Origin of the sequence: uncultured Desulfovibrio sp., assembly GCF_944324935.1 — a bacterium.
GTDB lineage: Bacteria > Desulfobacterota > Desulfovibrionia > Desulfovibrionales > Desulfovibrionaceae > Desulfovibrio.
In genome coordinates this window covers 1-41678 of sequence record NZ_CALUYG010000025.1, presented here as the reverse complement: position 1 = coordinate 41678, position 41678 = coordinate 1, and the positions used below count along the sequence as shown (strand labels likewise).

The window sequence follows — 41678 nt, the reverse complement described above, 5'->3', positions numbered from 1 at the left end:
CGGCCCCCCCCCCCCCCCCCCCCCCCCCAACAAACAGCAAATAGCGTCAACAGGCTCTAGCCGACCACCCGGAAGTAGACGGCAGGCTCACGCAGCATGCCCCGGTCGAGGGTATGCTGGAGCGCGCGGCTCATGGCTTCTTCGGTGGTCTCATGGGTCATAAAGACCAGCGGCACGCCGTTGCCCTCGTCGGACTTCTGGATGACCTGCGCGAGGCTGATGCCCTCGTCGGCCATGCAGCCGGCCAGATCGCGCAGCACGCCGGGGGCGTCGTCCACCATGAGGCGGACGTAGTAGCAGGAGCGCCACTCCTCGGGCGGGACCACGGCGGCCGCTTCGGGCCGGGGCGCGGCAAAGCCGGCATTGTTGGGGCGCTCGTCGCGGGCCACGGCCACCAGATCGGCCAGCACCGCGCCGGCGGTGGGCAGATCGCCCGCGCCGCGCCCGTGGAAGAAGAGCGAGCCCGCGGCGTTGCTCTCCACCCGCACGGCATTGTAGACGCCGCCCACGCGGGCCAGCAGCAACGTATGATGCACGAGGGCCGGAAAGACGCCGGCCTCAAGGCGCGGGGGCTGCCCCGGCTGATGTTCGCATTCGCGCACCTGGGCGATGAGCTTGATGCGGTAGCCGAATTCGCGGGCCAGGCGAATGTCCATGCCCGAAAGGCCGCGGATGCCGCGTACCGGCATGGCCGTGAAGGGATAGTACGCGCCGTAGGCGAGCTGGATGAGGATGGTCAGCTTGTGGGCGGCATCATGGCCGTCGATGTCCAGGGTGGGGTCGGCCTCGGCATAGCCCAGCTCCTGCGCCTGCTTGAGGGCCACGCTGAAGTCGAGCCCGTTGCTCGTCATTTCGGAGAGGATGTAGTTGCTCGTGCCGTTGAGGATGCCCACCAGCGAGGAAATGCGGTTGCCCGCCAGACTTTCCTTGAGGGCCGCCACCACGGGGATGGCCCCGGCCACGCTGGCCTCGTAGCGCAGGATGCGTCCCTTGTTCCAGGCCTTTTCCAGCAGGGCAAGGCCCTTTTCGGCCAGCAGGGCCTTGTTGGCGGTCACGACATGCTTGCCCATGTCCAGTGCGCGGTCGATGATCTTGCCCGCCGCCTCGATGCCGCCCATGAGCTCCACGAGCACATCGATCTCGGGATCGTCCGTCAGCGCGGCCGGGTCGGTGGTGAGCTCCGCCCCGGCGGGCAGGGCCACCTGACGCGCCTTGCCGGCGTGGCGCACCAGCACTTTCTTGACCACCATGTCGCGGCCGCCGCGGCGGCGGATGATGTCCGCGTTCTCTTCCAGAAGGCGGGCCAGACCGCCGCCTACCGTACCGAAGCCGGCCAGGCCGATGACCAGCGGTTTGTTGCACTGTTCCGTCATACGTTCTCCAGAGGGCCCGGGGCCCGTCAGCCGGCAGCCGAGGATTGGGACGCGGGGTCCGGGCTGCCGGTCTCGCATCATACGCAGCGGCGCGTCGCCTTGTAAAGTCATCTTTGCCAAGCGCGGCCTTCTGGGCTATGCTTGCGGCACACGACGGAGGAGACGGAAGATGTCCCCGCCGCCAGGGCCATGTTTTCCGGGGGAAGGATGGAAGATCATATTTGTTTTGACCGTGACCGCTGCGAACTGCGTCTGCTGGATCAGCGCCTGTTGCCTGTGGAGGAGCGCACGGTCGTGTGCCGTACGCTGGATGACGTGGTACGGGCGCTCCAGCTCATGGTGGTGCGGGGCGCGCCGGCCATCGGCGTGACGGCGGGTTTCGGGGCCGCGCTGGCTCTGGCGGAGGTACTGGACGGCGGGGCCGGCGACTGGCGCGCGGCCTATGCCCATGCGCTGGAGCGTCTTGCCGCGGCGCGCCCCACGGCCGTCAATCTGCGCTGGGGGGTGGAGCGCATCCGCCGTCTCTGGCAGGCCGCCGGCGACATCTCCAGGCCCGATCTGCTTGCCCGGATAACGGAGGAGGCCCTTGCCATGCAGGCCGAGGACATCGCCGTGTGCCGGGCCATCGGCCGGGCCGGGGCGGAGGTCGTCGGCGACGGTCAGACCGTGCTCACCCACTGCAATGCCGGGGCGCTGGCCACGGCCGGTTACGGCACGGCGCTGGGGGTCATCCGCGGCGCATGCGAGGCCGGCAAGCGCGTACGGGTCATCGCCGATGAGACCCGTCCCTTTCTGCAGGGAGCCCGCCTGACGGCCTGGGAGCTGCAACGGGACGGCATCGAGGTGACCGTGGCCTGCGACAACGCCTGCGCCCTGCTCATGAGCCGCGGCATGGTGGACGTGGTGGTGGTGGGGGCCGACCGCATCGCCGCCAACGGCGATACCGCCAACAAGATCGGCACCTACGGCGTGGCCCTGCTGGCGCGGGAGTTCGGCATCCCCTTTTACGTCGCCGCGCCGCTGTCGACCATCGACCTTGCCACGGCGGACGGGACGGGCATCCCCATCGAGGATCGCCCAGCGGAGGAGGTGCGCTGCCTGGGCGGCCGTCAGGTCTGCCCCGAGGGGGTACCGGTCTACAATTTTGCCTTTGACGTGACCCCGGCCGCACTCATCACCGGCATCATCACGGAAAAGGGCATCCTCAAACCGCCGTATGCCAAGTCCCTTGCGGCGGCGCTGTCCGCCTGAGGGGGCCGCTTTTCAGAAAGGAGAGTCCATGAAAGAATTGACGCTGCTTGTGGAAAAGACCACGCTGCCGCCGGAATTCCAGGACGGAACGCCGACGGACGTGGCGCACTGGAACCGCTGGGACGTGCCGGAAGGGGAATTCTCCCTGCCTGCGCTTATGAACAGCCAGCTCCGGGACATCCGCGACGAGCACATGCGCTGGGCCTATGACCTCGGGCGCATGTCCATCTCCGGCTGGCAGCTCCACAGCCACCTCAAGGCGGGGGAATCGCTGTCCATGTGGTGGTGCTCCCTGCTGTTCGAGCGTCACCCGAAGATGAGCCCCCGTCTGTATGACGTCTACAAGCTGCGCGCGCTGGAAAAGCTGCTGGATGAAGGTAAGTACACCATCCTGCGGCTGTCCGGCGGGGACGCGCTGCTGCGGCATACCCTGGCCAATTACTGCCGCGCCACGGGCCGCATGTTCGTGGAGTTCCACGATCCCAATCAGCCGCCCGTGCGGGAGAAATCCCGGCTGCGGCGCATCTATGACGTCTGCCCGGCCGCGTTGCGGACGGTGGCCCGCTACGCCCACTGGTGGTGGAACGTACGCCGCGCCCTGCCCTATGTGGTGAAGAACCGCAATTATACCCTGCCCGCCGCGCCGGGCAGATCGGCCACCATCGCCACCTATTTTCCCAACATCGACATGAACGCCGCCCAGGACGGACGCTTCCGCTCCCGCTACTGGGAAAAGCTGCATGACATGCTCAATCCGTCGGCGGACGCGCCGGAGCGGCCGTGGATACGCTGGCTCTTCGTCCGCTTCCCTTCGCCGGAGCTCAAGTTCCGGGACTGCATCCGGCTACGCAAGCGTTTCCAGCAGGAACAGCGCGACGGCGTGTCCTTCCATTATCTTGAGGAGTTCCTGTCCTTCCGCGACCTCGTGGCGGCCTGGCGGCGGCATATCCGCCTGAGCTACCGCAGTTACCGGCTGGAGCGCTATGTGCGGCAGGCCTTCCGCTTTGCCGGTTCGCGCATGAACTTCTGGGATTATCTGGAAGGCGACTGGGTGGAATCCTTCCGCGGCTGGCGCGGGCTGGAACGCTGCCTGCAATACCGCGGCATCCGCAACTACATCCGTCTGGTGGGCATGCAGGAGTGGTACGCCTTCCCGCTGGAGAACTGCCCCTGGGAGCGCATGCTGACCCACGGGGCGCACGAGGCCCGCGACCTGACCGGCTCCGGCCCGGTCTTCGGGGCGCAGCATTCCACCATCCGGCCCACGGACTTCCGCTACTTCGACGATCCCCGCACCTTTGAAACGCCGGACTGCAACCTTTTCCAGCCGGACATCGTGTGCGCCAACGGTTCCGGCGCGGCTCGCCAGTGGCGGGAAAACGGCCTGCCCGAAGACCGGCTCAGGATCGTGGAAGCCCTGCGCTACCTCTATCTTGCCGGACGGCAGCCCGTGGAAGAGACCGGCAAGCCGCCACATCGGCTGCTGCTGGTGACCAGCTTCTTCGAGGACGAGACGCGCGATCATCTCTCCCTCATGGCCCGGGCCATGAGCGCCGGCCTGCTGGACGGCTACGAGATCGTCGTCAAGCCGCATCCCTACCTCAGCGTGGACGGCATGCTGCGTTCGCTGCTGGGCAGCCGCATGGACAAGGTGCGCGTGGCCAGCGGCAGGATCCAGGATGAGCTCCAGGCCGGGACGCTGGTCTGGGCCTCCAATTCCACCACCGTGGCGCTGGAAGCCTCCCTGCTGGGGCTGCCGGTCATGGTCATGTGGCCCAATGACGACTTTGATCTCTGCCCGTTGCAGGACGTGCCGGGCCTGCGGCGCACGGGCTCGCTGGAGGATGTCCGGGCCGGGCTGGCGGAGCCGCATGTGGTGCATTTGCCCGCCGACTATCTGGAGCTGAACGAGGCCCTGCCGCGCTGGCATGCGCTCCTCGACGGCAAGCAGGCGTGAACGTGCTGCGGGCGGGCGTCGGCCGAAAAGCCGTGGCCTGCCCGTGGAAAATGAGCGGTCGCGGGGGCTGTGGAGCCCCCGCGACCTTTTTCATGGCTTACTTTTCACGCAACAGCTTGAGGTAGTCATCCACGAGCTTGCGTCCGCCCACGACATCATAAAGGGTCGGCCAGACCTTTTTCATGGCGATCTCGCGCCACTTGTCCTCATCCTTGAGGGTGGAGATCTTGACGCCTGCGTCCTGCATGGCCTTCTTGGCTTCGTCGCTGTGTTCGTTCTGCCAGACGAGCACATGCGCCTGTGCTTCCAGGCCCGCTTCAGTCAGGATGGCCTGCAATTCCGGGGAAAACTTCTTGAAATGGCGCTCGCCGATGACCAGCGGCTGGAGCGAGTAGGTATAGTGCAATTCCGTAAGGTAGGACTGGATCTCCTCGAACTTCTTGCTGTGGTTGACCACATAGGGGTTGCACTGGCCGTCGAGCACGCCCTGTTGCAGGGCGGTGAAGGTTTCGGACCAGGCCATGGGCACGGGGCTGGCGCCCCAGGCCTTGTAGGTCTCGATGAAGACCTTGTTGCTGGGCACGCGGATCTTCATGCCCCGGATGTCGTCCAGCGTTTCCACAGGCCGCTTGGAATTGGTAAGATGGCGGAATGAGGTATAACTGAAGGCCAGGATACGCAGGCCGGCCTGCTTGATGGTCAGCTTGTTGAGCATGTCCATGGCGGGGCCGGTCGTGCCGCGCACCACCATCTCGTCATTTTCAAAGAGATAAGGGAAGGTCACCACGCCCAGGCCCTGCGAGAAGGGCGTGATGTTGCCCACACCCACGCAGGTCATGTCCAGCACGCCCCGGCGCACATTGTGCAGCATTTCGGTCTCGTCGCCCAGCTCGCAGTTGGGGTAGAGCGTGACGCGCACCTTGCCGCCGGTCCGTTTTTCCACCAGTTCCTTGAATTTGCGCCCCAGCTCTCCGGCATCCGCCGTGAGGGGATCCCCGATGCCGATCTTGAGGCTGATGGATTCCACGCCAAGGGCGCTGCCGGGCAGCAGCAGTCCCACGGCCAACAGACAACAGATAAGGAATGAACGTCGCATACAGGTACTCCTTGGTAGCAAAGGTGAACAGGAACGCGCGCATTTTCCTAGAGGGATCATCCTGGATTTCGGGGCAGGATCATTGCCATGTCGTATGCTGTTTACTGGAGCATAGCAGCGTGCATATTTTATGTCAATTATTATGAAATATTTTATGAAAAATGATTTGTGAAAAAAAATTGCATGATTCCGGTATATTGTATGCTGGCTGCCTGCTGAGCGCTGCCCCAAAAAAAGCCCCTCTCCGCGAGGGGAGAGGGGCGTGAGAGGTCCAGGGCCGGCCCCGGACGCTATTTTTCCTGCTGAAACTGCCTGAGCGTCTGCATGATGATGTCCGACTGTTCCCTGCCGGTGCGGCAGGCGCCCCGCTCCAGGGTATCCCAGACGTTGGCCCGCAGGGCGTCCCGGCCCTTGAGGCTCTTGCGCCAGGTTTCGAAATCCTTGTCCGCATCGGCGAGCTTCATGGCCGAAGCGGGTCGATCGGCGCGTGCCTGCCTGACAGGGGCGGGCAGCAGCGGTCGTTCATTTTCCGTCGCCATGATGACCTCCTTGTCCAGATGGCGTACCGCAAAAGCGGCGGTGCGCCGTGGCGGTTCCCGCCTGTGCCCGCCGTCGCGGGCGAAAGGGGAACTGTGCGTCGTACGAGCGCCGCGGCCGTCGCGCCTCAGCGCCGGGCCAGGCCCAGCCGCCGCACCACGGCCTCGGCCCCGAGACGGGCGAACTCGGCCACATCCCGCCCCTCGCGGGCTTCCTGCGGCAACAGGAGTTCGGGGGCGTTGGCCAGGCGCACGTCCGGCCGCACTTCATAGGCGGGCGGGAAGGCGTCGGTAAAGTACATATCCTGAAAGCCGGAGAACTTGAGCGCATGCGCCGTGGCGTCCAGCACCGCATGCTCGTTGTCGCCCACAAGGCCCAGCGTCCGGGCATTGCGCAGCCCGGCCAGACACTCGCCGCCCTGGGTGCAGGCGATGTGGCCGTGGCGGTTGGCCTCGATCATGGCGTCCATGATCTGCTGTTCCGTGACCTGCACCACCTGGAAGGCCCGCTCGCCGCCGGCCTCCACGAAGCGCTCCGCCAGACGCCGTACGCGCGGCATGGAGACCGGATTGCCGATCATGGCCGCCTGCGCCACGCTGGGACGGACAGTCACCGGCTGCCAGACGCGCTCGCCTTCCGGCGCGGCATAGTAGCGGTAGACCGGGTCGGCATGGCTGGACTGCACGCCGAAGATGCGCGGCAGGCTCGTGATGATGCCCAGATCATACATCTTGAGGAAACCGGACATGACGGCCGTGATGTTGCCCGCATTGCCGACGGGCACGAAGAGGCAGAGCCCGTCCACGTCCCAGCTGTACCACTGGGCCACCTCATAGGCATAGGATTCCTGCCCGAGGATGCGCCAGCTGTTCTTGGAGTTGAGCAGGGCCACGCGGTAGTTCTCGGCCAGCAGCTCCACCACCTTCATGCAGTCGTCGAACACGCCGGGCAGTTCCAGCACGGTGGCGCCGCTGCCCAGCGGCTGGGAAAGCTGCTGCGGCGTCACCTTGCCGTGCGGCAGCAGCACGACGCTCTTGAGCGGCGCGCCCACATAGGCGGCGTAGAGCGCGGCAGCGGCGGACGTGTCCCCCGTGGACGCGCAGACGGTGAGCACCTCGTCCCAGTCGTGGCGGCGGCAGAGCCATTTCAGGTAGCTGAAGGCGCAGGCCATGCCGCGGTCCTTGAAGGAGGCGCTGGGGTTCTGGCCGTCATTCTTGTAGGCAAAGGGGACGCCCACCGCATCCCGCAGCGGGGCGGCGGCCTCAACGATGGGGGTGATCCCTTCGCCGAGGTAGACGATGTCCTCCTCGTCCATGAGCGGGGCCATCAGTTCATAATAGCGGAAGATGCCGCGCAGGGCCGTACTGCGGGCGGCGGCCCGGCTGTCGAAGCGCTTGCGCCAGGTGGGGCCGTCCGTGGTACGCAAATGGGCAAAATCCGTATTCTCCAGAAGGAAGACGCCGCCGCACTGCGGACAGGTGTAAAGAAGGCTGTCCGCGGGATAGCGCTGTCCGCAGGACAGGCAGACATATTCCATGTGTCCGCGATAGGCGGGAAAGTCGCTGTTGTTCACAAAGGGCTCCTTGTGCCGAAAAACTGCCGGGAAACGGCGGAGAAAATGTAGCCCGTCGGCGCGCGTTTGTCGAGGCGGCGGCCGACGGGCTTTTTCGGTTCCCATGTCGTCATGGCGACGGCATGCGCCGCCTTCCTGTCGCCGGCGGAGGCGCGGGCTCCTGCCGGCCCACGCCGCCCGACGCCGGGCCCGGGTCGTTGAGGAAGGGAAGGGTGCAAAGGGGAAAAGGGGAGCGCTCCGCAAAACGGCCCCCCTTTTCCTCTTCTTTCAGGGATGTGCCCTTTCGGCGGGATCAGTTCTGGCGTTTCTTCTGCCAGCTTTTTTCCGTCCCGGAGCGCAGGCGGGCAATGTTCTCCCGATGTTTCCAGACCACGAGGGCCCAGATGCAGAGGCTGAGCGGCAGCCAGGTCCACTGACCGCAGAAGAGCAGGCCCAGCACGAGCGCGCTGACCAGGGTCAGCGACCCCAGGGAAACGTAGCCGCTGCGCCAGATGACCAGCACGCAGAGCAGGCAGGCCCCGAACAGGGGCCAGAAGGCCAGCGGCAGGAAGATGCCGATGCTCGTGGCCACGGCCTTGCCGCCGCGAAAACGCATGAAGCAGGAAAAGACATGCCCCAGCACGGCGGCCAGCGCCACAAGGCTCACCCAGAACGGGGAAAGGCCCCAGTGCAGGGCCAGACAGACGGGCAGGGCCCCCTTGCCCAGGTCGCAGGCAAGGGTAAGCACCCCCCAGCCGAAGCCGCAGAGGCGGGCAACATTGGTGGCCCCGGTATTGCCGCTGCCGTCCCGCCGGGGATCGACCCCGCAGAAGACGCGGGCGATGACCAGTCCCCAGGGGACGGAGCCGGCCACATAGGCAAGCGCAAGACAAAAGATTTCCGTCATGAAGGCATCTCCTCGTAGGGCGCGGGCCGGCAGTCGGCAGTACGCGCTTCCAGCAGCATGATTTCATTGTACAGCGGATTGACCCGGCCGATGCGTACCTCCACGGCCGTGCCGGGGCAGGCGCGTTCGTCGAACTGCCGCCGCTTGCCGCGCAGGAAGATCCCCTGATCCGGCAGGCTGACGCTGGCGAAGGCGTCATTCTCCTCGGTGATGACGCCGGGCCACCAGACCTTGTCGCCCTGCTGCCGGAAGAAGAGCAGCTTCCAGTAGCGGGGCCGGAAACGCTGTATCTGTCCGGCGGCTTCCAGGGCCGCATTGAGTCTGACCAGCAGCTCCGCCAGGGCGTCGGCCGTCCAGCGGGGGACGCCGTGCTGCAAATAATGGACGATCTGCGCTTCGTTCACCAGATCGGGATAGCGCCGCAGGGGGGAGGTGACGGGCGCGTAACGGGGCAGCCCGAGGGCCGCATGGGGGCGGGCCTGCACCTCCAGTGAGGAGGGGGCCAGCGCGCGCATGACGCGGGTCATGTCTTCCGGGCGCGTCCAGACGCCGGCGTAGTCGCGCGGCAGGACGACGTCCTGCGTGCGGTGCAGCAGGGGAAGGTCCCGGGCGGCGGCCCAGTCGGCCACGGCGGCGGAGGCAAGGATCATCATCTCCGCCACGGCGGACTGGCTGTCCGGGCAGACTTCGCCGGGCTCCAGATGCACGATGGTCTGTGCGCCTTCGCCCTCAAGCCGGATAACCGGTTCCGGGCGATCCATGACCACGGCCCCGTCCCGGATGCGGGCCGTCTGCCGGGCACGCTCGAAGGCATGGGCCAGCACGAGCTCCCCGGCAAAGGTCGCGGCCGGGTTGTCCGGCAGAGGGGCGTCCGTCCGGCGGGCGTCAAGGACGGCCTGTGCGTCCTGATAGGTGAGGTTGGCGGCCAGTCGCACACGGGCGGTGAAGACTTCGCAGGGAGCGGCGTTGCCCTCCGCATCCACGGCCACGCGCACGCAGAAGGCGGGCCTGTCCTCGCCCGCCCGCAGGGAAAAGTCGTTCGTGCCCAGGGTCTCGGGCAGCATATGACAGTTGCCCTCAGGCAGATAGATGCTGGTGCCGCGCCGCAGCACGGCCTTGTCCAGCGGGGAGCCGAAGGGCCAGCTCAGGGCCGGGCAGGCCAGGGCCAGCGTCAGCAGGAAGCCGCCGTCCGGCGTGCCTTCCAGATAAAAGGCGTCGTCAACGTCGCGGGTGCTGGCGCTGTCGATGCTGATGAAGGGCAGGTCGCAGCGTTCCAGCGGCATTTCGCGGCTTTGGCGTACGCAGGCCGCCACCTCGTCCGCCCAGGCCGTCCACCACTGATCGCCGGGCTCGTAACCGGCGCGGTCGAACCAGAAATTGTAATGCGGCGGCACTTCGCCCCAGGCCATGAGCAGCTGGACGGGCAGGTGCGGCACATCGGGCAGGCCCTTGGTCAGCATGCGCCAGAGGGTGTCGTGCTCCTGATTGTCCGGGTCGGCCATGCAGTCGAAGAGCAGCTTGCGCAGGCGGCGGGCCACCTCCGGCGCGGGCCATTCCGGCGAGCCGCCGTGCCCTTCGGCATCGGGGGGCGGAGGCAGCGGACGCTTTTTGCAGGCCACATCCCAGAGCAGGCGGAAGAAGGTCGCGCCGCCCACGGTGAGCGCCTCGCGCTCTTCGCGTTCCTGCTGCTCGTGCAGCCGTCGTTCCACGGTCTCGGCATCGAAGATCTGGAAGACGGGCGGCTGGAAGCGGAAATGGCTCTTGCAGGTCAGCAGGGCCCGGCCGTGGGCCGCGATGCTGTCCACGTCGGGATCGCTGCCGGAGAGTTCGGCGAACCACTGGGCGGGGGCTTCGGCCAGCTCTCCCTGGGCCATCTCCCAGAGGTCGGCCACCGGGACCTCGGCGGCCAGCGCCTCGCGGCGCTTGCGGCATTCCTCCAGAAGGCGGACGGCTTCCTCTCGTCCGGGCAGGGGGCCCGGCAGCTGCGGCCCGGCCCAGGGCAGCAGGCGTGATGTCCCCAGGCGCGTTTCGCGGCGATTGGGCAGGAGGAGGCGGACCTTGCCTCCCCCCTCCTCGGTGACGAGGGCCAGATGGACGGCATTGCCCTCCAGAAATTCCACAATACAGCCCGGGCCGGGATACTGCACACACGCGGACATAGAACCTCCCCTCACGTCGCGCGCTCGCTGCGCGGCACATTTTTTCCGTCGCTCCAACTGCTCATAATCGGGCATTTTTGCCAATCTGGCAAGCCCCGCCGCCGACGAGGGGATGCGGACGACTTTACGCCACGAAAGGAAGCGGCTATGCTGGATACCTTATTATTGCAGCCGCCCCCACGGGGGCAGAGGATGGCCATGAGCATCATCTATCAGACCAGCGGCAATCGCCCGCTTCCGTTGCAGGATGTGGAGCACCCGCAGCTCTACCGGGATCTCTTTCCCTATACGAGCATTTGCCGTACCGCCTTTGACGACGTGCTGCTTGCGCCGCGACCGGCCGAGCAGATGCGCATCACCGATACGACCTTCCGTGACGGCCAGCAGGCCCGTCCGCCGTATACGGTCAAGCAGGTAGCGAAGATGTTCGACTTCCTGCACCGTCTCGGCGGCAAGAGCGGGCTCATCACGGCTTCGGAATTCTTTCTTTACTCGGCCAAGGACCGCAAGTGCATCGACGTCTGTCGGGCGCGCGGCTACCGCTTCCCGCGGGTGACGGCCTGGATCCGGGCCAACAAGGAAGACCTCAAGCTGGCCCGCGACATGGATTTCGACGAGACCGGCATGCTGACCAGCGTGTCGGACTACCACATCTTCCTGAAACTCGGCAAGACCCGCCAGCAGGCGCTGGATATGTATGTGGGGCTCGCCGAACAGGCGCTGGAATGGGGCATCATCCCGCGCTGCCATTTCGAGGACGTGACCCGGGCCGACATCTACGGATTCTGCCTGCCGCTGGCCCAGCGGCTCATGGAGCTCTCCCATCAGAGCGGCATGCCGGTGAAGATCCGCCTTTGCGACACCATGGGCTACGGCGTGCCCTACCCCGGAGCCGGCCTGCCGCGCTCGGTGCAGCGCATCGTCCGCGCCTTTACCGATGAGGCGGGCGTGCCGGGCCAGTGGCTGGAATGGCACGGCCACAACGACTTCCACAAGGTGCTCGTCAACGGCGTGACGGCCTGGCTCTACGGCTGCGGCGCGGTCAACAGCACGCTCTTCGGTTTTGGCGAGCGCACGGGCAATACGCCGCTGGAAGCACTGCTCGTGGAATACATCTCCCTCACCGGGGACGATGCCGCCGCCGACACCACCATCCTTGCCGAAGTGGCCGAGTTCTTCGAGAAGGAGCTCAATTACCGCATCCCCTACAACTATCCTTTCGTGGGGCGCGACTTCAACGCCACCAGCGCGGGCGTGCATGCCGACGGCCTGGCCAAGAACGAAGAGATCTACAACATCTTCGACACCACGCGCCTGCTGGGCCGGCCCGTGCCCATCATCATCACCGACAAGACCGGGCGCGCGGGCGTGGCCTACTGGCTCAACGTCAATCTGCGTCTGCCCCCGGAAAAGCAGGTCTCCAAGAAGCACCCCGCCGTGGGCCGCATCTACGACGCCATCGTGGCCCTGTACGAGAACGGCCGCACCACCAGCATGTCCCACGACGAGATGGAGGCGCTGGCCCAGAAGTTCATGCCCGAGCTCTTCGTGACCGAATTCGACCACATGAAGCAGCTGGCGGGCGAGCTGGCGGCCCACCTCATCATCCGCCTCTCACGGCAGCCGGAGCTTCAGGACTTCGGCCAGCACGCCTGCGCCCGTCTGGATGCCTTCACGCGGGAATTCCCCTTCATCCAGTATCTTTATCTGACGGACACCGAGGGCAAGCTCAAGTGCTCCACCATCATCGACCCGGCCTACAAGGAGCGTTACAAGGCCCTGCCCATCGGCTATGACTTCTCGCAGCGCGAGTGGTTCAAGATGCCCATGCAGACCGGGGACCTGCACATCATGGACGTGTACCAGTCCCAGTTCACGGGCAAGCTGGTCATCACCGTTTCCTGCGCCGTCACCAATGCCAAGGATGACATCGTGGGCGTGCTGGGTGCGGACATCCAGTTGGAACAGCTCCTGCAGCGGGCCCAGGCCCTCAAGCAGGAAGTGCACTCCGAAGACGAGGAATAAGCCCGCCGGGCGGTGGTTGCGAACAAGTGGAGAAAAGACAGATGAAAAAAACGGTTTACTGGATAGAAGGCGACGGCATCGGCAAGGAGATCTGGCAGGCGGCCCGGCCCGTCATCGACGCGGCGCTGGCCCGCGAGTCCGAGGACAGGATCGACTGGGTGGAGCTGCTGGCCGGGGAAAAGGCCGAGGCCGAAACGGGCAGCCCCCTGCCCGAGGCCACGCTGGAGGCCCTGCGCGGGGCCGCCGTGGCCATCAAGGGCCCGCTGGGCACGCCCGTGGGCACGGGCCGCCGCAGCCTCAACGTCACCCTGCGGCAGACGCTGGACCTGTACGCCTGCATCCGGCCCATCCGGCATTTCAGCGGGCTGGAAACGCCGGTCAAGCATCCTGAAAAGGTCAATATGACCATCTTCCGGGAAAATACGGAAGATGTGTACGCCGGCATCGAATACGCCGCCGAGACCCCGGAAGCGAAAAAGCTCATCGCCTTTCTGCGTGACGAGTTCGGCGTGGGCAAGATCCGCGAGGACGCCGCGGTGGGCATCAAGCCCATGAGCGCCTTTGGTTCGGAGCGCCTCGTGCGGCGCGCCCTGCGCTACGCGCTGGATACCGGCCAGCCCTCCCTGACGCTGGTGCACAAGGGCAACATTATGAAGTTCACCGAGGGCGGCTTCCGCCAGTGGGGCTATGATGTGGCGACGCGCGAATTCGGCGAACGGACCTGCACGGAAAAGGAAGCCGTGCCCGGCCGGCTGGTGGTCAAGGACCGCATCGCCGACGCCATGTTCCAGGAGGCGCTCCTCCATCCCGAACAGTATCACGTCATCGCCACGCCCAACCTCAACGGGGATTATCTCTCCGACGCGCTGGCCGCGCAGGTGGGGGGGCTCGGTCTTGCGCCGGGCGTGAACATGTCCGACTCCCTGGCCTTCTTCGAGGCCACGCACGGCACGGCGCCCACCATCGCCGGGCAGGACAAGGCCAATCCCGGCAGCGTCATCCTCTGCGGGGCGCTCATGCTGGAGCATATGGGCTATGCGGCGGCGGCGGAGCGCATCCGTTCGGCCATGAGCAAGGCCATTGCCGGACGCGCCGTCACCGTGGACCTTGCCGATCAGGTCAGCGGCTCCCGCGAGGTGGGCTGCCGCGAGTTCGGGGAGATCATCGGCGCGGCCCTGTAGGGCCATAGCGACGCCCCCAGACGCGGTGCGTCGAGAAGATGCGTTCCCGGAAAGACGGGAGACGCAAGCGATTCAAACGGCAGGGGGGATGTCTCGTCAGGGGCGTTCCCCCTGTTTGTGCAGGCGGAGTCTGTCTGGACAGGGCGGAGACGGGGCATGAGCCGGGCGTACAGCACCCGTTTTCCCGTTTCCGCAGGAGGAAGGGGGCGTGCCCGCGGCCGGGAAGGCGGCGCAGAAATGCGTCAGCCGGTCAGGTGGAGCAGAGAGGGCACTTCCGTACGCATGGCCTGATCAGGGAGGCCGTCCACGGCGGCGTCCGACAGTTCCGCCACACGGTTCGTGCTCTGTCCGGTCGTCCGCTCTGTCGCGAGCTCTCCGGGCCGGGGCTGACGGCCATTGCCCGTGCGACCGGCCGGCGGGGGGGGAGGCGCTCTCCGCATCCGCTGCCCGGCCCGCATCTGTTCTCAGATCGGTCATGTCTGGCGAGGTGATCCCCGCCGTGCGTATCCTCCTGCATACAACATGTATCTATCTTATCGGCATGTCAGATTTTTTTATAGGGCTTACGGCGACGCCGCATTTCATTCCGTATCGGCAAAGAAATCCGAATCGATACGCTTGATTTCGTAACGGGCTATGGGCGTCACCCCCAGATTGTGATCGATCATAAGTCCTGCCAGCGTCTGTCCGTCCACAAGCACGATTTTTGTGGTGTGCTGCTTGCGGGCATAGGCGTACGCCTCTTCGGAAAATCTGGCGGTGGTCACAAAGAGGCCGCGTGTGGCTCCCTGCCCGGCAAGGGCGCCCACGAATTTCTGGATGTCCGGTCGGCCGACACTGGCCGAGGTATCCCAGCGCTTGGCCTGGATAGAGATTTGATCAAAGCCGAGCTTGTCCTGTTTGACGATGCCGTCAATACCCTCATCGCCCGATGCGCGGGTGACGATCCCCGCATTTTCCAGAGAACCTCCGTACCCCATGACCTGGAGCAGGCGCACCACGAGTTGCTCGAAGAACACGGGCGGTTGCCGCATGATCTCCGCCAGGACGTCTTCCACAAGGGTTTGCCGTATGCGGGCATAGGCTCTGTCGAGGCTGTCCTGTGGGCTGTCCTCATCATCCGTTGCGGCGGTGGGGGCGGTTCCCGCGCTGGTGGCGGCTTGTCCGCCTTTCTGGAATTCCGCAAAGGAGGGGAAGGTGGCAAGATAGGCGTTGTCGATATGCAGCCCGTCGTCATCCACGGCGGCCTTGCCCTCCGGCGTGATCTGCACGGTCCCGCGTTTGGGTGAAGTTACAAGCCCCGCCTTCTTGAGATAGGTGCGCGCCCAGCCGATTCTGCCGCAAAACGTCAATGTGCCACCTGCAAGGCGCTCCTGCCGTTCCGCGTCGGTCAGGGAAAATCGTTTGGCCAGTCCTTCTTCAAGTTCCGCCGTCGTGCGAGGTCGTCCGTCCCTGATGCATTCCAGGAGCGGCCTGTACAGCTCATTGTATTTGGGGATGCTCATGTTGGGTTCCTGTCTGCTTCGTGCGAAAGGTAATGATTTATTTACCAGAGCAGCAATACGGCGAACTGTCAACAGCGGATGCGCGCCGGCGGCAGACTGTTCCGCGCCCTGCCTGCCGCCGGCCCGGCAATGTGGACTTTTGCCGCTGTTCGGGATATAAAAAAAGACTTTGCGACATCGGGTCTTCTCCCAGTCATGTCTTTAACCTCCAGCGAGTTCGACGACCATGCCCAAGCAGGAATTTATCCGCAACTTCTGCATCATCGCCCATATCGACCACGGCAAATCCACCCTTGCCGACCGCATCCTTGAGCTGACCAGGGTGGTCAGTCAGCGGGAGGCGCGCCAGCAGTATCTGGACAAGATGGATCTGGAGCGGGAGCGCGGCATCACCATCAAGGCGCAGACCGTACGCATCCCCTATGTGGCGGCGGACGGGCAGGAGTACGAGCTCAACCTCATCGACACTCCCGGCCATGTGGACTTCAATTACGAGGTCTCGCGTTCGCTGGCCGCCTGCGAAGGCGCGCTGCTCGTGGTGGACGCCACACAGGGCGTGGAGGCGCAGACCCTGGCCAACGTCTATCTTGCGCTGGACCATGACCATGAGATCGTGCCGGTACTCAACAAGATCGACCTGCCCAGCGCCGAGGTGGACCGCGTCAAGGCCGAGATCGAGGAAGCCATCGGGCTGGACTGCTCCGAGGCTCTGCCCGTGTCCGCCAAGACCGGCATGGGCGTGCCCGAAGTGCTGGAAGCCATCGTGCGCCGTCTGCCCGCGCCGCAGGGCAGGGAGGACGGGCCGCTCAAGGCGCTGATCTTCGACTCGTGGTATGACAGCTATCAGGGCGTGGTGGTGCTTTTCCGCATCGTGGACGGCGCGGTGAAGCTGGGCGACCGCATCCGCCTTATGAGCACGGGCAAGGAGTACGAGGTGCTGCGGCTGGGCGTCTTCCAGCCGGAATCCACCGACGTGCCGGAGCTGCATGCCGGGGAGGTGGGCTTCCTCTGCGGCTCCATCAAGGAGCTGGGGGACGCGCGCGTGGGCGACACCATCACCCTGGCCGCCCATCCGGCGGAGGAGCCCGTGCCGGGCTTCAAGGAGGTGAAGCCTATGGTCTTCTGCGGGCTCTATCCCTCCGATTCCGACGATTACGAGAACCTCAAGGCCGCGCTGGAAAAGCTCCAGCTCAACGATGCGGCCTTCAGTTTCGAGCCGGAGACCTCGCAGGCGCTGGGCTTCGGCTTCCGCTGCGGCTTCCTCGGCCTGCTGCACATGGAGATCATCCAGGAACGGCTGGAACGCGAGTTCGAAGTGAACCTCATCGCCACCGCTCCCTCGGTCATCTACAAGGTGGAGACCAACGACGGCAAGACGCTGGAGATCGACAACCCCAGCCATCTGCCCGACCCGACCAAGATCCGCACCCTCTATGAGCCCTATGTGAATATGGACATTCATGTGCCCAACGAATATGTGGGCAATGTTATGAAACTCTGCGAGGAAAAGCGCGGCACACAGAAAAATCTCCACTATCTGGCCGCCAACCGCGTTGTGGTGACCTATGAGCTGCCCTTCGCGGAGATCGTCTACGACTTCTTCGACCGGCTCAAGTCCGCCACGCGCGGGTACGCCAGCATGGATTATCAGCCCATAGACTACCGGGCCTCCGACCTCGTCAAGCTGGACATCATGCTCAACGGCGAGCCGGTGGACGCGCTGGCCGTCATCGTACACCGGGACCGCGCCTATCCCTACGGGCGGGCGCTGGCCCTCAAGCTCAAGCGCACCATCCCGCGTCAGCTTTTCCAGGTGGCCATCCAGGCGGCCATCGGCCAGAAGATCATCGCCCGCGAGACGGTCTCCGCCTTCCGCAAGGACGTGACTGCCAAGTGCTACGGCGGCGACATCACCCGCAAGCGTAAGCTGCTGGAAAAGCAGAAGGAAGGCAAGAAGCGCATGAAGCGCATGGGCAATGTGGAGCTGCCGCAGGAGGCCTTCCTCGCCGCGCTCAAGGTGGGGGACGAATAGGTCTCCGTTTTTCCTTTGCCCCTTACGGGGCATTTTTTTATCCGCCGCCGGACGTCCTTTGTTTCCTGCCGGATAAGTCGACGCTACAGGCAGGGGCCGGCCGTGCGGCGGTCGCGTGGGGGGAGATTCTCTCTGCAATGCGGGATGGGCCGGCGGAAAGAGTTCTTTGCCTTTGAAAAAGGCGGATGCGAGGCGGCAGCACAGCGCCGCCCGGCCGAAGGTGAGCGGAAAAACCGCGTTTTTCCGCGAAATGTCAGGCTGTATGGTTTGACATGCTTTGTGTTTCAAACGGAACATGCTCAAAGACGAGACATGGCAGGAGGAATCTATGGGCGTCTATTACCTGATCGTCAATGTGGACAAGAAGGAGCTGCTTTCGCCGCATGACTTTGATCACGGCGCGAAAATGGCGGAATGGTGCTATCAGGGGAATCGCATGGTTCTGGCGCTGCACAATCTGCTGGAAGACCGCTGGAAGGGCGACAGGGTCTACGCCGTCTCGGACTATGCGCTGGCAAGTTATGACTCCCGCTACAAGGCGGCGTTGTCCGAGGCCCTGCGGGGGACCGGCGCCAAAAGTCTGTACGCGTATGCGAGCGAGCACTACACGCCTCTGGGGCCGGAGGATACGGATATCGAGGATCACGACATCCGCTATATCTACAATCACGCGCTCAAGGTGTTCATCGATCTGGAACACTGCCCGCGATATACGGACTGGATCGCGCCGCTGCCGCTGCTCATCGCCATGGGGCATGACGCCCCGGCCGGCGGCAATTTTGATTTTTTGCCGGAAGAGTGCAGCGACTATGTGGGGACGTGGTGCGATACCGTCCAATCCGTCGAGGTGAGCAGAACGCCGCTCAAAGACGTCGATTACGCGGAATTCCGGCCCGGGTTCACGGAGATGCCGCCGGGACGCCATTATTATGTCGTCAATGTGGACAAGCGCATGCTGTTCGGCGCCTATGATCTCCAGTTGTTGGCCTGGGCCTGCTGCCGGTGCGAAATGGTGCACATCCTGCACAACCTCCTTGCCGGAGACTGGAAGGGCGACCGCGTGTATGTCGTCGCCAACGACGCGCTGAAAGGCTGGGAATTCCCCGGAAACGACGAACTTTGCGCCGAACTGGCCAAAAGCGAGGAAAAGGGGCTCTTTCTCTACGCCGAAAAACATTTCAAACGAGTCAGCGCGTCAGTGGATATGCAGGATCACGGCATACGCTACCTCTATAACCATGCCCTCAGGGAGTATGTCGATCTGAAGCATTGCCCCGTGCCGCAGGAGGACGAGACCTGCATCGCGCCCTTGCCGCTCTTGCTGACCATCGGCAATGTGGGAGATGCCGCGCTGGACCTCGCGTCCGAAGATGACGGCTTCGAGCACATGGGGAAGTGGTGCGCCAGCGTCCGCTCCATCGAGGTGAGGACGGATCCTTTGCCGGGCGTGGACTATTCGGAATTTCGGCCGAACTTTCTGGAACGGAAAGAGCGTCCCTGGTCCGGCCCCATTATCGTAACGGAGTGAGGACGGGCCGGTAAGCCGTGCCCCGCAGCGGGGGAAGCTGGCAAGCTCTTGCCCGTGGATTGGGGCGTAAACACTATTCTCTGTTTATTTGGGGGGCAGGGGAACTCCTCGCTCTGCTGTCAATGCCCGTAAGGCTCCTGCGTCGCCTGACGGCACGGCCTGCGGTCGCCATTCGGTCGCTCCCCTGCCCCCCAAGCCCCCCATCCCATCCCCAGCGCGCTTTTGCCAAAGGAAGATACGGGGGACGAGACGACCCCAGGATGCAGCAAATCAGCTGTACAGATGCCCCTTCCGCCCAGACGAGCAGTAAGGCAAATACCGCCAATGGCCCCGAACCTCCAGAATAAAACAGGGCCGGAAGATCGATCTTCCGGCCCTGTTGCGTTCGTGTCGCCGAAGGGTTTAGCGGCGAGCCAGTTCCAGTCGGGTCACGGCACGTTGCAGGGCGGCTTCCGCCCGCTTGACGTCCAGATCCTCCGCGCGCTGGCTCAGGCGTTCCTCGGCGCGGCGTTTGGCGGCTTCGGCACGCGCCACGTCAATGTCCTCGGCACGTTCCGCCGATTCGGCCAGCACGGTCAGCACGTTTGCGTTCACGTCGGCAAAGCCGCCGGAAATGAAGACGTACTGATCCCTGCCGTTGTCGCTGTAGCGAAGCGGGCCGATCTTCAGGGCTGAAAGCAGGGAGACGTGATGCGGCAGCACGCCGAATTCACCCATGACGCCGGGACAGACGGCCATGTCCGTCTCGGTGCTGACCACGGTTCTGTCCGGGGTGACGATCTCCAGTTGCAGCGTGCTCATGCGTAACCTCCGCTATGCCTTACTTTTCCTGTCCGCGGCGGGCTTCATACTTGGCGACGGCCTGTTCGATGTCGCCCAGCATGTAGAAGTCGCTTTCGGCCAGATGGTCGTACTTGCCTTCCAGAATGCCCTTGAAGCCCTTGATGGTGTCTTCAAGCTTCACATACTGGCCGGGCGTGCCGGTGAAGGTCTCGGCCACATGGAAGGGCTGGGAGAGGAAACGCTGGATGCGGCGGGCACGCGCCACGGTGAGCTTGTCCTCGTCCGAGAGTTCGTCCATGCCGAGGATGGCGATGATGTCTTGCAGTTCCTTGTACTTCTGCAGCACCATCTGTACCTGTCGGGCCACCTGGTAGTGCTCTTCGCCCACCACGTTGGGGTCGAGGATGCGCGAGGTGGAGTCCAGCGGGTCCACGGCGGGGTAGATGCCCAGTTCCGCGATCTGACGCGAAAGCACGAGCGTGCCGTCCAGATGCGAGAAGGTCGTGGCCGGGGCGGGGTCGGTCAGGTCGTCGGCGGGCACGTAAACGGCCTGCACGGACGTGATGGACCCCTTGTTGGTGGAGGTGATGCGTTCCTGGAGGGCGCCGAGGTCCGTACCGAGGGTGGGCTGATAGCCCACGGCGGACGGCATGCGGCCCAGCAGGGCGGACACTTCCGAACCAGCCTGCGTGAAGCGGAAGATGTTGTCGATGAAGAGGAGCACATCCTGGTTTTCTTCATCGCGGAAGTATTCGGCGCAGGCAAGCGCGGTCAGGGCCACGCGGGCACGGGCTCCCGGGGGTTCGTTCATCTGGCCGTAGACAAGCGTTGCGCGTTCCAGCACGCCCGCGTCCTTCAGCTCGTGGTAGAGGTCGTTGCCTTCACGGGTGCGTTCGCCCACGCCGGCAAAGACCGAGGAACCGCCGTGCTGCTTGGCGATGTTGTTGATCATCTCCATCAGGATAACGGTCTTGCCCACGCCGGCGCCGCCAAAGAGGCCCATTTTGCCGCCCTTGGGGAAGGGCACGAGCAGGTCCACCACCTTGATGCCGGTCTCCAGCAGTTCCACCTTGGTATTCTGCTCGGTGAAGCTGGGGGCCGGACGGTGGATGGGATAGTATTTTTCGGCGTTGATGGGCCCCATTTCGTCCACCGGGCGGCCGATGACGTTGAGGATGCGGCCCACGGACGCCTTGCCCACCGGAACCATGATGGGCTTGCCGGTATCCGTCACCTCCATGCCGCGCACGAGACCTTCCGTGGCGTCCATGGCGATGGTGCGCACGACGCCGTCCCCAAGGTGCTGCGCCACTTCGCAGATCAGATCCGGGGCGTCACTGTTGTTGGGGTTTTTGATCTCAAGCGCGGTGAGGATGTCCGGCAGGTGTCCGTCGGCGAACTCCACGTCCACGACGGCACCGATGACCTGGACAATTTTACCGATGTTTTTCTTCATGTGCTTGCTCCTGTTACCCGTTGAGCGCCTCGGCGCCGCCGACGATGTCAATGAGTTCGCTGGTGATGGAGGCCTGCCGCGTCTTGTTGTACAGCAGGGTCAGCGTATTGATCAGCTCGTTGCAGTTGCGGGTGGCGTTGTCCATGGCGGCCATACGGGCAGCGTGTTCGCTGGCGGCCGTGTCCAGCAGGCCGCGATAGACCTGCACCTTGACGTAGCTGGGCAGAAGTTCGGCGAGCAGCAGGTCTTCCCGGGGTTCGTACAGGTAGTCGCTGCCGGCTCCGGCGGGACTTTCCTCCGTCTGTTCGGCTTCCGGCGTCGTCAGCGGCAGGAGCCGCAGACTGCGCGGGGGCTGATGCCCCATGGAGACGAACTCCCCGTAGACCATCCACACTTCATCCAGTGCCAGGGTCTCATAGCCGTGTATCATCTCCTGCGCCACCGAGCTTGCAAGGGCAAAGTCCACGCTGCTCATGCGATCGCCGTAGGCAAGCGTGATCTCCTGCCCGGCGGAGCGGATGGCGTCGCGGCCCTTGCGGCCCACGCAGGCGAACTGCACCTCCATGCCTTCCGACCGTTTTTCGGCGGCCAGCTTGAGGGCAGTGTTGATGATGTTGGCATTGAACCCGCCGCACAGACCGCGATCCGAGGTCACCACGATGATGGCGCAGCGCGCCTTCTCCTGATGCTCGGCCAGCAGGGGGTGTGCGTCGTCTTCCGCCTTGCCGGCCAGTTCCGCCAGGACATGGCGATACTTGGCCGCATAGGGGCGGAAGCGCTCGATGCGGGCCTGGGCGCCGCGCAGTTTCGCCGAGGCCACCATGTTCATGGCCCTGGTGATCTGCTTGGTCTTGCCGACCCCCACGATCTTCATTTTGACGTCTTTGAGTGAAGGCATGGTTCCCTCCCGGCGCTAGGCCTGCCACGTCTGCTTGAACGCGGCGATGGCTTCGGTCAGGCTCTTTTCCACGGCTTCGTCAATGACCTTCTTTTCCTTGATGGCTTCCAGGGCGGCGGGTTTGCTGTCGCGCAGGAAGGCCAGCAGCTTGCTTTCGAACTCCCGGATGCGGTCCACGGGCACATCGTCCATATGCCCGCGCGTGGCGGCATAGATGGAGGCGACCTGTTCATGGGCGGGCATGGGCTGGTACTGCGGCTGCTTGAGCAGCTCCACCAGACGGGCCCCGCGATCCAGCTTGGCCTTGGTCGCCTTGTCCAGATCCGAACCAAACTGGGCGAAGGCCGCCAGTTCACGGTACTGGGCAAGGTCGAGACGCATGGTTCCGGCCACCTGTTTCATGGCCTTGATCTGGGCCGCGCCGCCCACGCGGGACACGGAAAGGCCCACGTTGATGGCCGGACGCACGCCGGCGTTGAACAGGTTGGGCTCCAGGTACACCTGACCGTCCGTGATGGAGATCACGTTGGTCGGGATGTAGGCCGACACGTCGCCCGCCTGGGTTTCGATGATGGGCAGGGCGGTCAGCGAGCCCGCGCCGAGTTCGTCGTTCACCTTGGCCGCCCGTTCCAGCAGGCGGGAATGGAGGTAGAAGACGTCGCCGGGGAAGGCTTCACGTCCCGGAGGACGACGGAGCAGGAGGGACATCTGGCGATAGGCCACGGCCTGCTTGGAGAGGTCGTCGTAGATGATGAGCGCGTGCTTGCCGCTGTCGCGGTAGTATTCGGCCATGGTGCAGCCGGTATAGGCGGCGATGTACTGCAACGGCGCGGGATCGGCGGCCGTGGCGGAGATGATGGTGGTGTATTCCATGGCGCCGTGACGGCGCAGGGTGTCGGCCACCAGGGCCACGGAGGACTTTTTCTGTCCGATGGCCACATAGAAGCAGTGGATGTCCGTATCCTTCTGGGCGAGGATGGCATCGATGCACACGGCGGTCTTGCCGGTCTGGCGGTCGCCGATGATGAGTTCGCGCTGGCCGCGCCCGATGGGCGTCATGGCGTCGATGGCCTTCAGGCCGGTGGGCATGGGCTCATGCACGCTCTTGCGGGCAATGATGCCGGGGGCCTTGATCTCCACGGGGCGCACTTCCTCGGCTTCCACGGGGCCGAGACCGTCCAGCGGCTGCCCCAGCGGGTCGAGCACGCGGCCCATGACCTTGTCCCCCACGGGCACGGAGAAGATCTTGCCGGTGCGCTTGACCGGGTCGCCTTCCTTGATGCCCACGTCCGAGCCGAGAAGAGCCACGCCCACGTTGTCCTCTTCCAGGTTGAGCACCATGCCCATAACGCCGCCGGGGAATTCCAGCAGTTCCATGGACATGGCGTTCTGCACGCCATAGACGCGGGCGATGCCGTCACCGACGTAGAGCACGGTGCCGGTCTCGCTCATTTCTACGCGCTGCTCGTAGTTTTTGATCTGACTTTCGATGATCTTGCTGATTTCTTCGGCTTTGATCTGCATCTGCTATTCACCCCTCTTGAATGTCTCCCGAAGGATAGCCAGTTGAGCGCGCAGACTGGCGTCCAGCACCTTGTCGCCCACCTTGAGGACGATGCCGCCGAGAATGTCGGGATCCACGTCAAAGCCCAGTTCGATGGATGTCCCGGCCTTCTGTTCCAGCTCGGCCTTGAGAGCGGCTTGCTTTTCTTCGGTAAGTTCCACGGCGGTGGTGAGCCTGCCGCGGAGGATTCCCCTGGCCTCGTCCAGCAGCGTGCCGTAGCAGCGCACAATATCGCCCAGACAAGCCAGGCGTTCCTTGTCGGCCAGCAACAGGCAGAAGTTGCGGACCGTCTGGTCGATCTTCATTTTTTTCAGCACCGCGGAAAGAACGGCCTTCTTTTCCGCCGTGGCGATGATCGGGCTTTTCAGCACCGATGCGAGGGCGGGAACCGCCTCGGTCTGTTCGCGCAGCGCCTGCAGGTCGGCGCTGTAGCGGCTGAGCGCCTCCTCGCCCTGTTCGCGTCCCAGCGCGAAGAGGGCCGCTGCGTACCGGCGTGCGATCATGGCATCCGTCATTGCAGCACCACCTTGTTGAGCGATTTGGCGATGAGCGCTTCATGCCCCTGGGCGTCCAGCTTTTCCACGAGGGCCTTCTGGGCGGCGTCCACGATTTCGTCGGCCACGACGGCACGCACTTCCGCCAGGATGGTACGGCCTTCGTTTTCCGCCGTGCGGCGGGCCTGCTCGAGGATCTGATCGGCCTGCCGGCGGGCTTCCTCCAGGATGCCGGCCTTCAGGCGTTCGGCCTGGGCCGCGCTTTCCTCAAGGATGGCCTTGCGCTCGGCTTCCAGATGGGCGATGCGCTTTTCCACGTCGGCAAGGCGTTTTCTGGCGTCGCTGCGTCGCTGTTCCAGATCGTCGAGACCTTTCTGGATGTCCGCGCGGCGACCGCTGAAGTATTTGCGGGCCAGACCGCCCACAAAATACCAGAGGATGCCCGCAAACAGAGCGAAGTTGAGGACGCGCCAGCCGAAATCTCCCCAGCGGGGCGCGGCATGTTCCTCCGCCGCCAGAGCCGCGGCGGTCATGAGCAGGGTGAGCGCCGTGACGAACAGCGTCTGCCGCGCGACCCTGCGGCCTGCATGTTTCCACATTTTCAAGGTGAGTACCCCCTTGCCGTTGCCGGTTGTGTACGCCTAGCCCCGCAGCACCTTTTCCGCCGTCAGGGCGGAGAGGGTAGCCACCTGACCGCGCAGGGCGGCAAGGGTCTGCTGCGCTTCGGCTTCCAGATCCCGGCGCGTCTGGGCCAGGATCTCCTGGGCCTTTTTCTGGGCATCGCCCACAATGACCTGCTGTTCCGCCGTCCCGGCGCTGCGGCCTTCGTCGCACAGGTGGGCGGCATCGCGCCGCGCCTGCACAAGGGCCGCCTCGTAGCCGTCCAGCCGTCTGGCGGCCTCGTCCTCAAAGGATTCGGCTTCGCCGCGCATGCCGTCCATGACGTCCTTACGCTGCCGGATGATGCGCCGGATGGGGCGAATGAGCAGGATGTTCAGGACGAAGAGGGCGATCAGAAAGTTCGCCAACTGGAAGAGCAGGGTGATGTTGAGATCCAGCATATCGCTTCTCCTCGTGGATGATCGCCGGAACAATACCTCTGAGGGTACGGAATATCGGCGTATCCACAGTACGGCATGGCGGGGCTTCTGTCAAAGCCTTTGCGGCCCGCTGTCGGGTCGGCCGGGCCGGAATGCCGCCTTTACGCGCCATTTCGTGCAAAAAAACGTCCGCTCAGACCAGCAGCCAGTCTTCCCGGGCGTAGCCCGCGTCCGCAAGCCAGGCGGCGGCCTCTTCGGCAGCGCCGTGGGCCGTGAGCGCGTTGAGGAGCAGTCCTGTCCCCGGCGGCGGCAGCGCCTGGCGCGAGAGGACGGGCACGCGGCGGGGATCGCCCGGGGACAGGGGCACATGCTGACCGATCTTGCGCGGGGCGATGTCGATGAAGGCCGCCGGTTCGATGCCTTCGGCCCAGAGCGGCGCCAGGCGGCGGCGCGCCACCCGGCCCGCGCCCAGCACCCATACCCGCGTGCGGCCTGCGCGGCGGAGGTGACGGGCCAGCCAGCGGGCCCGCAGGGCATCATTGGCGGCATCGGCATAGCGGGCGTCGGTGCGGGTCAGCCTGCCGGGCGGGTCGTTCCAGACCAGCAGTTCCTCCGGCAGCTTTTCCATGCGGGCCCCGGCATGGAACCAGCGCAGCCACAGTTCCCAGTCTTCGGCAAAGTCGCCGTCGGCGTAGCCGCCGAAGCGTTCGACGGCGTTTCGTCGGAACATGACCGAGGGGTGACAGAGCGGCGTGTCCCGGAAGCGGTCGCGGGCCATCTCTTCATGGCGGCACAGGCTGTTCTGCCAGGCGACATAGTGGGCGAAGCCCCAGGCCGTGCGCGGGTCGCCGCCGAAGCGGACGCGACAGGCGCTGACATCCAGATCCGGCTGGCGCTCAAGATGCGCCGCCTGCCGGGCAAGGCGCTGGGGATGGGCGATGTCGTCGGCGTCCATGCGGGCGATGAGCCCGCCCCGCGCCGCCTCCAGCCCGGCATTGAGCGCCGGGACGATGCCGCCATGCGGGATGCGGATGAGCCGCAGACGTTCGTCTTGTCGGGCCAGTTCGCGCAGGATGGCGGGCGTGCCGTCGTCGGAACCGTCATCCACGGCGAGGATCTCCAGCGGGGGCAGCGGGGCCAGCGGCGCGCCCGTCTGGGCAAAAAGGCTGGCAAAGGCGGCCCGCAGGCGGCCACCGCCATCGGCAGCCGCGTTCCAGACCGGGACAAGGACCGAGATGGACGGGGCCTCCCTCATGCGCCGGCCCGGGAAAGCAGGGCCAGCGCCTGCGCGCAGACATCCTGGAGCGGCCGGTCGGCCGCAAGGCGGTGGTGGGCCTCCTCATACAGGGGGCGCCGCTGCGCCAGCACGTCGGCCACCTCATCGGTCAGGCTCTTGCCGGTCAGGGAGGGCCGCTGCGCCTCCAGCGGGTCGCTGGTCAGACGTCGGACAAGTTCCGCCACCGACACATCCAGAAAGAAGACGCGCCCCGTCTCACGCATGAAGCGGCGGTTCTCCCCGGCCAGCACCATGCCGCCGCCCGTGGCCACCACGCCGCGCCAGGCGGCGGCCCGTTCGCCGCTCGCCACCCCGGCAGGGGCTGCCTCCAGTTCGGCGGCCACTTCCCGCAGGATGGCGCTTTCCCGCCTGCGGAAGCCTTCCCAGCCCTCACGGGCCACGATGTCGGCCACCTCCTCGCCGCTGCGCTCGCGCAAGGAGTGATCCGTGTCCACGAAGGGCAGGTCGAGGGCCGCGGCCAGCGCCTGTCCGAGGCTCGTCTTGCCGCAGGCACGCGGCCCGGTCAGATAGATAAGCATGAACGCCTCCTGAACGCCGAAAAAAGGGAGTTCCGCCATTTGTTTCTGGGGGGAAGGGGAACCCCTCCGCCGGCGCGGGAGGGGTTCCCCTTCCCCCTCAGGCCCCCCATCCCTTCCCCAGCGCGCTTTTACCAGGGGAATTGTGTTGATGGCCTCTGGGCGACGCAGGAGCCTTACGGGCATCGACAGCGGAGCGGAGGGGGGCCCCCTTCCCCCTAAAAATATGGCAGAACAGCGCCAGCACAGCGCCGCCCGGCCCAAAGTGAGCGGAAAAACCGCGTTTTTTCCGCGAAACGCCAGGCCGGATGGTGTGAAACGCAAAGCGTTTCACACTGAAAATGCTCAAATGATATATTGTCGGGGATTCACTTCGCCCATGAGGCAAAGAAGCTCATAGGGCAGCACATCGGCCAGCCGGGCCAGTTCGCAGACGGTGACGGGGCGTTCGCCCGGGGCGGCCTCGCCGCCCATGAGCCAGGCGGTGTCTCCCCGGCTGACGGCGGGCAGGTGGCTCACGTCGGCCATCATCATGCTCATGCAGACGCGGCCCACCACCGGCGCGCGGTGGCCGTGCAGGAGGACGGAGGCCCTGTTGGACAGGGCGCGCGGGTAGGCCGTGGCGTAGCCGCAGGCGATGACGGCTATGGTCATGTCCCGGGGAGCGGTGAAGGTGCGGCCGTAGGAAAGGCTCTGGCCGGCCCGCAGCTGACGTACCTGCATGACGGGGGCGCTGAGGCTCATAACCCATTCCAGGCCCGCGCCGCGCTCTTCCCAGGGGCCGCCCGCGAAGGGGTTGCCGCCGTACAGGGCCAGACCGGGGCGGCAGAGCTCGAAACGGGCCCGCGGCAGGCCGAGCGTGCCCGCCGTATTGGCCAGCGAGCGCGCAAGATCGGGCCAGCGCTGCCGCAGCGGCTCGCACAGGCGGCGGAAGCGTTCGATCTGCTCCCGCGAAAAGTTTTCGTCCTCGGGCATGTCCGCGCTGGGCATGTGCGAAAGGGCCATGACCGGCACAAGCCGCGGCAGGTGGGCAAGGGACTCGATAAGGGCGGGGATGTCCGCTTCGTCGAAGCCCAGCCGCCCCATGCCGGTATCCAGCTTGAGGGCGACCTCCAGCGTCTCGCCGCGACCGCTCAGGCCGTCCGCCGCATTTTTCAGATCGTCGAAGCAGGTAACCACGGGCGTCAGGCGGGCATCGGCGGCCTGTGTCCATTCATTGGGACAGAGGGCCCCCATGAGCGTCACCACCCGCTGGCGGTAGCCGTCATCCCGCAGGGAGATGCCCTCGCTGATGGTGCCGACGGCGAACTGTCGCGCGCCGGCCCGGTCCAGCGCACGGGCCACGGGCAACAGACCGTGACCGTAGGCGTCGGACTTGATGACCGGCAGGATGGTTTCCGGCGCGCCGAGGCGGGCAAAATTGCGTTGCAGGGCGGGCAGATCGATATGGCAGGCGGACGGGGTAAAAATGCAGGTCATGCGGCGACTCCAGCCGGAACGGAAAAGCGCATCCGCCGGATGTGGCGGGATGAGCTCCACTCATAGCAACATGCGGTCGGATAGACAAGAAAAAGTCTAGACAGGTCGGGCGGCGTCCCCGGTACGGCTGGGGGACGGCTGCGGAGAAGGCCGGAGGGACGGCGGAGGAGCCGGCGCGGCTCCTCCGGGCGGGCCTATCGTCCGGCGGCCTGTGCGGCCTCTTCAGGATAGATGGCGGCCACGCCGGCCAGAAAGTCCGCGTAGCGGTCTTCCAGAATGGCCTGGCGCGCCCGGCGTACGAGGTCGAGGAAATACGTCAGGTTGTGCAAGGAGTTGAGACGGAAGGAGAGCAGCTCCTTGCTGACGTGGAGATGGCGCAGGTAGGCCCGCGAGAAGGTGCGGCAGGTGTAGCAGCCGCACTGCGGGTCCAGGGGGCCGTCGTCCTCGGCGTATTCCTTGCGCTTGATGTTGATCTTGCCTTGTGAGGTATAGAGGGTCCCGTTGCGGGCGTTGCGCGTGGGCAGCACGCAGTCGAACATGTCGATGCCGGCCGCGATGCCGTTGGCGATGTCCAGCGGGGTCCCCACGCCCATGAGGTAGCGGGGCTTGCCGGCGGGGAGCTGCGGCGCGATGTCGTAGAGGAAATCGTACATGACGGGCTTGGGCTCGCCCACGGAGAGGCCGCCGATGGCAAAGCCGTCGAAGTCGTGGGCGCAGAGTTCCTCGATGGAGCGGCGGCGCAGATCCTTGAAGAAGCCGCCCTGGGTGATGGCGAACAGCAGGTTGTGCGCCGTGCCCGCCGGATAGTGCCGCCGGGCGCGCAGGGCCCAGCGGGTGGTGAGGGCCGTGGACTTGTCGGTATAGGCGTAGTCCGCCCCGTGGGGGACGCATTCGTCCAGCACCATCATAATGTCCGAATTGAGGCTGCGCTGGATGTCCACCACATTCTCCGGCGTGAACAGATGTTTGGACCCGTCCAGATGGGAGCGGAACTCCGCCCCTTCTTCCCGCAGCTTGCGCAGGGAGTTCAGGCTGAAGATCTGGAAGCCGCCGCTGTCGGTGAGGATGGCGCCGGGCCAGGAGGCAAAGCCGTGCAGGCCGCCGTGACGTTCCACCAGCTTGTGGCCGGGGCGCAGATAGAGATGATAGGTATTGCCCAGAATGATGGGCGCGTTCATGGCGGCAAGATCGTCGGGGGCCACGGCCTTCACCGAGCCGACAGTGCCCACGGGCATGAAGATGGGCGTGGGGATGTCTCCGTGGGCGGTATGGACGATTCCCGCGCGGGCCGCGCCGTCGGTATGCAGCAGGGTATAGGTGGGAGTGCTCATGGCGGCAGGGTAGCCGCAGGCGGGCCGGGATGCAAGGGGCGGCAGGGGGACGGCGCCCCCCCTCATTCCAGATAGATCATGCGGCGGGTCATGCCACCGTCCACGATGAGATTGGCGCCATTGACGAAATCATTGGCCGGGTCGGCCAGGAAGAGCGCGGCGCGCAGGATGTCGTCCGGCCGGCCGACGCGCCCGGAGGGATGCTGGGCGTGATCTTCTGGACGCAGGGCGGCGTAGTCACCGGTCTCGATCCAGCCGGGACTGATGGCGTTGACCGTGATGCCGCTGCCGCTCAGGGAAACGCAGAGCGAGGCCGTCAGCGCCGTGAGCCCGCCCTTGGATGCGCCGTAGGCCTCCCAGTGGGCCTCGTTCTGCGGACCGCGCGTGGAGGCGATGTTGATGATCCGGCCATAGCCCGCGCCCGCATTGGCCGCCTGAAAGGCCCGGCAGCAGAGGAACGCGCCGCGCAGGTTGGTGTCCAGCACATCGTCCCACTCCTCGGCGACGAGATCCGGCAGCGGTTTGCAGAAATGGCTGACGGCCCCGTTGTTGATCAGCAGGTGCGGCGGTCCGAAGCGCTGCCGGGCCAGGGCGAAGGCCGCCTGTATGGATGCCTCTTCCCGCAGATCCATACGCACGGGCAGGATGGCGGGATGGGCAAAGCGGCTTTCCTCCCGGTCGCAGGCAAGCACGTCGTAGCCCTGCGCGGCAAAGCCCTCGCAAAGGCGGCGGCCGATGCCGCGAGCGCCGCCGGTGATGATGGCTGTGGGCATGGATCTCCTCCATGATATTCTCGTTCCAGAGCATTTTCCGTTTGAAACGCGTTGCGTTTCAAACCCCGCGGCCTGGAGTTTCGCGGAAAAACGCGGTTTTTCCGCCTGGTTTCGGCCAGGCGGCGCTGTGCCGCCGCAGCGGGCAAAGGCGCTTGCATCGCCCCCGCCTTCTGCCATAAGACGGAAAATACGTCGTGCGGGCCCGACCCGCAAGCGATCGCAAGGAGGAGGCCGTTGTGCTCTGGGAGAATTTGCTGCTCTATGTGCCCATGTCCGCCCTGCTGGTCATCATGCCGGGGCCGGACTTCGCGCTGGTGACGCGCGTAGCGTTCGCTCAGGGACGGGCGGCGGGCACGCTGGCCGCCTGCGGCGTAGCCCTGGGCATCGGTCTGCACACGGCGCTGGCCATGCTCGGCATATCCGCAGCCATCGCCCATTCCCGCCTGCTGTTCAGCCTGCTGGAATACGGCGGCGGCGCGTTCCTCTGCTGGATGGGCTTCCAGTCGCTGCGCGGCGCCTCCACGGCGGCGCAGGCGGTCTTGCGCTGCGGGGAAGGGCCCGCTGCCGCCACGTCCGGCATTTCCCTGCGCCGGAGTTTCGGGCAGGGCTTCCTCACCAATGTGCTCAACCCCAAGGCCATCGTCTACTTTTTGACCTTCCTGCCGCAGTTCATGCAGCCGGATGCGCCGCTGGCCCCGCAATTCCTGGTGCTAGGCGGCATCCTCGGCCTGCTCGTCCTGCTCTGGTTCGTCACGCTGGCCAATTTGCTGCAGACGGTGCGCGCGCTTTTCCTGCGTCCGCGCGTACAGCTCTGGCTCTACCGCTGCACCGGCGTCTTCTTCCTCTGTTTCGGACTGCGGCTGGCGCTGTCCGCCCTGTAGCGGCAACCATGCCCCTCGGCACGTTTGGGGCCTGCCAACACTATTCGTCGCCTGTTTGGGGGAAGGGGAACCCCTCGCGTTGTTGTCGATGCCCGTAAGGCTCCTGCGTCGCCTGACGGGCACGGCCCTGCGGGGCGCCTTTCGGTCGCTCCCTTTCCCCCAAATAAACAGTGGATAATGTTAACGCTCCAAGGCGTATCAACATGAATTTTACAAATAATTTCAATAGATAAAAAGAATGGGCTGTACACACTCCGTTTGTCTTTGGGGGTGGGGTCGCCTCGTCCTCCGTATACTTTCCTTGGTAAAAGCGCGCTGGGGAAGGGATGGGGGGCTTGGGGGGAAGGGGAACCCCTCTCGCGCTGGCGGAGGGGTTCCCCTTCCCCCAAACAATCAGTGAATAGTGTTAACAGGCCCTAATTCCCTGTCCCGAAGGTCAGCCGGGCGATGAGGCCGCCGCCGGGGCGCTCCAGCAGGTGCAGGTCGGCGTTGTTCTGCCGCGCCATGCTGCGGGCGATGGACAGGCCCAGCCCGCTGCCGCCGTCATGCCGGCCACGGGCCGGGTCCAGCCGGAAGAAGGGCTCGAAGACCTGCTCGCGCTTTTCAGGCGGGATGCCGGGGCCGTCGTCCTCCACATCCACGAGCCAGGCGCCGCTGGTCGGGCAGCGGTGCAGGCGGATCACGATGTGGGCCGCGTAGCGCAGGGCATTGTCGATGAGGTTGTCCAGACAGCGGCGCAGCGCATGTCCGCGGATGGGGAGGATGCAGCCCGCGCCGTCCGCATCGGCCACGAAGCGCAGGCGGTCGTCCCCGGCGACGGACGGCGGGCTGCCGGCAGGCTGCTCCTCGCCGGAGAGGTGGGAGGCCAGCCGGTCGGTGACCAGACTTTCCAGAAAGGCCGCCAGATCCGTACGGCGCAGGCTTTCCTGAGGGATCTGCGCCTGGCCCAGCTCTTCGCTGCTGCGCATGATGGCGGAAAGTGTGTTGACGTCAGCCTCCAGCTTGCGGCGCAGGCCCTTGTTGGTCACCTGTTCCACGCGCAGGCGCAGCCGGGTCAGCGGGGTCCGCAGGTCGTGAGCCACGGCCGCCAGCATGCGTTGATGCTGCTCCAGGGCGGCCTGGATGCGGCGGCTCATGCGATTGAAGGCGCGGGCCGCTTCGGCCACTTCCGGCGGGCCGTTTTCGGCCAGGGGGGGCGTGCGGCGGTCCCGCCCCAGGGTGTCGCTGGCCTGCACCAGCTGGCGCAGGGGCGCAATGAGCCGGTGGACGACAAAAACCGTCAGGATCAGCATGCCCAGGGCTTCCAGCGCCAGCAGCGCCAGCATGAAGGGCCAGGACGGGGAAAGGCGGCTCATGCGGTGGATATCCAGCCAGGTCTCGTTGTTCAGACGGACGAAGAGGCGGCTGATGTAGACGTCCGCCTGGTTCGTGCCGGGCAGCATGAGCAGGCGCGCAAGCCCTGTCGGCCCCTGCCGGGTGACCCGGGCCACGAAGACCCACGGCGGCACGGCGGTATAGGGGGCCGCTTCTTTCAGGTCCGTCAGCTGGGTTTCCTCATCCGCCCAGAAGGATTCGCTGGGCGGGAAGTGCGGCGGCGCGGCATTGTCCGTCAGAGGTGGGAGAGCGTCGTCGGGCCGTCGGGACACCATGTCCCGGCTCCACGGCAGCAGCTCGGACGCTCTCGGCTCCGGCGACAGGCTTTCCGAATCGTCGGCGGGCTGGAGAGGGGAGACGAAGCCCTTGAGGCTGTCGCTGATGCGCTGCCGCAGGAAGAGGGAGGCCGCATCATGGAACTGTGCGGGCGGGCTGGAGGCCCGGAGGATGCGGGCATTGACGGCGTCCAGCCGCCGCAGGCGGAGGATGAGCTCCGGCAGCGGCGCGCCGCCCTCGTGCAGCGGGTCGAGCATGAGCAGGCAGAGGGTGAGGGTGGAGGCATGGTCGACCAGCACCATACGCGCGGCCTGCTCGTCGTCCAGACGATGGGCCAGCAGGGCCGTCAGACTGTGCAGGACCAGAAAGGTCAGGCCCAGCAGCAGCCAGAGCCGGGTGCGCAGGCCCATACGGGCAAATATGCCGGTCCGCGGCGCGGCATGTTCCGTTGCGCCGGGGGGCGTGCTCATGCCCGTTCCTGGGGACCGGGGTCTTCCCGGGTGACGTCCGTGGCCAGCACATAGCCCTCGCCGCGCACGGTCTTGATGAGCGTGCCGTAACGGCCGCCGTCCTTGAGGCGATTGCGGAGGCGGCTGATGAGCACATCGATGCTGCGATCATAGGGCTGGGCATTGCGGCCCTGCGTCTGCTCCAGCAGAGTGTCCCGGCTGAGCACCTGCCGGGGGTGCTGCAGAAAGATGGTCAGCAGGCGGTATTCCGCGCCGCTCAGCGGCATGATGACGTCATCGGCCGTCAGCAGATGCCGGGCCGTGGTGTCCAGCCGCCAGGAGGCGAAGCGCAGGATGCCGCCCTGGGGGGACGGGGCCTCGTTTTCGCCGCTGCGGCGCAGCACCGTTCGGATGCGGGCCAGCAGCTCGCGCGGTTCGAAGGGCTTGCCCAGATAATCGTCCGCCCCCAGTTCCAGCCCCACGATGCGGTCCGTGCTGCCGTCCAGCGCGGACAGGAAGATGGCGGGCACGCGGGAGCCTTCCCGCAGGCGGCGCAGGACGGCGAAACCGTCGTCGCCCGGCAGCATGATGTCCAGCACCACAAGATCGGCCGGGCCCTCGTTCCAGAGCGCAAAAAACGCCTCGGCACTGTGGGCGGTGTGTACCTGGAAGCCGTTGCCGGAAAGATATTCCTGCAGCAGCTCGCAGATCTCCACGTCATCGTCCAGAAGATAGATGCGTTTTGCCGTTTCCATGCCGTGCTCCAGAGGACGTTGGGGGTGGGCGGCATGACGAGGGCCTGCCGCGACAGCGCAAGGGACGGGATGGCTGTCCCTTTTGTCACATGGTAGCCCAAGACGCGGCGGGCGGCAAGCTGACCCGTTCGCCGCGCCGTCGTCAGAACAGACGTCCCTGGAGCGGGGCGGCCCCCGCGGCAAAGAGGCGGTCCGCCAGTTTGCGGTGGGCGGCGGGCATGGCCAGGGCCTGCAGTTCCCTCGGGCTGACCCAGCGGTAAGCGCTGGCGGCGGTCAGCACGGGCGGGACGGGCAGACCGTCGGCATCCTTCGGGCCGTCGGCAGCGGTCAGGGCCACGCCGAAACAGTGCAGGGTCACCCGGTAGGTGGTATAGCCGTGCCGGATGATGCCGTACTCCTCCGAGACCTGTACGGCAAAGCCCGTCTCCTCGTGATGTTCGCGTACCACGGCCTGCCGGGGCTCCTCGCCGGGCTCCACCCGGCCGCCGGGAAATTCCCAGAGGCCGCCCCAGGCCCCGCGATCGCAGCGCTTCTGCACGAAGACGCGCCCCTCGTGCCGCAGCACCCCCGTCACCACGTCCAGCAGCACGGTGTCGGCTTTGCGGCCGGGCACGGGGCGCTCGTGTACGATGCCCAGATGGCGCGACAGGCAGAAGTCGGCCAGCGGGCAGGCCTCACAGCGGGGCTTGCGGCCGCAGATCAGCGCGCCGAGCTCCATCATGGCCTGATTGTGGGCCCTGGCCTGTGCGGGCGGCAGCCACTCCCGGGCCAGGGCGGCGATGCGGGCGGCGGCGTCCTTGTTCTTCACCGGCGCGTCCACGTCGAAGACGCGGGCGATGACGCGCTCCACATTGGCGTCCACGCAGGCCACGGGCTGCTCGAAGGCGATGCTGGCGATGGCTGCCGTGGTGTACGGCCCCACGCCCGGCAGGGCGGCGATATCCGCCAGTTCCCGGGGGAAGATGCCGCCGTGCGCGTCGCGGATGCGGCGGGCCGCGGCCAGCAGATTACGGGCCCGGGAGTAGTAGCCCAGCCCCTCCCAGGCATGGAGCACCTCTTCTTCCGAGGCCGCCGCCAGCGACGCCAGATCGGGAAAGCGTTTCATCCAGCGCCGAAAGTAGCTGACGCCGCGCTCCATCTGGGTCTGTTGCAGCATGATTTCCGAGATCCAGACGTCATAGGGCGTGTAGGTCCCGCGCCAGGGCAGGTCGCGTCCGTGGTCGGCAAACCAGCGCAGCAGGGCTTCCCGCATCTGGGGAAGGTGCGCCTGCGGGGGGCGGTGGCCGGGCGGGGGGACGGCGCCGGTCACCGGCGGCGGCGAGAGAATATCCTTTTTGCTCATGCGGCCAGCCTACACCCCGGCGGGCGCATTGTCATCAGGGGCCGCTTGGCATATACTCCCCGCACTCGCCGGTCGTCCGCGGCCGCGGCATATTCATCGCAAGGAGATCCCATGTCCGAGAATCCCACGGTGCTGCTGGAGACCACTTCCGGCGACATCCTCATCGAACTTTTTCCCGACAAGGCCCCCGAAACCGTCGCCAACTTCCTCCAGTATGTGGATGACGGCTTTTACAACAATACCATTTTCCACCGCGTCATCCCCGGCTTCATGATCCAGGGGGGCGGTCTGGGCGCCCGCATGGACGAAAAGCCCACGCGTGAGCCGGTCAAGAACGAGGCCGACAACGGTCTGAAGAACGAGCGCGGTACCATCGCCATGGCCCGCACCCGCGATCCTCACAGCGCCACGGCCCAGTTCTTCATCAATCTGGTGGACAACGATTTCCTGGATCACAGCGAACCGACGCTGGACGGCTGGGGCTATTGCGTGTTCGGCAAGGTCGTGGACGGCATGGACGCCGTGGACAAGATCGCCAAGGTCAAGACCAAGGCCGTGGGCATGCACGAGGCCGTGCCCACCGACATGGTGCTCATTACCGGCGCGAGCCGCTTCGAATAGGGGGGCGCATGTCGCGAGCGTTGACGGATGCGGCCACCGTTCCCTTTGCCCATGCCTGGAGCCTGCTGGAAGCCTATGTGAAGGTCTGCCCCGACGAGATCTGGGAAGAGACGCACGGCGGCTGGCCGGTATGGCAACAGGCGCTCCATGCGGTGACGGTGCTGGATTTCTTTACCCGCGGCGACGCGCCGCCGCTGCCCGCGCCCGCTCCGCAGGAGGTGCTTATGCTCACCGTGCAGGGCGCGGAAACGGTGGACAAGGCCGGTCTGCGCGCCTATATGGCAGCGGTGAAAGCACGGGTGGACGCCTGGCTGGCGGCGCTGGACGATGCCGCGCTGTCCGTGAAGGATGACCGCCTGAGCGCGGCGCTGGGCATGGAGATCAGCGCCGTCTGGGTGCTGATCATGCTGGCCTCGCACACGCAGTACCATCTTGGCTCGTGCGACGCGGCCCTGCGGGATCATGGCCTGCCCGGCGTGTTTTAAAAAATGAACGGTCAAGCCCTGGAGGGGAGCCCGCGCCGTCTGATCCCGGACGTGACGCGGAGGAGCTTTCCTCATCAGGGCGCTCCCGGAGAACTGTATGAAGACGTATCTTGCCGCTTTCGTCCTGTCGCTGGCGGCGGTCGGGCCGTTCCTGCCCGCCGCCGCGCGGGCGGAGGACGAAAAAATCGATCCGACGACCTATATCTGCGCCGAATATGTGGCCCTTGCGTCCACCCAGACAGCGCCTCCGCTCTTCCAAAGCCTGCAGATCGACGGCTTTGTGAGCTCCAACATCGGCAAGACCGTGGCGGATCCGCGTATGGTTATGAGCCTCATGGCCCGGACGTACGCCGTCTGCCAGCGCGACCCTACGGCCGTGGCGGCCGATGTCTGGCAGGAGATGAAGCTGGAGCTTTCCGACCCGCTGGATGAGCACTGGAAGGCCGATACGACCACCTGCCGCCAGTACAACGACAATCCTGACGACGGCAGCGGCTTCGTCATCTGGCTCGACGGCTATAACCGTCACTACAACGTGACCGAAAAATCCGTCCTGGACAGCCAGAAGACGCTGGATGCCTTTCTTGCCGCCTGCAAGAAGCAGCCAGACGCCCGCATGATCGACATCATGCAGGAGACGCTCAAGAACAAGTAGGCTTCCTTATCCGTCACGAACGAAACGGGGCTGCCTGATCTTCCAGGCGGCCCCGTTTTTGTCTGTCGGGATTCAGCGGTCTGGCGGCAGTTCCCGGGGGGCTTGCCCAAGAGCGGCCAGTATGGCGTCGCAACAGCGGCGTACGCCGCCCAGATCGAACTCGTTGACGGCCTGCAGCAGGCGGGCCAGTCGTTCCGCGATACAGGTCCCGCGTGCCCGTTCCAGCAGTTGCGCGGCCAGTGCCTCCGCCGTGCCCCAGTCCCGTTCCATCACGTCGGGCAGACCGGTCAGGGTGGCGGCCGCCGCCGAGCGGACATCGGGCGGGACAGGCGCGCTCCCCTGTTCCCGCCTGTCCTCCTCGCCGCAGTAAGCGCGGATGGCCTGCCGGCTTTCGTCCAGCGTCCTGAGAAAGCGGTATGTCTTTTCCGGTTCCGGGGCCTGCCGCAGCAGGGTGTTTTCCATGTCCGTGGCATGGACGGCAAAGCGGAGGAGCCCCAGATTGGTCCCCACGCCCCGCATGGCATGGATAAGCTGGAACAGCTCTTCCAGCCGGCCATCCTGTAAAAGGCTGCGCACCTGCACCGTGCAGTCCGCATAGTGATGGGCAAAGCGCCGCAGCAGGGAACGGTACAGACGTTCGTTGCCGGCCACGGCGGCAAGGCCGTCGGCCGGGCTGAGCAGGGGCGGGGCGTCGCTGCCCGCGGGAGCGTCCCCCGCCGCGTCTTCCGCCTCATGGGGCGGGGACGGCGTCTCCGCCGCGGCAGGCAGACCGCAGGGGAGCCACTTTTCCAGCGTTTCCCGCAGCCTGGCCGGATCGACAGGTTTGATCAGGTAGTCATTCATGCCGGCGGCCAGTCCGGCGATGTGCGATCCTGAATCCGTGTGGGCGCTCAGGGCGATGATGGGCAGGTTCTGCGGGGAGTGACCGTTGCCGCGGATGCGGCGGGTGGTCTCCATGCCGTCCATCACCGGCATCTGCATATCCGTGATGATCAGGTCCGGCTGCTGCCGTTCCGTCTGTTGTATGGCCTCCTCGCCATTGGCGGCCAGGCTGACCCGGCAGCCCATCTGGGTGATGAGCTCCTGAAGGATCTCGCGGTTGATCTCGTTGTCGTCCACCACAAGGATGTGGGGGCATGGCTTTTTTTCGTTCGTGTCCGCCTGTGCGTCGGAAGGTTCCGGCGGCTGGTTCTCACAGGCCAGAAGGCGGCAGAAGGCGGGATGGGGCGCGGCCTGTTCCAGGACGGGGAGGGAAAGGCTGAAGTGCAGGCTGCTGCCGTGCGGCAGGGATTTCAGCTCAAGCCTCCCGCCCAGCAGGTGAACCATCTGATGGGCCAGCGCGAGGCCCATGCCAATGCCGTTTTCCGTGCGGGTCAGGGAACTGTCGCCCGGAGCCAGCGGCTCGAAGAGATGCTTCTGGGCCGGGCCGCTGAAGCCGGGGCCGTTGTCCGTAACCTCGAACAGCACCTGGACGCGATCGGCAGGGGCGGCATCCGCCCGGGGCGGGACTCGTGCGGCAAGGACGACGGTCCCCCGTCTGCTGAAACGCAGGGCATTGTCCAGCAGGTTTTCCAGCACCCTGCGCAGGCGAAGGGCATCGGTCAGCACCTGGACGGGCAGATCCGGGGCCGCGTCCAGGGCCAGGCCGAGGTGGCGCTGGCGGGCGATGGCGGCAAAGGGGCGGATGGTGCGCTCCAGCAGGTCGATGAGCCGTACCGGCTGTTCGTCCGGGTGCTGCTGCCCGTCGGCCAGGCTGGAAAATTCGAGGATGCGGTCGATCATAAAGGTCAGCCGTCCGCCGGATTGCTGTATCTGCCGCACATAGCCCAGCTGGCGGGGCTGGAGAGGCGTTTTGAGCAGCAGGAAGCTCATGCCCAGCAATTCGTTGATGGGCGTGCGCAGCTCATGGCTCATGCGGCGCAGCAGATCTTCCCGGGCGGCCAGCGCCTGCCGGGAGAGCCGCGTGGCTTCCTCGGCCTCGTGGCGGGCGAGCTCCGCCTGGCGGCAGTTTTCGCGGGACTGCTTTTCCGCCGTGTCCAGCGCGCGGATGCGGGCCTCCAGGTCGTCCTGCAGGCCGCAGAGGGCCTGGAAGATGTCGGAGAGTTCATCCCTGTGATCCGGCAGGGGCCGGGGGACTTTCTCGCCCCGGCGGGACGCCAGGACATACTTGTGTATCCTGCGCAGGGGGGTGATGAAGCGACGTTCCCGCAGGCGCATGAAGACAAGGATCATGATGCCGATGAGCGCCAGGGCCCCGGTGCAGGCCCAGGCCAGGATCTTGAGGCTGTGGCGCAGCTCCTCGGCGTGCAGGGTGATGTTGCGGCGCAGCAGATGCCGGAAGTCCCGGCACTGGTCGATGATCATCTCAAACTGCCGGAGCGCGTTGTGCGTCATCAAAAAAGCCCGCATGGCCTGCCGGGAACTCTCGGGCATGACATGCGGGCGCGCATGCGCCGGCATGTCGCCGGCAGCCCGCAGGGCGGCTTCGCCGATCAGGCTGGAAAAATTCTTGTAGAGCGTGACCGTGTTGATGAGCAGCGTACGGGGCATGGGATCGAGCGGGAGAGCTGCCACCGTGGCCGGCAATTCCGGCAGGTCCCATCCGGTGCTTTCGCGTTTGGGCAGCACGCCCTGATCCTGAAGGCGGGCCTCCTCCAGCATGCCCAGCAGGCTCCGGTTGCCCGTGCGGATGAATTCCCGCGCCAGGGCATTCCTGGTGCGGACACGGTATTCGATATGACTGGCGATGTCGTAGGCCTGCCCCACTTCATCCAGACGGCTGCCCCGGTCGTAGAGGTCCATGCCGAGGATGAAGAGCGAGGCGCAGAAAAGCGTCGTCACCGTCAGGAGGAGGATATTCCAGCTGCGTGTCAGGGAGCGGATGGTCATGGGGCTACACCATACTTGAAGTCACTGACGATGTAGCATAGGCTGCGACAAAAATCATCCGTCCAGGCGCAGGCCCATTTCCTCCACCTCTTCCATCGACCCGTCCGCCATGCCCGTTCTGCAACGAATCTGGCCGCATCTGGCCCTGATGCTGGCCATGTGCTTCTGGAGCACCTCCTATCTGGCCATGCGTATCGCCCTGACGGCGCTTGACCCGCACAGTCTCATGCTGGGGCGCATGGCCGTGGCCACGCTGGTGCTGCTCCCTCTCTGGCCGCATCTTGTGAAGGCGCTGCGCCGGCACGGGCAGTGGCGCTGGCTTCTGTTCATGGGCTTGTGCGAGCCGGGCTGTTATTTTTTGCTGGAGACCAATGCGCTGCGCTTCACCACGGCCTCGCAGGCGGGCATGGTCATCGCCCTCATGCCGCTTTTTGTGGGGCTGCTGGCCTGGTTCAGCCTGCGTGAACGCGTGGGCGCGCAGGGCTGGTGCGGCTTCGCACTGGCCGTGGGCGGGGTGGTCTGGCTGACGCTGGCCGCCGCGCCGCAGGAAAGCGCGCCCAATCCTCTGCTGGGCAACATCCTTGAAGGGCTGGCCATCTTTTGCGGCTCCGTCTATACGGTGACGGCCCGCCATCTCTCCGCCCGCTATTCCCCCTTGCAGATCACGGCGGTGCAGTCGCTGGTGGGGCTCGTCTTCTTCGGTCTGCTGCGCCTGCTCGTGCCGCTGGACGTCACGCCGGTGCAGCTGGGCATAGAGCTGCCGTCGTGGGCCGCCTGGGTCGCCGTGCCCTATCTGGGCTGCGTGGTCTCGCTGGGCGGCTACGGCCTGTACAATGTCGGCGTGCACCGGCTTTCGGCCGCGCAGGCCGCCGCCTACACCAACCTGATCCCGGTGCTGACCCTGCTGCTCGGCGTCTGGCTGCTGCGGGAAGTCTTCCTGCCCGCCCAGTATGTGGCCTCGGCGCTGGTCATCGCCGGCGTGCTGCTCAGTCAATGGCGCAGGAACTGACGTCCGGCGGCCTGCCCGCGACATGACAGCCGTCCACAGCCAGGCGACGCAGGAGCCTTGCGGGCATCGACAGCAAAGCGCGATCCAACGGGCGGCCGACGGCCGTGCCCGTTAGGCGACGCAGGAGCCTTACGGGCATCGACAGCAAAGCGCGATCCAACGGGCGGCCGACGGCCGTGCCCGTTAGGCGACGCAGGAGCCTTACGGGC

General features: G+C 65.7%; 34 protein-coding genes. 11 read left to right on the top strand and 23 right to left on the bottom strand.

The annotated features are described in order from the left end of the window. Positions 1–56: 56 nt before the first annotated feature. Positions 57–1373, bottom strand: coding sequence for a homoserine dehydrogenase (locus Q0J54_RS07445; protein WP_296304834.1), 1317 nt, complete (start codon positions 1371–1373; stop codon positions 57–59). Between the two features lie 207 nt (positions 1374–1580). Between Q0J54_RS07445 and mtnA the strand changes: the two genes are divergently transcribed. After that, complete coding sequence (gene mtnA, locus Q0J54_RS07440; RefSeq protein WP_296304833.1) at positions 1581–2624, top strand: S-methyl-5-thioribose-1-phosphate isomerase; 1044 nt, start codon at positions 1581–1583, stop codon at positions 2622–2624. 28 nt (positions 2625–2652) lie between these two features. After that, positions 2653–4581: a TIGR04326 family surface carbohydrate biosynthesis protein gene (locus tag Q0J54_RS07435; RefSeq protein WP_296304832.1), complete on the top strand. Its 1929-nt coding sequence runs from the start codon at positions 2653–2655 to the stop codon at positions 4579–4581. A 97-nt stretch (positions 4582–4678) separates the two neighbouring features. On the opposite strand, the gene Q0J54_RS07430 is transcribed toward Q0J54_RS07435, so the two are convergent. The 5 genes from Q0J54_RS07430 to Q0J54_RS07410 all read right to left on the bottom strand — a co-directional run bounded on the left by Q0J54_RS07430 (position 4679) and on the right by Q0J54_RS07410 (position 10832). Then, a complete protein-coding gene (locus Q0J54_RS07430) occupies positions 4679–5677 on the bottom strand; it encodes a TRAP transporter substrate-binding protein (protein WP_296304831.1) in 999 nt (332 codons plus the stop codon). Between the two features lie 290 nt (positions 5678–5967). Further along, a complete protein-coding gene (locus Q0J54_RS07425) occupies positions 5968–6216 on the bottom strand; it encodes a hypothetical protein (RefSeq protein ID WP_296304830.1) in 249 nt (82 codons plus the stop codon). A 125-nt stretch (positions 6217–6341) separates the two neighbouring features. Next, positions 6342–7787, bottom strand: a complete 1446-nt coding sequence (locus tag Q0J54_RS07420; RefSeq protein WP_296304829.1) for a threonine synthase — start codon at positions 7785–7787, stop codon at positions 6342–6344. A gap of 292 nt (positions 7788–8079) precedes the next feature. After that, on the bottom strand, positions 8080–8673 hold the full coding sequence (gene plsY / locus Q0J54_RS07415; RefSeq protein ID WP_296304828.1) for a glycerol-3-phosphate 1-O-acyltransferase PlsY: 594 nt from the start codon (positions 8671–8673) through the stop codon (positions 8080–8082). Further along, positions 8670–10832 carry a ribonuclease catalytic domain-containing protein gene (locus tag Q0J54_RS07410; RefSeq protein WP_296304827.1) on the bottom strand — a complete coding sequence of 721 codons (2163 nt, stop codon included), beginning with the start codon at positions 10830–10832 and terminating at the stop codon, positions 8670–8672. Before Q0J54_RS07410 ends, plsY begins: the two co-directional genes overlap by 4 nt. A 198-nt stretch (positions 10833–11030) precedes the next feature. Between Q0J54_RS07410 and Q0J54_RS07405 the strand changes: the two genes are divergently transcribed. Together Q0J54_RS07405 and icd are read left to right on the top strand one after the other, a co-directional pair. Further along, a complete protein-coding gene (locus Q0J54_RS07405; RefSeq protein WP_296304826.1) occupies positions 11031–12857 on the top strand; it encodes a cache domain-containing protein in 1827 nt (608 codons plus the stop codon). Between the two features lie 41 nt (positions 12858–12898). After that, complete coding sequence (gene icd / locus Q0J54_RS07400; protein ID WP_296304825.1) at positions 12899–14038, top strand: NADP-dependent isocitrate dehydrogenase; 1140 nt, start codon at positions 12899–12901, stop codon at positions 14036–14038. 581 nt (positions 14039–14619) lie between these two features. Here the strand turns inward: icd and Q0J54_RS07395 are convergent. Next, entirely contained in the window at positions 14620–15543 is a 924-nt protein-coding gene (locus tag Q0J54_RS07395; RefSeq protein WP_296304824.1) for a restriction endonuclease, read from the bottom strand. 226 nt (positions 15544–15769) lie between these two features. On the opposite strand from Q0J54_RS07395, the gene lepA reads away from it, so the two are divergent. Together lepA and Q0J54_RS07385 are read left to right on the top strand one after the other, a co-directional pair. Beyond that, positions 15770–17575: a translation elongation factor 4 gene (gene lepA, locus Q0J54_RS07390; RefSeq protein ID WP_296304823.1), complete on the top strand. Its 1806-nt coding sequence runs from the start codon at positions 15770–15772 to the stop codon at positions 17573–17575. 328 nt (positions 17576–17903) lie between these two features. Continuing rightward, entirely contained in the window at positions 17904–19103 is a 1200-nt protein-coding gene (locus Q0J54_RS07385; protein WP_296304822.1) for a hypothetical protein, read from the top strand. 402 nt (positions 19104–19505) lie between these two features. On the opposite strand, the gene Q0J54_RS07380 is transcribed toward Q0J54_RS07385, so the two are convergent. From Q0J54_RS07380 to Q0J54_RS07325, 12 genes are all read right to left on the bottom strand, one after another. Further along, positions 19506–19904: a F0F1 ATP synthase subunit epsilon gene (locus tag Q0J54_RS07380; RefSeq protein WP_296304821.1), complete on the bottom strand. Its 399-nt coding sequence runs from the start codon at positions 19902–19904 to the stop codon at positions 19506–19508. A gap of 19 nt (positions 19905–19923) precedes the next feature. Continuing rightward, on the bottom strand, positions 19924–21342 hold the full coding sequence (gene atpD, locus Q0J54_RS07375) for a F0F1 ATP synthase subunit beta (protein ID WP_296304820.1): 1419 nt from the start codon (positions 21340–21342) through the stop codon (positions 19924–19926). 13 nt (positions 21343–21355) lie between these two features. Continuing rightward, complete coding sequence (locus Q0J54_RS07370) at positions 21356–22240, bottom strand: F0F1 ATP synthase subunit gamma (RefSeq protein WP_296304819.1); 885 nt, start codon at positions 22238–22240, stop codon at positions 21356–21358. A gap of 15 nt (positions 22241–22255) precedes the next feature. Beyond that, entirely contained in the window at positions 22256–23764 is a 1509-nt protein-coding gene (gene atpA, locus Q0J54_RS07365; protein WP_296304818.1) for a F0F1 ATP synthase subunit alpha, read from the bottom strand. A 3-nt stretch (positions 23765–23767) separates the two neighbouring features. Next, positions 23768–24319 (bottom strand): ATP synthase F1 subunit delta, encoded by a 552-nt coding sequence (gene atpH, locus Q0J54_RS07360; protein WP_296304817.1) that lies wholly within the window; start codon positions 24317–24319, stop codon positions 23768–23770. After that, positions 24316–24897, bottom strand: coding sequence for an ATP synthase F0 subunit B (locus Q0J54_RS07355; protein WP_296304816.1), 582 nt, complete (start codon positions 24895–24897; stop codon positions 24316–24318). Before Q0J54_RS07355 ends, atpH begins: the two co-directional genes overlap by 4 nt. Before the next feature lie 42 nt (positions 24898–24939). Beyond that, positions 24940–25359 (bottom strand): ATP synthase F0 subunit B, encoded by a 420-nt coding sequence (locus Q0J54_RS07350; RefSeq protein WP_296304815.1) that lies wholly within the window; start codon positions 25357–25359, stop codon positions 24940–24942. 172 nt (positions 25360–25531) lie between these two features. Then, a complete protein-coding gene (locus tag Q0J54_RS07345; protein ID WP_296304814.1) occupies positions 25532–26593 on the bottom strand; it encodes a glycosyltransferase in 1062 nt (353 codons plus the stop codon). Beyond that, positions 26590–27153 carry a shikimate kinase AroL gene (gene aroL / locus Q0J54_RS07340; protein WP_296304813.1) on the bottom strand — a complete coding sequence of 188 codons (564 nt, stop codon included), beginning with the start codon at positions 27151–27153 and terminating at the stop codon, positions 26590–26592. The genes Q0J54_RS07345 and aroL overlap by 4 nt, the downstream gene beginning before the upstream one ends. A 342-nt stretch (positions 27154–27495) precedes the next feature. Then, positions 27496–28629 (bottom strand): alanine racemase, encoded by a 1134-nt coding sequence (gene alr, locus Q0J54_RS07335; protein WP_296304812.1) that lies wholly within the window; start codon positions 28627–28629, stop codon positions 27496–27498. A gap of 194 nt (positions 28630–28823) precedes the next feature. Further along, a complete protein-coding gene (gene tgt, locus Q0J54_RS07330; RefSeq protein ID WP_296304811.1) occupies positions 28824–29960 on the bottom strand; it encodes a tRNA guanosine(34) transglycosylase Tgt in 1137 nt (378 codons plus the stop codon). 62 nt (positions 29961–30022) lie between these two features. Further along, positions 30023–30733, bottom strand: coding sequence for an SDR family oxidoreductase (locus tag Q0J54_RS07325; protein WP_296304810.1), 711 nt, complete (start codon positions 30731–30733; stop codon positions 30023–30025). Positions 30734–30969: 236 nt separating this feature from the next. On the opposite strand from Q0J54_RS07325, the gene Q0J54_RS07320 reads away from it, so the two are divergent. Then, positions 30970–31614, top strand: a complete 645-nt coding sequence (locus Q0J54_RS07320) for a LysE family transporter (protein ID WP_296304809.1) — start codon at positions 30970–30972, stop codon at positions 31612–31614. Positions 31615–32030: 416 nt separating this feature from the next. Here Q0J54_RS07320 and Q0J54_RS07315 read toward each other — a convergent pair whose 3' ends face one another. The 3 genes from Q0J54_RS07315 to mutY form a co-directional block, all read right to left on the bottom strand. Continuing rightward, complete coding sequence (locus Q0J54_RS07315) at positions 32031–33734, bottom strand: ATP-binding protein (RefSeq protein WP_296304808.1); 1704 nt, start codon at positions 33732–33734, stop codon at positions 32031–32033. Then, positions 33731–34468, bottom strand: coding sequence for a response regulator transcription factor (locus Q0J54_RS07310; RefSeq protein ID WP_296304807.1), 738 nt, complete (start codon positions 34466–34468; stop codon positions 33731–33733). The genes Q0J54_RS07315 and Q0J54_RS07310 overlap by 4 nt, the downstream gene beginning before the upstream one ends. A gap of 142 nt (positions 34469–34610) precedes the next feature. Then, entirely contained in the window at positions 34611–35720 is a 1110-nt protein-coding gene (mutY, locus tag Q0J54_RS07305) for an A/G-specific adenine glycosylase (protein WP_296304835.1), read from the bottom strand. 201 nt (positions 35721–35921) lie between these two features. Between mutY and Q0J54_RS07300 the strand changes: the two genes are divergently transcribed. The 3 genes from Q0J54_RS07300 to Q0J54_RS07290 all read left to right on the top strand — a co-directional run bounded on the left by Q0J54_RS07300 (position 35922) and on the right by Q0J54_RS07290 (position 37571). After that, a complete protein-coding gene (locus Q0J54_RS07300; RefSeq protein ID WP_296304806.1) occupies positions 35922–36431 on the top strand; it encodes a peptidylprolyl isomerase in 510 nt (169 codons plus the stop codon). Positions 36432–36439: 8 nt separating this feature from the next. After that, positions 36440–36916 carry a DinB family protein gene (locus Q0J54_RS07295; RefSeq protein ID WP_296304805.1) on the top strand — a complete coding sequence of 159 codons (477 nt, stop codon included), beginning with the start codon at positions 36440–36442 and terminating at the stop codon, positions 36914–36916. A gap of 97 nt (positions 36917–37013) precedes the next feature. Continuing rightward, entirely contained in the window at positions 37014–37571 is a 558-nt protein-coding gene (locus tag Q0J54_RS07290; RefSeq protein ID WP_296304804.1) for a hypothetical protein, read from the top strand. 72 nt (positions 37572–37643) lie between these two features. Here Q0J54_RS07290 and Q0J54_RS07285 read toward each other — a convergent pair whose 3' ends face one another. Then, positions 37644–40460: a response regulator gene (locus Q0J54_RS07285; protein ID WP_296304803.1), complete on the bottom strand. Its 2817-nt coding sequence runs from the start codon at positions 40458–40460 to the stop codon at positions 37644–37646. 109 nt (positions 40461–40569) lie between these two features. Here Q0J54_RS07285 and Q0J54_RS07280 point away from each other — a divergent pair, with 109 nt between their 5' ends. After that, positions 40570–41469 (top strand): DMT family transporter, encoded by a 900-nt coding sequence (locus Q0J54_RS07280; RefSeq protein WP_296304802.1) that lies wholly within the window; start codon positions 40570–40572, stop codon positions 41467–41469. Positions 41470–41678 lie beyond the last annotated feature (209 nt).

What these genes read in the sequence shown, in the direction of transcription:
- Q0J54_RS07445 (WP_296304834.1), bottom strand. Translation starts at nt 1,373, where the DNA reads ATGACGGAACAGTGCAACAAACCGCTGGTCATCGGCCTGGCCGGCTTC.
- mtnA (WP_296304833.1), top strand. Translation starts at nt 1,581, where the DNA reads ATGGAAGATCATATTTGTTTTGACCGTGACCGCTGCGAACTGCGTCTG.
- Q0J54_RS07435 (WP_296304832.1), top strand. Translation starts at nt 2,653, where the DNA reads ATGAAAGAATTGACGCTGCTTGTGGAAAAGACCACGCTGCCGCCGGAA.
- Q0J54_RS07430 (WP_296304831.1), bottom strand. Translation starts at nt 5,677, where the DNA reads ATGCGACGTTCATTCCTTATCTGTTGTCTGTTGGCCGTGGGACTGCTG.
- Q0J54_RS07425 (WP_296304830.1), bottom strand. Translation starts at nt 6,216, where the DNA reads ATGGCGACGGAAAATGAACGACCGCTGCTGCCCGCCCCTGTCAGGCAG.
- plsY (WP_296304828.1), bottom strand. Translation starts at nt 8,673, where the DNA reads ATGACGGAAATCTTTTGTCTTGCGCTTGCCTATGTGGCCGGCTCCGTC.
- Q0J54_RS07410 (WP_296304827.1), bottom strand. Translation starts at nt 10,832, where the DNA reads ATGTCCGCGTGTGTGCAGTATCCCGGCCCGGGCTGTATTGTGGAATTT.
- Q0J54_RS07405 (WP_296304826.1), top strand. Translation starts at nt 11,031, where the DNA reads ATGAGCATCATCTATCAGACCAGCGGCAATCGCCCGCTTCCGTTGCAG.
- icd (WP_296304825.1), top strand. Translation starts at nt 12,899, where the DNA reads ATGAAAAAAACGGTTTACTGGATAGAAGGCGACGGCATCGGCAAGGAG.
- Q0J54_RS07395 (WP_296304824.1), bottom strand. Translation starts at nt 15,543, where the DNA reads ATGAGCATCCCCAAATACAATGAGCTGTACAGGCCGCTCCTGGAATGC.
- lepA (WP_296304823.1), top strand. Translation starts at nt 15,770, where the DNA reads ATGCCCAAGCAGGAATTTATCCGCAACTTCTGCATCATCGCCCATATC.
- Q0J54_RS07385 (WP_296304822.1), top strand. Translation starts at nt 17,904, where the DNA reads ATGGGCGTCTATTACCTGATCGTCAATGTGGACAAGAAGGAGCTGCTT.
- Q0J54_RS07380 (WP_296304821.1), bottom strand. Translation starts at nt 19,904, where the DNA reads ATGAGCACGCTGCAACTGGAGATCGTCACCCCGGACAGAACCGTGGTC.
- atpD (WP_296304820.1), bottom strand. Translation starts at nt 21,342, where the DNA reads ATGAAGAAAAACATCGGTAAAATTGTCCAGGTCATCGGTGCCGTCGTG.
- Q0J54_RS07370 (WP_296304819.1), bottom strand. Translation starts at nt 22,240, where the DNA reads ATGCCTTCACTCAAAGACGTCAAAATGAAGATCGTGGGGGTCGGCAAG.
- atpA (WP_296304818.1), bottom strand. Translation starts at nt 23,764, where the DNA reads ATGCAGATCAAAGCCGAAGAAATCAGCAAGATCATCGAAAGTCAGATC.
- atpH (WP_296304817.1), bottom strand. Translation starts at nt 24,319, where the DNA reads ATGACGGATGCCATGATCGCACGCCGGTACGCAGCGGCCCTCTTCGCG.
- Q0J54_RS07355 (WP_296304816.1), bottom strand. Translation starts at nt 24,897, where the DNA reads ATGTGGAAACATGCAGGCCGCAGGGTCGCGCGGCAGACGCTGTTCGTC.
- Q0J54_RS07350 (WP_296304815.1), bottom strand. Translation starts at nt 25,359, where the DNA reads ATGCTGGATCTCAACATCACCCTGCTCTTCCAGTTGGCGAACTTTCTG.
- Q0J54_RS07345 (WP_296304814.1), bottom strand. Translation starts at nt 26,593, where the DNA reads ATGAGGGAGGCCCCGTCCATCTCGGTCCTTGTCCCGGTCTGGAACGCG.
- aroL (WP_296304813.1), bottom strand. Translation starts at nt 27,153, where the DNA reads ATGCTTATCTATCTGACCGGGCCGCGTGCCTGCGGCAAGACGAGCCTC.
- alr (WP_296304812.1), bottom strand. Translation starts at nt 28,629, where the DNA reads ATGACCTGCATTTTTACCCCGTCCGCCTGCCATATCGATCTGCCCGCC.
- tgt (WP_296304811.1), bottom strand. Translation starts at nt 29,960, where the DNA reads ATGAGCACTCCCACCTATACCCTGCTGCATACCGACGGCGCGGCCCGC.
- Q0J54_RS07325 (WP_296304810.1), bottom strand. Translation starts at nt 30,733, where the DNA reads ATGCCCACAGCCATCATCACCGGCGGCGCTCGCGGCATCGGCCGCCGC.
- Q0J54_RS07315 (WP_296304808.1), bottom strand. Translation starts at nt 33,734, where the DNA reads ATGAGCACGCCCCCCGGCGCAACGGAACATGCCGCGCCGCGGACCGGC.
- Q0J54_RS07310 (WP_296304807.1), bottom strand. Translation starts at nt 34,468, where the DNA reads ATGGAAACGGCAAAACGCATCTATCTTCTGGACGATGACGTGGAGATC.
- mutY (WP_296304835.1), bottom strand. Translation starts at nt 35,720, where the DNA reads ATGCGGGAAGCCCTGCTGCGCTGGTTTGCCGACCACGGACGCGACCTG.
- Q0J54_RS07300 (WP_296304806.1), top strand. Translation starts at nt 35,922, where the DNA reads ATGTCCGAGAATCCCACGGTGCTGCTGGAGACCACTTCCGGCGACATC.
- Q0J54_RS07295 (WP_296304805.1), top strand. Translation starts at nt 36,440, where the DNA reads ATGTCGCGAGCGTTGACGGATGCGGCCACCGTTCCCTTTGCCCATGCC.
- Q0J54_RS07290 (WP_296304804.1), top strand. Translation starts at nt 37,014, where the DNA reads ATGAAGACGTATCTTGCCGCTTTCGTCCTGTCGCTGGCGGCGGTCGGG.
- Q0J54_RS07285 (WP_296304803.1), bottom strand. Translation starts at nt 40,460, where the DNA reads ATGACCATCCGCTCCCTGACACGCAGCTGGAATATCCTCCTCCTGACG.
- Q0J54_RS07280 (WP_296304802.1), top strand. Translation starts at nt 40,570, where the DNA reads ATGCCCGTTCTGCAACGAATCTGGCCGCATCTGGCCCTGATGCTGGCC.